This window comes from Paracoccus marcusii, assembly GCF_006151785.1.
In the GTDB taxonomy this organism is placed as follows: domain Bacteria; phylum Pseudomonadota; class Alphaproteobacteria; order Rhodobacterales; family Rhodobacteraceae; genus Paracoccus; species Paracoccus marcusii.
In genome coordinates, this window is record NZ_VDDD01000005.1 from 1 (window position 1) to 55,189 (window position 55,189).

57 protein-coding genes and 2 tRNA genes (1 of these 59 cut by a window edge) are annotated in these 55,189 nt (G+C 66.9%); 34 read left to right on the forward strand and 25 right to left on the reverse strand.

What is annotated here, in order from left to right; translation table 11 throughout:
* A partial coding sequence (locus tag FHD68_RS01650; RefSeq protein WP_242679605.1) for a GTP-binding protein occupies positions 1-133 on the reverse strand: 133 nt, incomplete at its 3' end.
* A 231-nt stretch (positions 134-364) separates the two neighbouring features.
* Between FHD68_RS01650 and FHD68_RS01655 the strand changes: the two genes are divergently transcribed.
* Positions 365-1,183, forward strand: coding sequence for a DUF533 domain-containing protein (locus FHD68_RS01655; RefSeq protein ID WP_127897944.1), 819 nt, complete (start codon positions 365-367; stop codon positions 1,181-1,183).
* Between the two features lie 138 nt (positions 1,184-1,321).
* Complete coding sequence (locus tag FHD68_RS01660; RefSeq protein ID WP_127897943.1) at positions 1,322-2,230, forward strand: SDR family oxidoreductase; 909 nt, start codon at positions 1,322-1,324, stop codon at positions 2,228-2,230.
* A 70-nt stretch (positions 2,231-2,300) separates the two neighbouring features.
* Here the strand turns inward: FHD68_RS01660 and parC are convergent, their stop codons facing one another.
* Positions 2,301-4,544, reverse strand: coding sequence for a DNA topoisomerase IV subunit A (gene parC / locus FHD68_RS01665; protein WP_127899301.1), 2,244 nt, complete (start codon positions 4,542-4,544; stop codon positions 2,301-2,303).
* 125 nt (positions 4,545-4,669) lie between these two features.
* Here parC and FHD68_RS01670 point away from each other — a divergent pair, with 125 nt between their 5' ends.
* From FHD68_RS01670 to betC, 9 genes are all read left to right on the forward strand, one after another.
* A complete protein-coding gene (locus FHD68_RS01670) occupies positions 4,670-5,185 on the forward strand; it encodes an SH3 domain-containing protein (protein ID WP_127897942.1) in 516 nt (171 codons plus the stop codon).
* Positions 5,182-6,000 (forward strand): SDR family NAD(P)-dependent oxidoreductase, encoded by an 819-nt coding sequence (locus FHD68_RS01675; RefSeq protein WP_127897941.1) that lies wholly within the window; start codon positions 5,182-5,184, stop codon positions 5,998-6,000. The genes FHD68_RS01670 and FHD68_RS01675 overlap by 4 nt, the downstream gene beginning before the upstream one ends.
* Positions 6,001-6,027: 27 nt before the next feature.
* The gene (locus tag FHD68_RS01680; protein WP_127897940.1) at positions 6,028-6,228 is read left to right on the forward strand and encodes a twin transmembrane helix small protein; all 201 of its coding nucleotides are present in this window, start codon (positions 6,028-6,030) and stop codon (positions 6,226-6,228) included.
* Positions 6,228-6,800, forward strand: a complete 573-nt coding sequence (locus tag FHD68_RS01685; RefSeq protein ID WP_046000094.1) for a cob(I)yrinic acid a,c-diamide adenosyltransferase — start codon at positions 6,228-6,230, stop codon at positions 6,798-6,800. Before FHD68_RS01680 ends, FHD68_RS01685 begins: the two co-directional genes overlap by 1 nt.
* 111 nt (positions 6,801-6,911) lie before the next feature.
* Complete coding sequence (locus FHD68_RS01690; protein ID WP_046000093.1) at positions 6,912-7,670, forward strand: electron transfer flavoprotein subunit beta/FixA family protein; 759 nt, start codon at positions 6,912-6,914, stop codon at positions 7,668-7,670.
* A complete protein-coding gene (locus tag FHD68_RS01695) occupies positions 7,670-8,596 on the forward strand; it encodes an electron transfer flavoprotein subunit alpha/FixB family protein (RefSeq protein WP_127897939.1) in 927 nt (308 codons plus the stop codon). The genes FHD68_RS01690 and FHD68_RS01695 overlap by 1 nt, the downstream gene beginning before the upstream one ends.
* Positions 8,597-8,706: 110 nt before the next feature.
* Positions 8,707-9,582 (forward strand): 3-hydroxybutyryl-CoA dehydrogenase, encoded by an 876-nt coding sequence (locus FHD68_RS01700; protein ID WP_045982758.1) that lies wholly within the window; start codon positions 8,707-8,709, stop codon positions 9,580-9,582.
* A 76-nt stretch (positions 9,583-9,658) separates the two neighbouring features.
* Positions 9,659-10,588, forward strand: coding sequence for a choline ABC transporter substrate-binding protein (gene choX, locus FHD68_RS01705; RefSeq protein WP_045982757.1), 930 nt, complete (start codon positions 9,659-9,661; stop codon positions 10,586-10,588).
* 6 nt (positions 10,589-10,594) lie between these two features.
* Positions 10,595-12,088: a choline-sulfatase gene (gene betC, locus FHD68_RS01710; protein WP_280115158.1), complete on the forward strand. Its 1,494-nt coding sequence runs from the start codon at positions 10,595-10,597 to the stop codon at positions 12,086-12,088.
* A 33-nt stretch (positions 12,089-12,121) separates the two neighbouring features.
* Here betC and FHD68_RS01715 read toward each other — a convergent pair whose 3' ends face one another.
* The 6 genes from FHD68_RS01715 to FHD68_RS01740 all read right to left on the reverse strand — a co-directional run bounded on the left by FHD68_RS01715 (position 12,122) and on the right by FHD68_RS01740 (position 15,373).
* Positions 12,122-12,523, reverse strand: a complete 402-nt coding sequence (locus tag FHD68_RS01715) for a DUF2852 domain-containing protein (protein ID WP_052714837.1) — start codon at positions 12,521-12,523, stop codon at positions 12,122-12,124.
* 85 nt (positions 12,524-12,608) lie between these two features.
* A complete protein-coding gene (locus tag FHD68_RS01720) occupies positions 12,609-13,238 on the reverse strand; it encodes a TetR/AcrR family transcriptional regulator (protein WP_240542502.1) in 630 nt (209 codons plus the stop codon).
* The gene (locus FHD68_RS01725) at positions 13,238-13,516 is read right to left on the reverse strand and encodes an HPr family phosphocarrier protein (RefSeq protein WP_127897938.1); all 279 of its coding nucleotides are present in this window, start codon (positions 13,514-13,516) and stop codon (positions 13,238-13,240) included. Before FHD68_RS01725 ends, FHD68_RS01720 begins: the two co-directional genes overlap by 1 nt.
* Positions 13,513-13,935 (reverse strand): PTS sugar transporter subunit IIA, encoded by a 423-nt coding sequence (locus FHD68_RS01730; RefSeq protein WP_045982754.1) that lies wholly within the window; start codon positions 13,933-13,935, stop codon positions 13,513-13,515. The genes FHD68_RS01725 and FHD68_RS01730 overlap by 4 nt, the downstream gene beginning before the upstream one ends.
* A 43-nt stretch (positions 13,936-13,978) precedes the next feature.
* The gene (gene rapZ, locus FHD68_RS01735; protein WP_127897937.1) at positions 13,979-14,929 is read right to left on the reverse strand and encodes an RNase adapter RapZ; all 951 of its coding nucleotides are present in this window, start codon (positions 14,927-14,929) and stop codon (positions 13,979-13,981) included.
* Positions 14,930-14,959: 30 nt separating this feature from the next.
* A complete protein-coding gene (locus FHD68_RS01740) occupies positions 14,960-15,373 on the reverse strand; it encodes an HPr kinase/phosphorylase (RefSeq protein WP_240542501.1) in 414 nt (137 codons plus the stop codon).
* A gap of 198 nt (positions 15,374-15,571) precedes the next feature.
* On the opposite strand from FHD68_RS01740, the gene FHD68_RS01745 reads away from it, so the two are divergent.
* Complete coding sequence (locus FHD68_RS01745; RefSeq protein ID WP_127897936.1) at positions 15,572-17,167, forward strand: phosphoenolpyruvate carboxykinase; 1,596 nt, start codon at positions 15,572-15,574, stop codon at positions 17,165-17,167.
* A gap of 716 nt (positions 17,168-17,883) precedes the next feature.
* Here the strand turns inward: FHD68_RS01745 and argF are convergent.
* The 4 genes from argF to FHD68_RS01765 form a co-directional block, all read right to left on the reverse strand.
* Positions 17,884-18,810, reverse strand: a complete 927-nt coding sequence (gene argF / locus FHD68_RS01750; RefSeq protein ID WP_046000086.1) for an ornithine carbamoyltransferase — start codon at positions 18,808-18,810, stop codon at positions 17,884-17,886.
* A 147-nt stretch (positions 18,811-18,957) separates the two neighbouring features.
* Entirely contained in the window at positions 18,958-19,434 is a 477-nt protein-coding gene (locus FHD68_RS01755) for a GNAT family N-acetyltransferase (RefSeq protein ID WP_164871397.1), read from the reverse strand.
* Positions 19,427-20,599, reverse strand: coding sequence for an aspartate aminotransferase family protein (locus tag FHD68_RS01760; protein ID WP_127897934.1), 1,173 nt, complete (start codon positions 20,597-20,599; stop codon positions 19,427-19,429). The genes FHD68_RS01755 and FHD68_RS01760 overlap by 8 nt, the downstream gene beginning before the upstream one ends.
* Before the next feature lie 151 nt (positions 20,600-20,750).
* Positions 20,751-21,587 carry an ABC transporter permease gene (locus FHD68_RS01765; protein ID WP_240542500.1) on the reverse strand — a complete coding sequence of 279 codons (837 nt, stop codon included), beginning with the start codon at positions 21,585-21,587 and terminating at the stop codon, positions 20,751-20,753.
* Positions 21,588-21,704: 117 nt separating this feature from the next.
* Between FHD68_RS01765 and FHD68_RS01770 the strand changes: the two genes are divergently transcribed.
* The 5 genes from FHD68_RS01770 to rocF all read left to right on the forward strand — a co-directional run bounded on the left by FHD68_RS01770 (position 21,705) and on the right by rocF (position 28,185).
* On the forward strand, positions 21,705-22,328 hold the full coding sequence (locus FHD68_RS01770) for a GcrA family cell cycle regulator (protein WP_127897933.1): 624 nt from the start codon (positions 21,705-21,707) through the stop codon (positions 22,326-22,328).
* 165 nt (positions 22,329-22,493) lie between these two features.
* Positions 22,494-23,183: a metal-binding protein ZinT gene (locus FHD68_RS01775; RefSeq protein ID WP_127897932.1), complete on the forward strand. Its 690-nt coding sequence runs from the start codon at positions 22,494-22,496 to the stop codon at positions 23,181-23,183.
* A 94-nt stretch (positions 23,184-23,277) separates the two neighbouring features.
* Positions 23,278-24,996 (forward strand): methionine--tRNA ligase, encoded by a 1,719-nt coding sequence (metG, locus tag FHD68_RS01780; protein WP_127897931.1) that lies wholly within the window; start codon positions 23,278-23,280, stop codon positions 24,994-24,996.
* Between the two features lie 154 nt (positions 24,997-25,150).
* Positions 25,151-27,187, forward strand: a complete 2,037-nt coding sequence (locus FHD68_RS01785; RefSeq protein WP_240542499.1) for a TonB-dependent receptor domain-containing protein — start codon at positions 25,151-25,153, stop codon at positions 27,185-27,187.
* Between the two features lie 74 nt (positions 27,188-27,261).
* Complete coding sequence (gene rocF, locus FHD68_RS01790) at positions 27,262-28,185, forward strand: arginase (protein WP_127897930.1); 924 nt, start codon at positions 27,262-27,264, stop codon at positions 28,183-28,185.
* Between the two features lie 52 nt (positions 28,186-28,237).
* On the opposite strand, the gene FHD68_RS01795 is transcribed toward rocF, so the two are convergent.
* A complete protein-coding gene (locus FHD68_RS01795) occupies positions 28,238-30,262 on the reverse strand; it encodes a catalase (protein WP_127897929.1) in 2,025 nt (674 codons plus the stop codon).
* A 374-nt stretch (positions 30,263-30,636) separates the two neighbouring features.
* On the opposite strand from FHD68_RS01795, the gene FHD68_RS18860 reads away from it, so the two are divergent.
* Positions 30,637-30,708, forward strand: a tRNA-Leu gene (locus tag FHD68_RS18860).
* 49 nt (positions 30,709-30,757) lie between these two features.
* On the opposite strand, the gene FHD68_RS01800 is transcribed toward FHD68_RS18860, so the two are convergent.
* Positions 30,758-31,309, reverse strand: coding sequence for a LabA-like NYN domain-containing protein (locus tag FHD68_RS01800; protein WP_127897928.1), 552 nt, complete (start codon positions 31,307-31,309; stop codon positions 30,758-30,760).
* A 108-nt stretch (positions 31,310-31,417) separates the two neighbouring features.
* Between FHD68_RS01800 and folK the strand changes: the two genes are divergently transcribed.
* The 4 genes from folK to FHD68_RS01820 all read left to right on the forward strand — a co-directional run bounded on the left by folK (position 31,418) and on the right by FHD68_RS01820 (position 35,280).
* On the forward strand, positions 31,418-32,008 hold the full coding sequence (gene folK / locus FHD68_RS01805) for a 2-amino-4-hydroxy-6-hydroxymethyldihydropteridine diphosphokinase (protein ID WP_164871469.1): 591 nt from the start codon (positions 31,418-31,420) through the stop codon (positions 32,006-32,008).
* Positions 32,009-32,078: 70 nt separating this feature from the next.
* On the forward strand, positions 32,079-32,435 hold the full coding sequence (gene rpoZ, locus FHD68_RS01810) for a DNA-directed RNA polymerase subunit omega (protein ID WP_042245492.1): 357 nt from the start codon (positions 32,079-32,081) through the stop codon (positions 32,433-32,435).
* 33 nt (positions 32,436-32,468) lie between these two features.
* Positions 32,469-34,583: a RelA/SpoT family protein gene (locus tag FHD68_RS01815; RefSeq protein ID WP_127897927.1), complete on the forward strand. Its 2,115-nt coding sequence runs from the start codon at positions 32,469-32,471 to the stop codon at positions 34,581-34,583.
* 37 nt (positions 34,584-34,620) lie between these two features.
* Complete coding sequence (locus FHD68_RS01820; RefSeq protein WP_052714835.1) at positions 34,621-35,280, forward strand: DUF2062 domain-containing protein; 660 nt, start codon at positions 34,621-34,623, stop codon at positions 35,278-35,280.
* Here FHD68_RS01820 and FHD68_RS01825 read toward each other — a convergent pair.
* The 7 genes from FHD68_RS01825 to FHD68_RS01855 form a co-directional block, all read right to left on the reverse strand.
* Positions 35,274-36,182 carry a 2-hydroxyacid dehydrogenase gene (locus FHD68_RS01825; protein WP_127897926.1) on the reverse strand — a complete coding sequence of 303 codons (909 nt, stop codon included), beginning with the start codon at positions 36,180-36,182 and terminating at the stop codon, positions 35,274-35,276. The genes FHD68_RS01820 and FHD68_RS01825 overlap by 7 nt on opposite strands.
* Positions 36,179-37,318 carry a rod shape-determining protein RodA gene (gene rodA, locus FHD68_RS01830; RefSeq protein WP_045982737.1) on the reverse strand — a complete coding sequence of 380 codons (1,140 nt, stop codon included), beginning with the start codon at positions 37,316-37,318 and terminating at the stop codon, positions 36,179-36,181. Before rodA ends, FHD68_RS01825 begins: the two co-directional genes overlap by 4 nt.
* A gap of 4 nt (positions 37,319-37,322) precedes the next feature.
* The gene (gene mrdA, locus FHD68_RS01835) at positions 37,323-39,269 is read right to left on the reverse strand and encodes a penicillin-binding protein 2 (protein WP_127897925.1); all 1,947 of its coding nucleotides are present in this window, start codon (positions 39,267-39,269) and stop codon (positions 37,323-37,325) included.
* Positions 39,270-39,279: 10 nt separating this feature from the next.
* The gene (locus tag FHD68_RS01840; RefSeq protein ID WP_127897924.1) at positions 39,280-39,801 is read right to left on the reverse strand and encodes a rod shape-determining protein MreD; all 522 of its coding nucleotides are present in this window, start codon (positions 39,799-39,801) and stop codon (positions 39,280-39,282) included.
* Positions 39,798-40,736: a rod shape-determining protein MreC gene (gene mreC, locus FHD68_RS01845; RefSeq protein WP_045982735.1), complete on the reverse strand. Its 939-nt coding sequence runs from the start codon at positions 40,734-40,736 to the stop codon at positions 39,798-39,800. The genes FHD68_RS01840 and mreC overlap by 4 nt, the downstream gene beginning before the upstream one ends.
* Before the next feature lie 23 nt (positions 40,737-40,759).
* Positions 40,760-41,794 carry a rod shape-determining protein gene (locus FHD68_RS01850; protein ID WP_045982734.1) on the reverse strand — a complete coding sequence of 345 codons (1,035 nt, stop codon included), beginning with the start codon at positions 41,792-41,794 and terminating at the stop codon, positions 40,760-40,762.
* Positions 41,795-41,977: 183 nt separating this feature from the next.
* On the reverse strand, positions 41,978-43,540 hold the full coding sequence (locus FHD68_RS01855; protein WP_127897923.1) for a 2-isopropylmalate synthase: 1,563 nt from the start codon (positions 43,538-43,540) through the stop codon (positions 41,978-41,980).
* 355 nt (positions 43,541-43,895) lie between these two features.
* Between FHD68_RS01855 and FHD68_RS01860 the strand changes: the two genes are divergently transcribed.
* The 4 genes from FHD68_RS01860 to FHD68_RS01875 all read left to right on the forward strand — a co-directional run bounded on the left by FHD68_RS01860 (position 43,896) and on the right by FHD68_RS01875 (position 47,548).
* Positions 43,896-44,330, forward strand: coding sequence for a universal stress protein (locus FHD68_RS01860; RefSeq protein WP_045982732.1), 435 nt, complete (start codon positions 43,896-43,898; stop codon positions 44,328-44,330).
* A 26-nt stretch (positions 44,331-44,356) separates the two neighbouring features.
* Positions 44,357-45,889 carry an alanine/glycine:cation symporter family protein gene (locus FHD68_RS01865; RefSeq protein ID WP_127897922.1) on the forward strand — a complete coding sequence of 511 codons (1,533 nt, stop codon included), beginning with the start codon at positions 44,357-44,359 and terminating at the stop codon, positions 45,887-45,889.
* A 112-nt stretch (positions 45,890-46,001) separates the two neighbouring features.
* Positions 46,002-47,294 (forward strand): L-fucose:H+ symporter permease, encoded by a 1,293-nt coding sequence (gene fucP / locus FHD68_RS01870; protein ID WP_127897921.1) that lies wholly within the window; start codon positions 46,002-46,004, stop codon positions 47,292-47,294.
* A 71-nt stretch (positions 47,295-47,365) separates the two neighbouring features.
* Positions 47,366-47,548: a hypothetical protein gene (locus FHD68_RS01875; protein WP_127897920.1), complete on the forward strand. Its 183-nt coding sequence runs from the start codon at positions 47,366-47,368 to the stop codon at positions 47,546-47,548.
* Here FHD68_RS01875 and FHD68_RS01880 read toward each other — a convergent pair.
* Positions 47,545-48,249 carry a CDP-alcohol phosphatidyltransferase family protein gene (locus tag FHD68_RS01880; protein WP_045982728.1) on the reverse strand — a complete coding sequence of 235 codons (705 nt, stop codon included), beginning with the start codon at positions 48,247-48,249 and terminating at the stop codon, positions 47,545-47,547. The genes FHD68_RS01875 and FHD68_RS01880 overlap by 4 nt on opposite strands.
* A gap of 48 nt (positions 48,250-48,297) precedes the next feature.
* Complete coding sequence (locus FHD68_RS01885) at positions 48,298-49,032, reverse strand: SseB family protein (protein ID WP_046000067.1); 735 nt, start codon at positions 49,030-49,032, stop codon at positions 48,298-48,300.
* Positions 49,033-49,132: 100 nt separating this feature from the next.
* On the opposite strand from FHD68_RS01885, the gene FHD68_RS01890 reads away from it, so the two are divergent.
* Entirely contained in the window at positions 49,133-50,143 is a 1,011-nt protein-coding gene (locus FHD68_RS01890; protein ID WP_127897919.1) for a serine hydrolase domain-containing protein, read from the forward strand.
* A 23-nt stretch (positions 50,144-50,166) separates the two neighbouring features.
* Here the strand turns inward: FHD68_RS01890 and FHD68_RS01895 are convergent, their stop codons facing one another.
* A complete protein-coding gene (locus FHD68_RS01895; RefSeq protein ID WP_045982726.1) occupies positions 50,167-50,616 on the reverse strand; it encodes an outer membrane protein assembly factor BamE in 450 nt (149 codons plus the stop codon).
* Between the two features lie 122 nt (positions 50,617-50,738).
* On the opposite strand from FHD68_RS01895, the gene FHD68_RS01900 reads away from it, so the two are divergent.
* The 4 genes from FHD68_RS01900 to FHD68_RS01915 all read left to right on the forward strand — a co-directional run bounded on the left by FHD68_RS01900 (position 50,739) and on the right by FHD68_RS01915 (position 53,820).
* Positions 50,739-51,275, forward strand: a complete 537-nt coding sequence (locus FHD68_RS01900; protein WP_127897918.1) for a YceD family protein — start codon at positions 50,739-50,741, stop codon at positions 51,273-51,275.
* A 241-nt stretch (positions 51,276-51,516) separates the two neighbouring features.
* Complete coding sequence (gene rpmF / locus FHD68_RS01905) at positions 51,517-51,723, forward strand: 50S ribosomal protein L32 (protein ID WP_042251337.1); 207 nt, start codon at positions 51,517-51,519, stop codon at positions 51,721-51,723.
* A 19-nt stretch (positions 51,724-51,742) separates the two neighbouring features.
* The gene (plsX, locus tag FHD68_RS01910; RefSeq protein ID WP_127897917.1) at positions 51,743-52,849 is read left to right on the forward strand and encodes a phosphate acyltransferase PlsX; all 1,107 of its coding nucleotides are present in this window, start codon (positions 51,743-51,745) and stop codon (positions 52,847-52,849) included.
* Complete coding sequence (locus FHD68_RS01915; RefSeq protein WP_045982723.1) at positions 52,846-53,820, forward strand: beta-ketoacyl-ACP synthase III; 975 nt, start codon at positions 52,846-52,848, stop codon at positions 53,818-53,820. Before plsX ends, FHD68_RS01915 begins: the two co-directional genes overlap by 4 nt.
* Before the next feature lies 1 nt (position 53,821).
* Here the strand turns inward: FHD68_RS01915 and FHD68_RS01920 are convergent, their stop codons facing one another.
* Positions 53,822-54,097, reverse strand: coding sequence for a DksA/TraR family C4-type zinc finger protein (locus tag FHD68_RS01920; protein WP_127897916.1), 276 nt, complete (start codon positions 54,095-54,097; stop codon positions 53,822-53,824).
* A 185-nt stretch (positions 54,098-54,282) separates the two neighbouring features.
* Here FHD68_RS01920 and ihfA point away from each other — a divergent pair, with 185 nt between their 5' ends.
* From ihfA to FHD68_RS01935, 3 genes are all read left to right on the forward strand, one after another.
* Complete coding sequence (gene ihfA, locus FHD68_RS01925) at positions 54,283-54,585, forward strand: integration host factor subunit alpha (RefSeq protein ID WP_042251331.1); 303 nt, start codon at positions 54,283-54,285, stop codon at positions 54,583-54,585.
* A gap of 15 nt (positions 54,586-54,600) precedes the next feature.
* The gene (locus FHD68_RS01930) at positions 54,601-55,092 is read left to right on the forward strand and encodes a MerR family transcriptional regulator (RefSeq protein ID WP_127897915.1); all 492 of its coding nucleotides are present in this window, start codon (positions 54,601-54,603) and stop codon (positions 55,090-55,092) included.
* Between the two features lie 79 nt (positions 55,093-55,171).
* A tRNA-Pro gene (locus FHD68_RS01935) sits at positions 55,172-55,189 on the forward strand (it continues 60 nt past the right edge of the window).

Here is a 55,189-nt window from a genome sequence, read left to right on the forward strand (position 1 = left end):
TCTGGTCATAGGCGCGGAATTCGCCGAAGTACTTCGTGATGGCCGCCGTCAGCGTCGTCTTGCCGTGGTCAACATGGCCGATCGTGCCGATGTTGACGTGCGGTTTGTTCCGTTCAAACTTTGCCTTTGCCATGTGGGCCTCCTGGATCCGCGGGGCATGGCTGAAAGGGCCCCGGATTGACGTGCGCCGCGATGTATAAGGCCCGCGCGGGGAAATCAAGGGCGGGCTTGCGTGCCGTGGCTAATCATGTCGGGGTCGGGGCGCCTGCCCGCCTCTTTGCAGGAACCGCCGGGCGACCCATATCGTTTGGCAGCGCAAGGCGCCGGGCCATCAGGTCCGCGCCCATCCACAAGGGGGATTCGCATGAGCCTGATGAGAAGCCTGACCAAGGTCGCCGCCGGCGTGATGCTGGCCAAGGGGATCGGCACGATGATGAACAACCAGCATGGCGGGCGTCCCGGCCAGCGCAAGGCCAGCGGCGGCCTGCTGGACAACCTGCTGGGCAACAACACCGGCGGTACGTCGGGCGGCAGCCTGAACCAGATGCTGGGCCGCGCCCTTGGCGGCGGCACCGGGACGGGCAGCGGTTCGCTTGGCGGCCTGCTGGACAAGCTGGGCGGCCAGCGCGGCGGCAGCAGCATGGGTGGCGGCAGCCTGGGCGGAATGCTGGGCGGCCTTCTGGGCGGCGCGGCCGCGGGCGGTGCGGCGGGCCACCTGGCCACCAAGGGATCGCAGGAAAAGAACAATGCCACTTTTGGTGCGCTGTTCGACGATGCGCTGGCCCATGACGGCGAGCCGCAGGTCGCGCCCACCCCGGAACAGAATGCCATCGCCGGGCTGATGCTGCGCGCGATGATCCAGGCGGCCAAGTCCGACGGCCATGTCGACGACACCGAACGCCAGCGCCTGCTGGGTCATCTGGGCGATGATCTGGACGATGACGAACGCCAGTTCATCCGCGACCAGATGGCCGCGCCCGTCGATGCAGCGGGCCTTGCCCGCGAGGTCCCCGAGGGCATGGAGCGTCAGGTCTATCTGATGTCACTGCTGGCGATCGACTTCGACAGCGAGGCCGAGGCCCGCTATCTGAATGACCTGGCAACCGCGATGAAGCTGGACCGCGCCACCGTCAACGCCGTCCATGCCGAGGCGGGCGTGATGCCGCTTTACAACGGCGCCTGAGACCGCGCCGACCATCGCCGCCGTCCCATCGGGGCGGCGGCTTTTTCATGGGCGGTTGATCTTTCTTGTCCCGGACGGACCGGAACATTCGCCGTGCTGTGCGGTTGGCCTGCGAACCGCAAACGCATGAGGCCACAGATGTCCGATACCCCCGCCCGTCCCCCGTTCCGCAGTGGCGCCATCGCCGAGCCGCGCCTTCCCGCCCCCGATTTCCCTGCGCAGGAACAGCCCTTTCCCGGCCTTGCCCAGAAGATGGACCCCCTGCCCGACCATGGCGAGACCAGCTATCGCGGCGCAGGCCGCCTATCGGGCAAGCGCGCCCTGATCACCGGCGGCGACAGCGGCATCGGCGCCGCAGCAGCCATCGCCTTTGCCCGCGAAGGCGCGGACGTCGCCATCTGCTATCTGCCCGACGAACAGGCCGATGCCGACGCGGTCGTCTCGCTGATCGAGGCGGAGGGCCGCGTGGCCGTCGCCGTTCCGGGCGACCTGCGCGACGAGGGCTTCTGCAAGGAGATGGTCGAGAGCGCCGTGTCCCAGCTGGGCGGGCTGGACATCCTGGTCAACAATGCCGGTCGCCAGCAGTTCTGCGAAAAGCTGGAGGACCTGACGACCGAGGATTTCGACGCCACGATGAAGACCAACATCTATGCGCCCTTCTGGGTGACGCGGGCCGCGCTGCCCCACATGGATGCGGGCGCATCGATCATCATCACCTCTTCGGTGCAGGCGTTCTCGGGGTCGGCGCATCTGTTCGACTATGCGCAGTCCAAGGCCGCGAACGTGGCATTCGCGCAGTCGCTGGCGAAACAGCTGGCCCCGCGCGGCATCCGCGTGAATGCGGTCTGTCCCGGCCCCTACTGGACCGCGCTGCAGATCAGCGGCGGCCAGCCGACCGACAAGGCAAAGGAACATGGCGCAAGCCAACCCCTGGGTCGCCCCGGGCAGCCGGTCGAGATCGCGCCGATCTATGTGCTGCTGGCCTCGGACGAGGCCAGCTATATCACCGGCGAATATTTCGGGTCCGTCGGCGGCGGCGGGCTCTGAGCGACCCTTCCGGGCAGCTCAACCGCCTTGGACCCTCGCGGCACGTCTCGGCGTCGCGAGGGGTGCCGCTTCAGGCAAAGCGGTTGTCGCGCGGGAAACCGCGCGGCGCCATTCGGCCGGCACTGCCCCGCTTGCCCAGCCATTCGGTCAGGTCCGGTTCGGTCCGGGTCTTGCCGCCGGTCATGGGCCAGGACAGGCCCTGCGCCAGCGTCAGGCAGATCGCATCGACCAGCTCATCCGCCTTGATCAGCCCACCGCCCTTGCCAAAGCGCTGCAGCCGCACGCCCTTGCCGCGTGCCATCTCGGGCAGTTCGGCCAAGGGAAAGACCAGCATCTTTCGGTTTTCGCCAACCACGGCGACGTGGTCGCCCGATACCGGACGACACAGCAGCGCGTCGCCATTCAGGACCTGCTTTCCGGTCTTTGTCTGAGCCAGGATGTCCCCCGCGCCCACGATGAACCCGTCGCCCGCCCGAGATGCCACCAGATACTTCGCCCCCTCGCGCCACGGGAACATGGCGATGACCTGCGCCTCGTTGGGCAGATCGACCATCAGGCGCAAGGGTTCTCCCATCCCGCGCCCGCCGGGCAGCGTGTTGACCGGAAGGGTGTAGAACCGCCCGTTCGACGCGAATATCATCAGCTTGTCGGTCGTCTCGGCATGCAGGGCCTGGCCGGGGCCGTCGCCGTCCTTGAACTTCAGTTCGGCGTCCAGCGGCTGATGGCCCTTCAGGGTGCGGATCCAGCCCATCTTCGACAGGACCACGGTCACCGGCTCACGCTCGATCATGGCCTCCAGGTCGATCACGGGCATCTCGGTGGCCTCGCTGATCGTGGTGCGGCGCTGACCCTCGGGGCGCGACTTGCCGAACAGGTTGCGCACCTCCTTCAGCTGGTCGGCGATGCGCGCCCATTGCGCGGCCTCGCTGTCCAGCATCGCCTGAAGCCCCTCGCGTTCGGTCAACAGGGCGTCGCGTTCGGCGCGCAGCTCGATCTCCTCTAGCTTGCGCAGGGCGCGCAGGCGCATGTTCAGGATCGCCTCGACCTGCACGTCGTTCAGGCCGAACTCGGCCATCATCACGGCCTTGGGCTCGTCCTTGGTCCGAATGATCTCGATCACGCGGTCCAGGTTCAGATAGGCGACCAGATAGCCTTCCAGCACCTCCAGGCGCGACGCGATCTTGTCCAGACGATAGGCCGCGCGGCGCACAAGAACGTCGCGGCGGTGGTCCAGGAACGCGCGCAGGACCTCCTTGAGCGAGCAGACCTTGGGCACGCGGCCGTCGATCAGCACGTTCATGTTCAGGTTGAACCGGATCTCCAGGTCGCTGGCGCGGAACAGCGCGCCCATCAGCTGTTCGGGGTCGACGGTGCGGGCACGCGGTTCGATGACGATGCGCACGTCCTCGGCGGATTCGTCGCGCACATCGGCAAAGATCGGAATCTTGCGCGTCTGGATCAGTTCGGCCAGCCGTTCGATCAGCTTGGATTTCTGCACCTGATAGGGAATCTCGGTGACGACGATCTGCCACAGCCCGCGGCCCAGATCCTCCTGCGTCCAGCGCGCGCGCAGGCGGAACGCGCCGCGCCCGGTGCGATAGGTCTCGGCGATGCTGTCCGCCGATTCGACCAGCACGCCGCCGGTCGGGAAATCGGGCCCTTTGATCAGGGTCGCCAGCGTGTCGTCGCGCGCGTCGGGCGTCTTGATCAGATGCAGGCAGGCGTCCACGACCTCGTGCAGGTTGTGGGGGGGGATGTTGGTTGCCATGCCTACCGCGATCCCCGACGCACCGTTGGCCAGCAGGTTCGGAAAGGCCGAGGGCAGCACGACCGGCTCGCTCAGCGTACCGTCATAGTTGGGGCGGAAATCGACCGAATCCTCGGCCAGGCCATCCATCAGCGCCTCGGACGTCGCGGCCAGGCGGGCCTCGGTGTATCGCGCAGCGGCAGGGTTGTCGCCGTCAATGTTGCCAAAGTTCCCCTGCCCGTCCACCAGCGGATAGCGCATGGCGAAATCCTGGGCCAGGCGGGCCATCGCGTCATAGATCGCGGCGTCGCCATGCGGGTGATAGTTGCCCATCACGTCGCCGGTGATCTTGGCCGACTTTCGGAACGCCCCGTTGGGCGCCAGGCGCAGTTCGCGCATCGCATAGAGGATGCGGCGGTGCACCGGCTTCAGCCCGTCGCGGGCATCGGGCAGCGCGCGGTGCATGATCGTGGACAGCGCATAGGTCAGGTACCGCTCGCCGATCGCGCGGCTGAGGGGTTCGGAAGAGGTGCCCTGTTCGGGCTGGGGGATCAGATCGTCGGCCATGCGCCTTGGATAGGCCCCATGGCCCGCCCGGTCCAGATCGAAAAGCTGGCCGGGAACGCTGCCGTCCGCGTGGCGTTGGACGATCAAATCGGTTAATCCGATGGCCGCAACGGGGGACGGGCGCGATGATCAGGCTGGGACTGCTGATGCTGGTGACGCTGCTGGGCGTGTTCATGACGCTGGACCGGTTCGGCCAAGGCGACCTGCGGACCGAACGCAAGCCGGAACCGGCAACGCGGGCCAGCGCCGCGACCGATGCGGGCGCGCCGTCGCTGACCGCCCCTGCGGCCGGCACCCTGCCCGCGACCCCGCCGGTCGACATCGTCCCCGCCGCCAGCCAGACCCCGGAACGCACGCAGCGCTTTCCCGGTCCGCCGTTGGAACCGTCGCCCGAATATGCGGGGGCGACACCGGAGGCCGCGCAAGCTGTGCCTGCCGACGGGCCGGTGCTGTATGTCACGGCCGACCGGGTGAACATGCGCGCAGGCGCGGGCACCGACAATCCGGTCGTGGCCAGCCTGACCGGCGGATCGGCGGTGCAGGCCTTGGGACCGACGGGCGGCGAATGGGTGCAGGTGCAGACGGCCGAAGGCCAGCAGGGATTCGTCTCGGCCCAGTTCCTGACGTCCGACGCCCCATGAGGCGCGTGCTGATCACCGGCTGTTCGTCGGGCATCGGCCTGGACGCCGCGCGCCACCTGCAGGCGCAGGGCTGGCAGGTCGTGGCCACCTGCCGCACCCCGACGGACATCGCCGCCCGGCAGGCCGAAGGGATGGAGTGCCTGCCCCTGGACCTTGCGTCCGAGGACAGCGTCGCCGCCTGCGCCGAGGCCGCGCTGGCCGGCGGTCCGATCGACGCGCTGGTCAACAACGCGGCGTTCGCCCTGCCCGGCGCGGTCGAGGACATGCCCCGCGGCGCCCTGCGCGCCATCTTCGAGGTCAATTTGCTTGGCACGCATGACCTGACCACCCGGCTGATCCCGCATTTCCGCGACCGCGGTGCGGGGCGGATCGTCACCATCAGTTCGGTCCTGGGGCTGGTCGGCATCCCGTGGCGCGGCCCCTATGTGGCCACGAAATTCGCGCTGGAGGGGCTGACCGACGTGCTGCGCCTCGAGATGCACGGCACCGGCATCCACGTCACCCTGATCGAGCCGGGGCCCATCACCAGCCGCATTCGCGAAAACGCCATCCCGCATTTCGAGCGGTGGGTGAACTGGCAGGCCAGCCCGCGCGCCGACCAGTACCACGCCAGCCTGCTCAAGCGCCTCTATGAGCCCTCGGGCAAGGACCGGTTCGAGCTGCCGCCGCGCGCGGTCAGCGACCGCATCCTGACCGCGCTGACGGCGGCGAATCCCGCCCCGCGCTACTATGTCACGGCGCCGACGCGCATTTCCGGGGTCGCGCGGCGGGTTCTGCCGACCCGCGCTCTGGACTGGTTTGCGCGGCGCAACTAGGTTGGCGGCCGAAAGGCGGTGTCCCCCATGCCCGATCAATCCCTGTTCCTTGTCACGATCCTGTCCGTCGGGGTCGTCATCGCGATCCTGCTGACGGGGATCGGCGGCTTTGCCAAAGGCGGCGATTTCAACCGCAAGCATGGCAACCGCATGATGCGCTGGCGGCTGTATGCCCAGGTCGCCGCGCTGGTCATCCTGATGCTGTTTTTGTGGCTGAGGTCGATTTGATGGTCGTTCTGAACAAGATCTATACCCGCACCGGCGACAAGGGCGACACCGCCCTGTCCGACGGCAGCCGCGTGGCCAAGCACGACCCCCGTGTCGAAGCGTACGGCACCGTCGACGAACTGAACGCGACCCTGGGCCTGTGCCGCCAGCATGCGACGGGCGATCTGGCCGAACGCATCGCCGTGATCCAGAACGACCTGTTCGACCTGGGCGCCGACCTGTCGCGCCCGAACATGGCCGCGGACGATCAGGCGGGCTATCCGGTCCTGCGCATCATCGACGCCCAGATCGACCGCCTCGAGGCCGAGATCGACGCGATGAACGCCAACATCGCGCCGCTGCGCAGCTTCATCCTGCCCGGTGGCAGCGCGCTGGCTGCGCATCTGCACCTGTCGCGGACGGTGGCGCGCCGGGCGGAACGCCGCGCCACCGAACTGCTGGCGGGGGGCGACGTGAACGCCAGTGCGATCCGCTATCTGAACCGGCTGTCGGACTGGTTGTTCGTCGCGGGCCGCGTGGCCAACAACGACGGCGCGGACGATATCCTGTGGGTGCCGGGCGCCAGCCGCTGACGGGGGCGTCGCCGCAAACGCTGCGTCCTGTGACGCTTTTGCCCTGTCCTTGCCGGATTTCCCTGTCTAACAATCCTGCGACAGATGACGCAAACAAAGGGAGAGAGGCCGATGAAAGTCCTCGTGCCAGTCAAGCGCGTGATCGACTATAACGTGAAGGCCCGCGTGAAGGCGGACGGATCGGGTGTCGATCTGGCCAACGTGAAGATGTCGATGAACCCCTTCGACGAGATCGCCGTCGAAGAAGCCATCCGCCTGAAGGAAAAGGGCGCGGCCACCGAGATCGTGGCCGTCAGCATCGGCGTCAAGCAGGCCGCCGAAACCCTGCGCACCGCGCTGGCCATGGGGGCGGACCGCGCCATCCTAGTCGTCGCCGCCGATGACGTGCATCAGGACATCGAACCGCTGGCCGTCGCCAAGATCCTCAAGGCCATCGTCGATGCCGAACAGCCGCAGCTGGTCATCGCCGGCAAGCAGGCGATCGACAACGACATGAACGCGACCGGACAGATGCTGTCGGCCCTGCTGGGCTGGAGCCAGGCGACCTTTGCCAGCAAGCTGGAGATCGCGGGCGACGCGGCCCATGTCACCCGCGAGGTCGACGGCGGCCTGCAGACCATCGAGGTCAAGCTGCCCGCCATCGTGACCGCCGACCTGCGCCTGAACGAACCGCGCTATGCGTCGCTGCCCAACATCATGAAGGCCAAGAAGAAGCCGCTGGAGGAGAAGACCGCCGCCGATTACGGCGTCGACGTCACCCCGCGCCTGACCGTGGTCAAGACCCGCGAACCCGAGGGCCGCAAGGCCGGGATCAAGGTCGGCTCGGTCGACGAACTTGTGTCGAAACTCAAAGAAGCGGGGATCGTGTGATGGCTGTTCTTCTTCTGGCCGAAGTCACCGGCGGCGAACTGAACCGCGATGCGACCGCCAAGGCCGTCCATGCCGTCACCGCCCTGGGCGACGTGACCGTGCTGTGCGCCGGCGCGCAGGCGCGTGCGGCGGCCGATCAGGCCGCGACCATCGCCGGCGTCTCCAAGGTGCTGGTCGCCGAGGATGCGCGTTACGGCCACCGCTTGGCCGAACCGACCGCCGCGCTGATCGTGGCGCTGGCGGGCGACTACAGCCACATCGCGGCCCCCGCCACCACGGATGCCAAGAACGTCATGCCGCGTGTCGCGGCTCTGCTGGACGTGATGGTGATGTCGGACGTCTCCGCCGTGATCGACGCCGACACGTTCGAGCGTCCGGTCTATGCCGGCAACGCCATCCAGACGATCACCTCGGCCGACAGCAAGAAGGTCATGACCATCCGCGTGGCCAGCTTTGACGCGGCCGGCGAAGGTCCCGCGGCGCCGGTGTCCGACGCCACGCTGGCGGACGATCCGGCCCTGTCGAAATGGCTGAACGACGAGGTCGCCCAGAACGACCGCCCCGAACTGACCTCGGCCGGACGTGTCGTGTCGGGCGGGCGCGCCCTGGGCTCCAAGGAGCAGTTCGTGATGATCGAACAGCTGGCCGACAAGCTGGGCGCCGCCGTCGGCGCATCGCGCGCGGCGGTCGATTCGGGCTATGCCCCGAACGACTGGCAGGTGGGCCAGACCGGCAAGGTCGTGGCGCCCGCGCTCTACGTCGCGGTCGGCATTTCCGGTGCGATCCAGCACCTGGCCGGCATGAAGGACAGCAAGGTCATCGTGGCCATCAACAAGGACGAGGAAGCGCCGATCTTCCAGGTCGCCGATTACGGCCTGGTGGGCGATTTGTTCACCATCGTCCCGGAACTGACCGAAAAGCTGTAATCCCGCACAAGGATTGCCACGGACCGCCCCCCGGCGACGGGGGGCGGTTTTGCATTGCAGCATGTCCCGCCCCGCCCTATCGTCCCGGCGTCGGAACAGGGGATGCAGGCATGACGGTTCAATCGGTTGGCGTGATCGGCGCAGGTCAGATGGGCAACGGCATCGCGCATGTCTTTGCGGTGGCGGGCTATGACGTGCTGCTGACCGACATCAGCCAGGATGCGCTGAACAAGGCCATCGCCCTGATCGACCGCAACTTGGAACGTCAGGTCGCCCGCGACAAGATCACCGCCGAGGTCAAGGCGACCGCCATGGGCCATATCCGCACGACGCTGAAGCTGTCGGACCTGGGCCAATGCGACCTGGTGATCGAGGCCGCGACCGAACGCGAGACGGTGAAGCAGGCGATCTTCGAGGACCTGGTCCCGCACCTGAAGCCCGAGACGATCCTGACGTCGAACACATCGTCGATCTCGATCACGCGGCTGGCCTCGCGCACCGACCGGCCCGAAAAATTCATGGGGTTCCACTTCATGAACCCCGTTCCCGTGATGCAGCTGGTCGAGCTGATCCGCGGCATCGCCACGGACGAGGCCACCTATCGCGAACTGCACGCCGTCGTCGAGAAGCTGGGCAAGACATCGGCCACCGCCGAGGATTTTCCCGCCTTCATCGTGAACCGCATCCTGATGCCGATGATCAACGAGGCGGTCTATACGCTTTACGAGGGCGTCGGATCGGTCAGCAGCATCGACAGCGCGATGAAGCTGGGCACCAACCACCCGATGGGCCCGCTGGAGCTGGCCGATTTCATCGGCCTGGACACCTGCCTGGCGATCATGAACGTGCTGCATGACGGCTTGGCCGACACGAAATACCGCCCCTGCCCGCTGTTGACGAAATATGTCGAGGCAGGTTGGCTGGGCCGCAAGACGGGCCGCGGCTTTTATGATTATCGCGGCGATACACCAGTTCCGACGCGCTGACTGTCGCATTCAGGCGGGCGCGCCCTGAGAATCTGCCCAGCATGAGGGCAGATCTTCACACCGACAGGAGAGACCCATGACCAAGCCGATCCTTGCCGCCCTGCTTCTGGGCGTGGCCGCCCTGCCTGCCCATGCCGCCGATCCTGCCGAATGCGGCACCGTACGCCTGTCCGATCCGGGCTGGACGGACATCACCGCGACGAACGGCGTCGCAGCGGTGGTGCTGGAGGCCCTGGGCTATGCCCCGAACATCGCCACCCTGTCCGTTCCCGTCGGCTATGAGGCGCTGAAGGGCGCGCAGACCGACGTGTTCCTGGGCAACTGGATGCCGGCGCAAGCCGCGTTCCGCGAGGATCTGGACGCCGATGGCGGCGTGACCGAGCTGGCGCAGAACCTGGAGGGCGCCAAGTTCACCTTGGCCGTGAACCCCGCCGCCGCGGCCCTCGGCGTCGCGGATTTCGCCGATCTGGACGCCCATCGCGACGCGTTCGAGGGCAAGATCTATGGCATCGAACCCGGCGCCCCCGCGAACCAGAACATCCAGGGCATGATCGATGCCGATCTGTTCGGCCTGGGCGATTGGGAGCTGGTCGAGAGCGGTGAACAGGCGATGCTGGCGCAGGTCACCCGCAATGCCGATACGCCCACCGTCTTCCTGGCCTGGGCGCCCCACCCGATGAACGAGGCGATCGAGATCACCTATCTGTCGGGCGGCGACGAACAGTTCGGCCCCGATTTTGGCGGTGCGACCGTCCACACCCTTGCCCGCAGCGAATGGGCCGAAATGTGCCCCAATGCAGCGCGGCTGTTCAGCCAGCTGGTCTTCGACGTGTCAATGGAGAACCAGCTGATGGGCGCGATCCTGGACGACGGCGCCGATGCGCAGGACGCGGCGCGCGAGTGGTTGGCCGCCAATCCCGATGCGATGGGTCCCTGGCTGGACGGCGTCACCACGCTGGACGGGCAGCCCGGCCTGGATGCCGTGCAGGCCGCCGTCGCCGGATAACAGCCCGTGAAACCCAATATCCTGATCCTCATGGCGGATCAGCTGTCGGGGGTTCTTTTCCCCGACGGCCCCGCCGCTTTCCTGCACAGCCCGAACCTGCGGCGACTGGCCGAACGGTCGACCCGGTTCGCGAACACCTATACCGGCAGCCCGCTTTGCGCGCCGGGGCGGGCCAGCTTCATGTCGGGCCAGTTGCCAAGTCGCACGCGGGTCTATGACAACGCGGCGGAATTCGCGTCCGACATCCCGACCTATGCGCATCACCTGCGCCGGGCGGGGTACCACACCTGCCTGTCGGGCAAGATGCATTTCGTCGGCCCTGACCAGTTGCACGGCTTCGAGGAGCGTCTGACCACCGACATCTATCCCGCCGATTTCGGCTGGACCCCGGATTACCGCAAGCCGGGGGAGCGGATCGACTGGTGGTACCACAATCTTGGATCCGTCACCGGCGCGGGCGTGGCCGAGATCACCAATCAGCTGGAATATGACGACGAGGTCGCCCATCACGCGACGCGCAAGCTGTACGATCTGGCACGCGGGGCCGACGGCCGGCCGTGGTGCCTGACCGTCAGCTTTACCCACCCCCACGATCCGTTCGTGGCGAGGCGCAAGTACTGGGACCTGTACGACGGCATCCCGGAACTGGAGCCGCCGCGGCCGATCCCCTATGACCAGCAGGACCCGCATTCGCAGCGCCTGATGGATGCGTGCGATTGGCGCGGGCTAGAGATCACCGACGATCATATCCGGCGCGCGCGGCAGGGCTATTTTGCCAATATCAGCTATGTCGATGACAAGATCGGCCAGATCCTGGACGTGCTGGAGGCGACACGCCAGCAGGACACGATCATCCTGTTCCTGTCCGACCACGGCGAGATGCTGGGCGAACGCGGGCTGTGGTTCAAGATGAACTTCTTCGAAGGCTCGGCCCGGGTGCCGCTGATGATCGCCGCGCCGGACATGGCGCCAAGACGTGTCGACCAGCCGGTCAGCACCATCGACGTGCTGCCGACGCTGTGCGACCTGGCGGGCCTTCCGATGGACGAGATCGCGCCCTGGACCGATGGCCGGTCGCTGGCGCGAGGCGCGCCGCGTGGTCCGGTGCCGATGGAGTATGCCGCCGAGGGCAGCATCGCACCCATGGTCGCCCTGCGCGACGGGCGCTGGAAATACATCGCCTGCGACGCCGATCCCGAAATACTGTTTGATCTGGACAGCGACCCGGCAGAGTGCGTGAACTTGGCCGGCGATCCGGCCCATGCGGCGGTGCTGTCCGATCTGCGTGCACAGGCGGCGCAGCGGTGGGACCTGTCGGCCTATGACGCGCAGGTGCGTCATTCGCAGGCCCGCCGCTGGATCGTGTACGAGGCGTTACGCAACGGGGCCTATTATCCATGGGACCACCAGCCGCTGCAGCGTGCGTCCGAACGCTACATGCGCAATCACATGGACCTGAACGTGCTGGAGGAAAACCAGCGGTTTCCCCGTGGCGAATAGGAACGGGGGCCGGTCACCCGGCCCCTGATCTGCTTACGCGTCGGTTTTGGCGTCGCGCTTTTCCATGAACTGATCGAATTCCGCCTTGTCCTTAGCCTCGCGCAGCTTGGCCAGGAAGTCGATGAATTCGCGATGCTCGTCCTCCAGCCGCTTCAACGTCTCGGCGCGATAGGCGTCGAAGGCGCTGTTGCCGGTCGACGGCGCGGAATAGCGGGGGGCGGCGGTGCGTTTGCTGCATCCGAACATGCGTTTGCTCCAGATCATGTAGCCCAGAAGGGCCAGGCCCACGGGCCAGACGAAGATGAAACCCAGCACCATGGCGACAAGCCAGGCGGGGCGACCGCGCGCATCCAGCCAGTCGCGACCACGGGCCAGCACATCGGTGATGCGCTGCTGGGTCGTCGCCGGGCGAAGCACGGGGGTTGCGATGGTCATCTGTGGTATCTCCCTATGTTAATGTGAATTACATTTACATAGATGGGTGGCGAGGAGGGTTCCGTCAAGATCGTCGTGCAACTATTCAATCCTGGATCAGTCCAAGCCCGCGCAGATAGATCAGCGCCCCGCTTTCCAGCATTTCGGACGGCTCGACCGGGCTGCGGCAGCCGGGCTTGCCGCGGCCGAACAGCTCGACCACACCGTGGCTCAACGCCCAGATGTGGTTGGCCACCATGCGGGCGGGCGGACGGCGGTCTTCGGGCAGGCGGGCGGCCATCGCCTCGGCCGCGGTTACAAGCACGCCCTGCGCCCGCGCAGATGCGGCCGCCAGATCGACATTGCCCACGACAGAGATGCCGCTTTCGAACATCGCCATGTAATAACCGGGCCGTTCGGCGGCAAAGTCCAGATAGGTCTGGCCCATGCGCAGGAACGCGGTCAGAGGCCGCGGACGGCCACCGTCGAATGCGGCCTCCAGCCGGGCGGCGAATTCGATGAAGCCCTGGCGCGCGACCTCCTCTAGCAGGTCGTCGCGACCCTTGAAGTGGCGATAAGGGGCGGCTGGGGACACGCCGGCGCGGCGCGCGGCCTCGGTCAGGGTGAAGGCCTGCGGGCCCTTCTCCTGGACCAGGTCGGCGGTCGCCTCGACCAGGGCCTGGCGCAGGTTGCCGTGGTGATAGGACTTGCGGTCGGGGGTGATGGGCGCGGCCACTACATGCCTTCGCCGAAATAGTCCCCCACAAGCGCCTCCAGCGCGTCCGCCAGGGCCTGCGCCTCGGGGCCGGAGGTGGTCACGCGGATCTGGCTGCCGCGCGGGGCGGTCAGCATCAGCAGACCCATGATGCTGTCGCCAGAGACGGCCATGCCGTCCTTTTCGACCCTTGCCTGCGCGTCATGCCGTTCGACCACGTCAACGAACTTGGCGCTGGCCCGGGCGTGCAGGCCCTTGACGTTGATGATCGACAGGTCGCGGGTGATCGCATCGGTCATCGCGGATACCGCCCGCTGTCCAGCGCGGCCTCGGGCGGGACGTTGTAGGAATTGATGTACTTGCGCCCCGCGTCCTTGGCAAAGCCCACCGCGACCGGCACGCTGAGATGCCGCGACTTGGCCAGCTTGACCAGCATCGGCAGGTTGGCACCGTAGAGGATGGTGCGGTCCTGCACCGCGCAGGCCGGCAGGGACAGGTTCGAGGGAGACCCGCCGAACAGATCGGTCACCAGGACGACGCCGTCGCCCAGATCGACCGCATCCGCGGCCGCCTTGATCTCGGCGGTCTTGGCTGCGCGATCATGATCATCCTCGATCGCGACGGCGGCGATGCCGACCTGCGGACCCACGACATGTTCGACGGCCGAGAGATACTCTCGGGCCAATCCCCCATGCGCCACTATGACAATACCGATCAACGCGCCTCACCAAGCCCAGAAGACTTCCAAAACACCCCAAACCTCATGACGCCTGCCTTTGCGACGCGCGAGCCTCGCCCGCAGGCGATGCGTCCGCACCAGACTGCAGCGTCATGCCCCGACGCTCCAGTTCCCTGTGCCTTATTGACACCGGCCAGCCCGCATCTGCAAGCGCCAGGGCCATCTTTTCCACCAAAGTGACGGAACGATGCTGTCCCCCGGTACAGCCGAAACCGACCGCCAGGTGCGATTTGCCCTCGTCCATATGGGCTGGCAGAAGAAATTCGACCAGATCCCGGGTCCGCTGAAAGAATTCGGCGAATCGCGGATCGGCGGCGACATGCGCCTGCACGCGGTCGTCACGACCGTCCAGCGGCCGCAGGTCCGGGTTCCAGTGCGGATTGGCCAGAAAGCGACAGTCGAACATCAGGTCCAGGCCCCGCGGCACGCCACGTTTGTAGCTGAAGGAGTGCAGCGACACGCTGAGCCGCCGGTCGGGGCGCACGTCGAACCACCGCGTCAGCTCGGCCTTGAGGTCATGGGGCGACAGTTCGGTCGTATCGACCAGCACATCGGCCCGCACGCGGATCGGTGCAAGCAGGTCGATCTCGGCCAAGACCCCGGCCATCGGCGCCTCATCGGGGGCCAAGGGATGGCGGCGGCGCGTCTCGCTGTAGCGGCGGACCAGGGTATCGGCGTCGCAGTCCAGATACAGCACCTCGGGCGCATAGCCGGGAAGGCGCGTCAGTCGGTCAATCAGCTCGATCACGTTGAAGGCGGAAAAGTCGCGATTGCGCACGTCCAGCCCCAAGGCCAGCGGCGTCGGACGCGCGGGTCCGTCCAGCAGGCGCGGGATCAGCGACAAGGGCAGGTTGTCGATCGCCTCGAAGCCCAGATCCTCCAGCACGTTGATGGCGGTCGATCGCCCTGCCCCGGACGGCCCGGTGACCAGCACCAGCCGTTGGGCCTCGGGTTCGATGGCGTCGTGGTCCATGCGTCCTTCCCTATGGCGCTGCGCGCGCGGTCATGCCAGCCGTCGGCCCAGCATCAGCTGCCGCAATGCAGCGTAAAGATGGGGGCGATAGGGGCCCAGCACAAGCGAAACCCGGACCCCCAGCCAATGTTGATGGCGCACCTGTGGCAACCGGTCCTCTTCGTCGCGTCCAAGGTCGCAGGCCAAGGCCACCGGGACCGGCGCCGACGGCTCTGCCTGAAGGATGCCCACGCCCCGCGCCTCGATGCGTCCCAGCAGCGGCAATGGCGCCTGCGCCATCAGTCGGCCCGCGGACAGGCGCAGGTCGGTGCGGTCATCGGCGACCAGCGTCGCGCCCACTGCCATCAGCTGCAGCGCCAAGGTGGACTTGCCGGATCCGGACGGTCCCAGAATGACAAGTCCACCCCCGTCAAGCGCGACCGTGGTCGCGTGAACCTGCATCATGCGAATCACCTCCTGATCCGATCCTGCCCGAAAACAGGTTAATTTTCCGCCTGTGGCACGGCGTCGCGCCGGCTAAACGGTCCTGATGGCGATAACATTTGATGTTTCCGCTAACTGTTTGCGCTGACTTGTTTCGGGCCGAATCCGCCGTGCTATAGGCCGATGAAACGCCGCACCCCAAGCCACGGAGCCCCCGACATGACCACGCGCGTAAACCCGACCTGCCGACTGGAAGACCAAGGCATTACGGGGCTGGGCCAGGTGCACTACAACCTGCTGGAACCCGCCCTGATGACACAGGCCGTCGCCCGCGGAGAGGGCAAGCTGGGCCTGGGCGGGGCGTTCCTGGTCTCGACCGGCGCGCATACCGGCCGCTCGCCCAAGGACAAGTTCGTCGTCCGCACCTCGTCGGTCGAGAACAGCATCTGGTGGGACAACAACAAGCCGATGGACCCGGCGGCGTTCGATCTGCTGCATGCCGACATGCTTCAGCACATGAAGGGTCGCGACTATTTCGTGCAGGACCTGTTCGGTGGTGCGGATGCCGATAACCGCCTGGACGTGCGCGTGGTGACCGAGCTTGCCTGGCACGGGCTGTTCATCCGCCACCTTCTGCGCCGGCCCCAGGCCGACGAGCTGGCGACCTTCACGCCCGAATTCACCATCATCAACTGCCCCGGCTTCAAGGCCGATCCCGCGCGTCACGGTTGCCGGTCCGAGACGGTGATCGCGATGAACTTCGACAAGAAGCTGATCCTGATCGCCAACACCGCCTATGCCGGCGAGAACAAGAAATCGGTCTTCACGCTGCTGAATTACCTGCTGCCGGAAAAGGGCATCATGCCGATGCACTGCAGCGCCAACCACGCACCGGGAAATCCCGGTGACAGCGCGATCTTCTTCGGCCTGTCGGGAACGGGCAAGACCACCCTGTCGGCCGATCCGTCGCGCGTCCTGATCGGCGACGACGAACATGGCTGGTCCGACACCGGCATCTTCAACTTCGAGGGTGGCTGCTACGCCAAGACGATCAACCTTTCGGCCCAGGCCGAACCCGAGATCCACGCGACCACCAGCCGCTTCGCGACCGTGATCGAGAACATGGTCTTCGACCCCGAGACGCTGGAGTTGGACTTCGAGGACAACTCGATCACCGACAACATGCGCTGCGCCTATCCGCTGGAGGCGATCAGCAACGCGTCCCAGACCAGCCTTGGCGGGCATCCCAAGAACGTCATCATGCTGACCTGCGACGCCTATGGCGTCCTGCCCCCGATCGCGCGGCTGACGCCTGCACAGGCGATGTATCACTTCCTGTCAGGCTTCACCTCCAAGACGCCGGGCACCGAGGTCGGCGTGACCGAGCCGATCCCGACCTTCTCGACCTGCTTCGGTGCGCCGTTCATGCCCCGCCGCCCCGAGGTCTATGGCAAGCTGCTGCAGGAAAAGATCGCTCAGCACGGGGCATCCTGCTGGCTGGTGAACACCGGCTGGACCGGGGGTGCCTTCGGCACGGGCAAGCGCATGCCCATCGCCGCCACCCGCGCCCTGCTGGCCGCCGCCCTGGACGGCAGCCTGAACACGGTGCAGTTCCGCCGCGATCCGAACTTTGGCTTCGACGTGCCGGTCAGCGTCCCCGGCGTCAGCCCTGTCCTTCTGGACCCGCGCCAGACCTGGGCCGACCCGGCCGCCTATGACGCCCAGGCCAAGAAGCTGGTGCAGATGTTCTGCGACAACTTCGCCCAGTATCTCGACGCGATCGACGACGAGATCCGCGCCGCAGCGATCGGCTGAACGAACTGACGGCCCCTTCGCGGGGCCGTTACTCTATTCGGTCGCAGCGATCGACAGGCCTCGGCTTCGGTATTCATATCCGGCAGAGCTTGTCCTTAACCTTATTAAGACGACCGCTAGCCCAGAGACACCTCGGCCCTTGCAATCGTGCTGTTACCTTTGGTCTTAACCAAACTGGGTCCAACCCGACCCGATCGATTGACGCGGTGATTGTAACGGTAAGACAGCATGAGCTACGTCCGGTCCCAGCCATGTGACACGGCATCGATTTCGGCAAGCGCGCCTCCCACCTGCGTAGCAGCAGCGACATCTTTGACGTAGCAAGCGCGCGGCCAGACTGGTCGCAACCCCTACATCCTGGTGATGGAACACGGTCCCTCGGAAAGCGAAATAGTGAATAGGCTTGCCGTACTCACTTTTGACAAATGGAATAGCCCGTACGCGGCATGCTTCGCTGATCGTCATTACAGCGATTGAGGCACTGCCGACTGATCCTCATAGTTGAGAGCGAATTAGGGCGCCCTTCGCAATGAATAGCGCTGTTTTCAAGATCGTCCCACTTAGCCCAAGTAAAGAGCTAGGTCTAAGGCGCAAAAGTTAGCATCCGCCTTCCTTTGCATTCGGATGCCGATGCAGAGCACCGGACCGAACCTGCCCCGCCCTCGCGGGGCCGGTTCAAGTGTCGTCGGGCGGCCCTTGGCCGCCCGTCAATCAGGTCACAGTCCCAGGCAGTGGCGCATGATCGCCTTCTGGGCGTGCAGCCGGTTTTCGGCCTCGTCCCAGATGACGGATGCGGGGCCGTCCATGACGGCACTGGTCACCTCGTCCTCGCGGTGCGCGGGCAGGCAATGCATGAACAGCGCATCCGGCCGCGCCTGCGCCATCAGGGCCTCGTTGATCTGATAGCCGCGCAGCTGATTGTGGCGCCGCTCCTTGGCCGATTGCGGGTCGTGCATGCTGACCCAGGTGTCCGTCACGACCAGATCGGCACCGATGACGGCCCGCGCCGGATCGCGCTCGATGGTGACGGGACGCCCTTGGGATGCCGCATAGTCGAGGCAGGCCGCTTCGGGATCCAGCGGCGGCGGGCCGGTGAAGGTCAGATCGAAGCCGAACTGCCCCGCCGCGTGGGCAAAGCTTGCGAACACGTTGTTGCCGTCGCCCGACCAGACGACCTTCTTGTCAGCGATGGGGCCGCGATGTTCCTCGAAGGTCATCACGTCGGCCATGATCTGGCATGGATGCGTGCGGTTCGTCAGTCCGTTGATCACCGGAACGGTCGCATGCTCGGCCATCTCCAGCAGCGTCGCCTCCTCGAAGGTCCGGATCATGATCAGGTCGACATAGCGGGACAGCACGCGCGCGGTGTCAGCGATGGTTTCGCCATGACCCAGCTGCATCTCCGAACCCGACAGGATCATCGTCTGCCCGCCCAGCTGGCGCACGCCGACATCGAAGCTGACCCGCGTGCGGGTCGAAGGCTTTTCGAAGATCAGCGCGACCATGCGGCCGGCCAGCGGCTGTTCGTCATCAGGACTGCCCTTGGGGCGGCCGTTGCGAGCGGCCTTCATCGCGTGGGCGCTGTCGATGATGCTGCGCAGGGCAGTGCGGTCGGTGGTGTGAATATCCAGGAAATGGGTCATCGTCTTGGTCTTTCGGCTTTTCTCCAGCAAGCCCCGCCGGACGGGCCGGGTCAAGGGCGGATCGGGGTTTCCGCGCCCCCGCAGGGGTCGCGCCCGACCGGGCCGGAGAAGATGGGTATTTGGGCAAAGAAAAAGGGCGCATGCGCCTCATCGGAGGCGGGTCATCACGCGGACAGGCCGGCCTTGCGCGTCCAGGCGGTGATCGTTGCCCGCAAAGCCCGCCTTGCGGTAGGCGGCAATGGCGCGCTGATTTCCGGGGGCGGGATCGATCGCCAGGGTCGAACAGTCCAGCAGCAGCAGATCGCCCAAGGTGCGCAGCCATGCGCCGCCCTGCCCCACCCCGTCAGGCCCGGAAAACACGTCCAGCGCCACGGCATCCGCCGGCAGCCCCGCAAAATGCGGCGCGGGCCAGTGATGGGCCGGATAGGATTGCGCATAGGCCAGGGCAGTGCCGTCCCGCACCACGATCATCTGCCGCATCACCCGGTGCCCCAGATCGTCGCGGATCAGGGCGATCTGGCGATCGGGGCCGGGCCACCAGGCCGCGACCTCCGGCTGAGCCAGCCATCGGGCCAGCACGGGCAGGTCGTCCCTGGTGACCGGCCTGAAGGCGTAGTCAGCCATCCAGGCTGGCGGCTGCCCTGTCCAGGCGCGCCACGGCCTCGGCGATCTCATCTTCGGTGATGTTCAGCGGCGGCAGCAGGCGCAGCGTGTCATCTGCGGCGGGCACGGTCAGCAGATGCTGATCATAGGCCGCACGCACCAGATCGGTCGGCGCCATGCGGCATTTCAGGCCCAGCATCAGCCCCTGCCCTCGCACGCCTTCGAAGATCTGCGGATGGGCGGCGACCAGCCCCTCCAGCTTCTGGCGGAACAGGGCAGCCTTGCGGTTGACCTCGGCCAGGAAGGCCGGATCGGCCACGATCTGCATCACGCGCGCGCCGACCGCGCAGGCCAGCGGGTTGCCGCCATAGGTGGAGCCGTGCGTCCCTGCGACCATGCCCGCAGCCGCGCCCTCCGTCGCCAGCACCGCGCCCAGGGGAAAGCCCCCGCCGATGCCCTTGGCGACCATCATGATGTCGGGGGTGATCCCGGCATATTCATGCGCGAACAGACGCCCTGTCCGGCCCATGCCGCATTGAACCTCGTCCAGGATCAGCAGCGCGCCGGTCCGGTCGCACAGTTCGCGCAGCCCCTGAAGGCAGGCGTCGGGCAGCGGACGGATGCCGCCTTCGCCCTGTACGGGCTCGACCATGATCGCGGCGGTACGGTCGGTGACTGCGGCCTTGAGCGCCTCGTGATCGCCGAAGGGCAGCGTGCGGAACCCCGGCATCAGCGGGCCGAAGCCCTTGACCATCTTCTCTGACCCTGCCGCCGCGATGGCCCCGGTCGAGCGCCCGTGGAACGCGCCCGAGAACGTCAAGATCTCGATCCGATCCGGATCGCCTGCGTGGTCCCAGTGCTTGCGCACCATCTTGATGGCCAGTTCGGCCGCCTCGGTGCCGGAATTGGTGAAGAACACCGTGTCCGCGAAGGTGTGTTCGACCAGCAGGTCGGCCAGACGCTCCTGCTCGGGGATCTGGTACAGGTTCGACACGTGCCAGATCCGGCCGGCCTGTTCGGTCAGCGCGGCGACCAGATCGGGATTGGCATGGCCCAGCACGTTCACCGCGATGCCCGCGCCCAGGTCCAGGTATCGCGTCCCGTCGGCGGTGACGGCCCAGGCGCCTTCGCCGCGTTCGAACGCCAGGGGGGCGCGATTATAGGTCGGCAGGACGTGCGGGATCATGGCAAGGCTCCGGCGATGGAAGGGGAATGGCGGAAACGGCAACAGGGACGCGGGCCCGCGAAGGGGCCGGCGTCAGCGTCGCGAACGGGTGGTGCGTCGTTTCGTCATGGCGCGAAGGATGCGCAGCTTTGCCTGTCAAGGCAAGCGCTAATCAGGCCTTCATGCGATAGCCCGACCGCAGCCACCGCCACGCCAGATACAGCACGCCCGCGACGACGCCCGCGCAGATCAGCGCGCCGCGCCAGACGGGCGCATCGCTGACTCCGGTCACGCCATAGCGCGCGCCGTCGATCAGGTAGAAGATCGGGTTCCAGTGCGACAGCGTGCTGAACGGCTGCGGCAGCGCCTGCACCGAATAGAAGGTGCCCGACAGGAACGACAGCGGCGTGATGATGAAATTGGTGATCGCCGCCATCTGGTCGAACTTCTGCGCCATGATCCCCGCCAGGATGCCCAGGCCGCCCAGCATCAGCGCGGCCAGCAGCACGAACATCGCCGCCCAGCCCGGATGCGCGATGCCGCGCCCGGTGACCAGCACCATGCCGGTCCCGATGACCGTGGCCACCAGCCCGGCGCGCACCACCGACCCGGCCAGATAGCCGGCCAGCAGCTCTCCGGCGGACAGGGGCGGCATCAGCGTGTCGACGATGTTGCCCTGCACCTTGGCCGCGGTGATCGAGCTGGAAGTGTTCGCGAAGGCGTTCTGGATGACCGTCATCATCAGGATGCCCGGCCCGAGGAAGACCAGGTAGGGCAGGCCCATGATCTGCCCCCGCCCCTGGCCCAGGGCCATCGCGAACACGACAACGAAAAGGCCCGCCGTCATCAGCGGCGCGAATATCGTCTGCTGCCAGACGGCCATGAAGCGCATGACCTCGCGCCGCGCCAGCGTACGCAGGCCCAGCCAGTTGACGCGGCCAAATCGGCGCACGCCCATGGCGGGGCTGTCGGAAAGCAGGGGCAGGCCGGGCATTGTGGGCGGGGTCATCTGGCGGTCCTTGAATTTCTGCGCTTCGGCGGCTAAATCTCGGCATCCCGTATGTGACGGGACCAATCGCAGGTTACAAGATGGGGCGGCAGGTCAGACCCGCCCGGAAAGGCTGCCATGTCCTGGACGGATGATCGCGTCGAGACACTGAAACGCATGTGGTCCGAGGGCCAGTCGGCCAGCGCCATCGCCAAGGAACTGGGCGGCGTGACCCGCAACGCGGTGATCGGCAAGGTCCATCGCCTGGGGCTGTCGAACCGCACCGAGGAGCCGGAAGCCGCAGCCCCGGCTCCCGCCCCCGCGCCGGAACCGGTCGCGCGCGAAAAGCCTGCGGCTCCCCGTGCGGTCCCGCAGCCAGCGACGGCCCCTCTGCGCCCCGAACCCGCGCCCGAGCCCGTGGCGGTCCAGCCCGAACCGGAACCCGAACCCAGCACGCAGCCGGCCTTCGTGCCGGTTCCCCGCCGCCCGATCGTGCCGGCGGGACAGCCTTTGCCGCCCCAGCCTTCGGCCAACGAGATCTCTCCCGAAGCCTTGGCCTCGGTCCGCGAGGTCGAGAAGCGCGCCAAGAAACTGACCCTGATGGAACTGACCGAGCGGACCTGCAAATGGCCCATCGGCGATCCGGCAACCGACAAGTTCTGGTTCTGCGGCCTGCCGTCGGTCGCGGGAAAACCCTATTGCGAGGCGCATGTCGGCGTCGCGTTCCAGCCGATGTCCTCGCGCCGCGACCGTCGCCGCTGATCGCTTTCGGGCGGGCCGCAAAGGTCCGCCCGGTCCCGACCCGCCCTTGCCATCCCCGTACGCGCGCCTTACTGCGGTCCTGTTATGTGATGACATATCATTCCATGATTCGTCAGATCTACAGAAGGACCGCCCCATCCCCTCCGCTCGCCCCTCCCCGCCAGTCTGCTGATCGCCGCGACGCTTGCCCTGACCGGGCCTGCGCGGGCCCAGGACAGTGCCGCCCCAGCCGCACATGACCACTCCCACGACCACGACCACGATCACGATCATGACCATGATCACGCGCACGATCACGCCCATGCCCGCAGCCCCGAGGCGCAGGCCATCTATGACGGCTATTTCGACGACGATCAGGTCAAGGACCGCCCCCTGTCCGACTATGCGGGCGACTGGCAGTCGGTCTATCCCCTGCTGCAGGACGGCACCCTGGCGCCGGTCATGGACCGCAAGGCCCAGAAGGGCGACCAGACCGCCGAGGAATACACCGCCTATTACCGGACCGGCTATGCCACCGATACGGACCGCATCACCATCGAGGGTGACATGGTGACGTTCTACAGCGACGGCACGCAGGTGTCGGGCACCTATGCCAATGACGGGCACGAGATCCTGACCTATGCCCGCGGCAACCGCGGCGTCCGTTTCATCTTTGCCAAGACTGCCGGCGACGCGGGCGCACCCGCCTTCATCCAGTTCAGCGACCATGGGATCGCCCCGGCCCGCGCCGACCACTTCCACCTGTATTGGGGCGACGACCGCGCCGCCCTGCTGGAGGAGGTGACGAACTGGCCTACCTACTATCCCGCCGACATGCCCCCCGCCCAGATCGTGGACGAGATGCTGGCCCATTGACGACCTGCGCACGCCCGGTGCGCCGGGCGTGCGCACCGCTTTTCATCACGGCGCAACAGGGCTAGAGATGCGCGACCCCGAAAGGACGCATGCCATGGCCCGCCACCTGATCACCTCTGCCCTGCCCTACATCAACGGCATCAAGCATCTGGGGAACCTCGTCGGTTCACAGCTGCCCGCCGACCTCTATGCCCGCTATCTGCGGGCGCGGGGCCACGAGGTCATGTTCATCTGCGCCACGGACGAACACGGCACCCCCGCCGAACTGGCCGCCGCCAAGACCGGAGAGGACGTGGCCGACTATTGCGCCCGGATGCATGGCGTCCAGACCGCGCTGGCCGACGGGTTCGGGCTGTCCTTCGATCATTACGGCCGCTCCTCCAGCGACCGCAACCGCGCCCTGACCCAGCATTTCGCGGGCCGCCTGGCCGACCAGGGCTATATCCGCGAGGTCGTCGAGAAGCAGGTCTTCTCCCATGCCGACAACCGCTTCCTGCCGGACCGCTACATCGAGGGCACCTGCCCCAACTGCGGCTATGACAAGGCGCGCGGCGATCAGTGCGAAAACTGCACCAAGCAGCTGGACCCGACTGACCTGATCAACCCGCGCAGCGCGATCTCGGGCAGCACCGACCTGGAGGTGCGCGAGACCAAGCACCTGTACCTGCGCCAGTCCGCGCTGAAGGGCGACATCGCCGCCTGGATCGACGCCAAGACGGACTGGCCGATCCTGACGACCTCGATCGCGCGCAAATGGCTGAACGACGGCGACGGGCTGCAGGACCGCGGCATCACTCGCGACCTTGATTGGGGCGTGCCGGTGAAGCGGGGCGACCAGGACTGGCCGGGGATGGAGGGCAAGGTCTTCTATGTCTGGTTCGACGCGCCCATCGAATATATCGGCGCGACCGCCGAATGGGCCGATGCGGCGGGCGCCGACGATGCCGCATGGCGCCGCTGGTGGCGCCTGGACCAGGGCGCCGAGGACGTGACCTATACCCAGTTCATGGGCAAGGACAACGTGCCCTTCCATACCCTGTCCTTCCCCGCGACCCTGATCGGTTCGGGCGAGCCGTGGAAGATGGTCGACTATATCAAGTCCTTCAATTACCTGACCTATCAGGGCGGACAGTTCAGCACCTCGCAGGGGCGCGGCGTATTCATGGACCACGCGCTGGAGATCCTGCCGGCGGACTACTGGCGCTGGTGGCTGTTGTCGCACGCCCCCGAATCCGGCGACAGCGAGTTCACCTGGGAGAATTTCCAGCAATCCGTGAACAAGGACCTGGCCGACGTGCTGGGCAACTTCGTCAGCCGCATCACCAAGTTCTGCCGCGCCAAGTTCGGCGAGGCCGTTCCCGAAGGCCCGGCCTGGGGCCCTGCCGAACTGGCGCTGATCGACACGCTGACCGCCCGCGTCCGTGCCTATGAGGCGAATATGGAGGCGATGGAGGTCCGCAAGGCCGCCGCCGAGCTGCGCGCCATCTGGGTGTCGGGCAATGAATACCTGCAGTCGGCCGCGCCCTGGACGGTGTTCAAGACCGAGCCCGACCAGGCGGCGATGCAGGTGCGCATGGGCCTGAACCTGATCCGCCTTTACGCGGTCCTGTCGCAGCCCTTCATCCCCTTTGCATCGGCCGCGATGCTGCAGGCGATGGACGCGCAGGATGCGGGCTGGCCCGACGACGTGGCGCAGGCCTTGCAGGCGCTGGCCCCCGGCCATGCCTTCACCGTCCCCGAGGTGATGTTCGCCAAGATCAGCGACGAGGACCGAGAGGCCTGGGCCGCCCGCTTCCAAGGCGTCCGCGCCTGACTGTCGCATTCGTGCCACAGGGGCGCAGGGGGCGGGCGCAGGCCTTGTTCCCCGCGCCCAGCCGCCGTAAAGGCGACTGAATTACCCAGGTAATCGGCTTTTCCCTCTGGCCACGACCCCAGGCAGCATGTCCCCTCCGACCCCGAGGCCCATGATGCCCAAGACCCCCTCCCTTCGCGTGACATTCCTGTCGCTGACCGCCCTGACCGCGCCGGCATTGGCCCAGGACACGGCCCCCATCCTGCTGGACGAGATCGTGATCACCGCGTCCGGGTTCGAACAGAACATCGCCGACGCCCCTGCCAGCATCTCGGTCATTTCCGGAGAGGAGCTGGCGCGGCGCAGCATCACCAGCCTGTCGGACGCGCTGCGCGGGGTGCAGGGCGTGGCCACAACGGGCGTCGCCAACGAACAGGACATCACCATCCGCGGCCTGTCCGGCCAGTACACGCTGATCCTGGTCGACGGCAAACGTCAGGGCACGCGCGAATCGCGCACCAACGGCAGCGCGGGGATCGAGCAGAACTGGATTCCCCCCGTCGCCGCCATCGACCGGATCGAGATCGTTCGCGGGCCGATGTCGTCGCTGTACGGATCGGACGCGATGGGCGGCGTGGTCAACGTCATCACTAAGCCGGTCGCCGACCGCTGGACTGGGTCGGTCACGGCCGAGGCCACCCTGCCCCAGGACGGCGACGACGCGTCCTCGCGCCAGCTGTCCTTCTATGGCAGCGGGCCGGTCGTTGCGGACCGGCTGGGCCTGCAGGTCTGGGGACGCCGCCTCGACCGGTCCGAATCGCGGGTCGTCGACGGGCTGCGCGACCGCGAACTGACGGACCTGTCGGCGCGGCTCAGCTGGACGCCCGACCCCGATCACACCGTCCACCTGGAGGGCGGGCGCACCACAATCGAGGATCTGGGACGCGTCGGCCGCACCATCGCGCCCGTCGATTTCCGCGGCACGCCACAGAACGACAGCCTTCAGGACAACACCCGCGACCGCGCCGCCCTGTCCTATGCCGGGCAGTGGGGCAATGTCGCGGCCGACCTGTCGGTCCTGCGCGAGGTGGGCCAGCGCAAGACGGCATCGGGCAATGGCGCGCTTGTCGCAGGCGACCGCGCGCCAGAGGTCACGAACACCGTCTATGACGCGAAATTCACCGCGCCGCTGGAATGGCAGGGCAGCCATACGCTGGTCTTTGGCGGGCAGGTGAACCGCACGGGGCTGCGCGACCAGAACCCCGGCCTGGGCGACGGGCGGACCTATTCCTTTGCGACCTCGCAGCACGCGGTGTTCCTGGAGGACGAATGGCGCCTGCGCGACGATCTTGCCCTGACCCTTGGGGCGCGGCTGAACGATCATGCCGAATACGGCAGCAACCTGACCCCGCGCGCCTATGCGGTGTGGAACGCGACGCAGGGCCTGACCATCAAGGGGGGCGTGTCGACGGGGTTCCGCGCGCCGGATCTGCGCTCCGTCGTGCCGGGCTATTTCTACACCACCGAACAAGGCGCAGGCGCGATCGTCTCGAACCCTGCCCTGCAGCCAGAGGAAAGCACCAGCTATGAGTTGGCGGCGCTTTACGATGCGCCGACGTGGCAGGTGGGTGCGACGCTGTTCCGCACCGATTTCGACGACAAGATCGAAAGCGCCCGCACCGACGACCAGGTCGTGATCGGCGGCACCAGCTTCAACCGATGGGAATGGTACAATGTCGGCCGCGCCCGCCTGCAGGGGGTAGAGTTGACCGCGGACTGGGACGCTACCCCCGACCTGACGCTGCGCGCAAGCTACAGCTTCACCGACAGCGAACAGCGGACCGGCGATTTCGCGGGCCTGCCGCTGGACCGTACGCCGCGCCATCAGGCCAGCGTGACCGCCGATTGGGTCACCCCCGTCGCGGGGTTGGGGGCCTGGGGGTCGGTGATCTATCATGGCCGGGAAACAGCCGCCGGAGCCCGCATCGGCACCAACGGCCGACCGGTGGCCTTCGACGCGGACGGGACAGCCATCGCCTATGAATACGGATCCTACCTGACGGTGGATCTGGGGGCGGATTACCAACTGACCGACCGGGTCAGCATGAACGGCGCGATCTACAACCTTCTTGACCGCGACATCACCATGGCCGCCAACAACACCGAGGGCGAGGGCCGCCGCCTGTGGCTGGGCGTGACCTCGAACTTCTAGGGGGATGCGCCCGGCCGGTGGACTTTCCCCGGCCGGGCGTGTTCAAACGGGGCACCATCCAGCCGGAGAGCCCCATGACCCATTGCATCCTGATCGGAGCCCCCGTGGACGAGGGCCAGCGCCGCCCCGGCTGCCTGATGGGCCCCGCCGCCTATCGCACCGCGGGCCTGGCCGCCACTCTGTCGACCTTAGGCCACACGGTCGAGGATCGCGGCGATGTCACGCCGGATCCGTTGGGCGACCATCGCTGCGCCAACCCCGCCGTCCATCACCTGCCTGAAACGATCGCCTGGACTGGTGCCCTGCGCCAGGCCACCCAGGACGCCCTGCCGCATGGCATGCCGATCATCATGGGGGGCGATCATTCGCTGGCCCTGGGCACCGTCGCGGGGGTCGCTGCGCATGCCGCCGCGCAGGGCCGCGCGCAGTTCGTGATCTGGCTGGACGCGCACAGCGACTTTCACACTGTCGCCACCACTACATCGGGAAACCTGCACGGCACGCCGATGGCCTATGCCAACGGGTTGGACGGTTTCGACCCCTTCCCGCCCTTCCCCGCCCCCATCCCGGGCGAAAACATCTGCATGTTCGGCATCCGCAGCGTGGACCCCGCCGAACTGGCCCTGATGCAGCCCACGGACATCACCGTGAACGACATGCGGGTGCTGGACGAACAGGGCATCGTGGCCCCGCTGCGGGCCTTTCTGGACCGCGTGCGCGCGGCCGACGGCCTGTTGCATGTCAGCCTGGACGTGGATTTCCTAGACCCCTCGATCGCGCCCGCGGTCGGGACCACGGTGCCCGGCGGCGCGACCTTCCGCGAGGCGCATCTGGTGATGGAGCTGCTGCACGAATCGGGGCTGGTCACATCGCTGGACCTGGTCGAGTTGAACCCGTTCCTGGACGAACGCGGCCGGACCGCAAAGCTGATGGTCGATCTGGTCGGCAGCCTGATGGGCCGCAAGGTCTTTGACCGCCCGACCCGCAGCTATGGATAAGGGGCGGACCACCGGCCCGCCCCCTTTCATTCCGATCCGGAACGGCTGAGGCCTACCAGACCTTGGCTTCGCGGTCATAGAACCGCTGCGCCGCCGCCTCGACGAACGCCGCCGGGTCCAGCTTGGTCACGCCCTTGTCGGGCTGCACCCCGGCCGCCGCCAGCAGCTTGGCGCTGGCATCGTCGGCGCCGATCGCCTTCAGATGCGCAAAGGCATCCGACACGAAGTCGACCGCGGGCTTGAACTTGGCCAGCTTGGCCGCGTCATCGGCGCCGATGACCAGCGCCACCGCATCGAACAGGACCGAAGGCGATCCCGCCAACTGCGCCTCGGCCTTGCCACGCTCCTTGGCGATCAGCATGACGGTGCCGCCCTGGGCCTCGACCGCGCCGCGCAGCGCATCGACCTTGGCTTGATCCCCGCCGTCGCCGATCAGGATGCCGACCTTGCGACCCTTCAGGCTGTGCTTGGCCTGCTTCATGATCGACAGCGCATCCGAAGGCGCCATGTCGATCGGCTCGCGCATGGGGGTCGCGGCGTCGGGCAGGTCCTCGGCCAGACCTTCGGCCACGGTTTCGGCTAGATCCTCGTCGATGACCCGCAAATGACCCAGAACGCGCTGGATCACGTGGCCAAGGCCGACCTTCGACAGTTCAAACGTGATCGCATCGGCGATGTGGGTCTGCTCGACCTCGGTCTGGCTGCGATAGAACAGCCGCGCCTGGCTGTAATGGTCGCCGAACAGGTCCGCCCGCACGCGCAGCTTCTCGTCCGGCTGGTTGCCCAGGTCGGTCATGTCCTTATAGGTCGCGAAGCCCTGGTCGGTGGCACGGGGTCCCGGCTCCTCTCCGGCCTGATCCAGGCTGTTCGGCTCGTAATTGGCGCGGCCTTTGGGCACTGCCATCTGCATCATGCCGTCGCGCTGAAAGTTGTGCATCGGGCATTTCGGCGCATTGACCGGGATCTGGTGGAAGTTCGTGGTGCCAAGCCGCGACTTCTGGGTGTCCATATAGCTGAACAGCCGTCCCTGCAGCAGCGGGTCGTCGGAAAAGTCGATGCCGGGCACGACGTTCGTCGGCAGGAAGGCCACCTGCTCGGTCTCGGCAAAGAAGTTGTCGGGGTTCCGGTCCAGCACCATGCGGCCCACGATGCGGACGGGAATATCCTCCTCGGGGATCAGCTTGGTCGCGTCCAGGACGTCATAGGGCTGCTTGGCGGCCCATTCGGCGTCAAAGGTCTGGATGCCCAGTTCCCATTCCGGGAAGTCGCCCGAATCGATGGCCTCCCACAGGTCCTGGCGGTGATAGTCCTGGTTCGCGCCGGCGGTCTTGACGGCCTCGTTCCAGACCTGGCTCTGCAGGCCCAGCTTGGGCTTCCAGTGGAACTTGACGAAGGTCGACTTGCCCTGGGCGTTGACCAGACGGAACGTGTGGACGCCGAACCCCTCGATCATGCGCAGGCTGCGCGGGATGGCACGATCGGACATCGCCCACATGATCATGTGCATGGATTCCGGCATCAGCGATACGAAATCCCAGAAGGTGTCGTGGGCGCTGGCGGCCTGCGGATAGCCCTTGTCTGCCTCCATCTTGACCGAATGGACCAAGTCGGGAAACTTGATGGCGTCCTGGATGAAGAACACCGGAATGTTGTTGCCGACCAAGTCCCAGTTGCCTTCTTGGGTGTAGAACTTGACAGCAAAGCCCCGCACGTCGCGCGGCGTGTCGACGCTGCCTGCGCCGCCGGCCACGGTCGAGAAACGCACAAAGACTGGCGTCTTGCCCGGATTGGCCAGAACGCCCGCGCGGGTCAGTTCCGGGATCGGGTCGGTGCATTCGAAATAGCCGTGTGCACCCGAACCGCGGGCGTGGACGATCCGCTCCGGAATGCGTTCATGGTCGAAATGAAAGATCTTTTCGCGAAGGACGAAATCCTCCAGCAGGGTGGGACCGCGGGCCCCGGCCTTCAGGCTGTTCTGGTTGTCGGAAATCGGGACCCCGTGATTGGTGGTCAGGGCCTCGCCGCCGGTCTGGTGGGTCTCTCCACCGTTGCCGCGTGTCTCGCTGATGCTGGACATGACGTCCTCCTGTGCTGGCGCGTTGCCTGTCCAACCAAGGCCGATGAAAACGGTTCCTGATTCGGGGGGCTATGTTTTGTTCACCCGCTTGCCCTGCGCCGCGCAGCCTGCGATACGCAGGAGTGATGATGATGCGGACGTGGCGAAATCGGTAGACGCAGCAGACTTTGACAATTGGAGTGCCCGGTCGGGAAACCGCCGGTGCAGAACCGCTCAAATTCGGGGAAAGCTGTGGGGCCCCGGCCCCGTGCCAATCCCGAGCCAAGCCCCGGACACGGGGAAGGTGTAGAGACTAGACGGGCGGCGCCTAACGTCCTTGCGGACCATGGCGAAGGGATAGTCCAGACCACGAACGGGGCATCGCACCCCCGGCGGCGAAAGTCGAAGTGGTACGAAAATCTGTTTTCCGAACGGAAGTGCGGGTTCAAGTCCCGCCGTCCGCACCATCATCGCGTCATGCGGCACCGGCGCTGTCAGGCCCCGGTGCACGCGGGATTAAGTCTCGACTTGAGCCGGGTCGCGCGGCGGGCGGCCAATGATGTCGCGCAGCGCGTCCAGTTCGATGAAGTTGTCGGCCTGGCGGCGCAGGTCGTCGGCGATCATCGGTGGCTGGCTGCGGATCGTGGACACGACCGACACCCGGACCCCCTGACGCTGAAGCGATTCGACCAGCGGCCGGAAATCGCCGTCGCCAGAGAACAGGACCGCGTGATCCATCCGCGGGGCAAGTTCCATCGCATCGACGGTCAGCTCGATGTCCATGTTGCCCTTGACCTTGCGGCGGCCCTGGGCGTCGGTGTATTCGCGCGCCGGCTTAGTCACGACGCAGAAACCGTTGTAATGCAGCCAGTCCACCAGCGGACGGATGGGGGAATATTCCTCGCCCTCGATCAGGGCGGTGTAGTAATAGGCACGCATCAGCTTACCGCGGCGATCGAATTCCTGGCGCAGCAGCTTATAGTCGATATCAAAGCCCAATGCCTTCGCGGCAGCATAAAGATTGGCCCCGTCTATGAAGATTGCCAATCGGTCGTCTTTGTAAAACATGGATGTTGCCTTTGATGAACCCGGTCCTTCACGGCACAAGCGCGGGCCAGGGTGAGGGACCTGAAATGCGCGGGCCCATGCCATGGACCTGTAAGGAAAGAGGAAAGCGTGGTTAACCTATCTTTTGGTATCGTTGCTTTTGGGGCCAACCTTCCCCTGTCGGATCAGGACCCCGTAACGACCCTGTGCACGACGATGGGCATTCTGCACAGCGCCCCGGGCATTTCAATCACCGCGATCAGCCGCATCTGGCGGACTCCCGCCATGCCTGCGGGATCGGGGCCCGAGTTTGCCAATGCGGTGGCGCTGATTGCCACGTCGCTGGATGCACCGCACGTCCTGGAAACGCTGCACCGGATCGAGGCTGACCACGGGCGCAACCGCAGCATGGGCCGTTGGTCGGCGCGCGTGCTGGACCTGGACCTGATCGCTTTGGATGACCGGATCGAACCTGATTCGAACCATCTGCGGACCTGGATGAACCTGCCCCCCGACCGCCAGGCGGTGCAGACGCCCGACCGGCTGATCCTGCCCCACCCGCGGATGCAGGACCGCGCTTTCGTTCTTGCCCCCCTGGCGGAGATCGCGCCGGACTGGCGTCACCCCCTGACCGGGCTCAGCGTCGCGGCGATGCTGAAAGCGCTTGGACCCGGCGCATTGGACGGAATGACGCCGGCCGAATTCCCAGGTTTTCCTTGACAATCGGCACCAAGCCGACCATCAGTCCGGTTCGCCCCGAATGTCCGATTCGCAACTGCACAGGTGATCCATGGCCCGCGTAACGGTCGAAGACTGCGTCGACAAGGTTCCCAACCGCTTTGATCTGGTGATGCTCGCCTCGCATCGCGCCCGAGAGATCGCGGCTGGCAGCGCCCCCACCGTCGATCGCGACAACGACAAGAACCCGGTGGTCGCCCTGCGCGAAATCGCCGAAGAGACCCAGCCCGTCGACGATCTGCGCGAGCGGATGATCGAATCGACCCAGACCCAGATCGAGGTTGACGAGCCCGAGGAGGACGCCATGGCCCTGCTGCTGGGCGCCGAGGTCGATCGCCCCAAGCCGTCCGACGAGGAATCCGAGGAACGGATGCTGCGCATGATGCTGGAAGCCAACCAGCGCGCCTGACACGGTCACACTGCAGAGGTCTTCGACACCATTATGATCGACGTCGAAGACCTGCTGGCCCTTGTCCGCAACTACAACCCGCGCAGCAACTGCACCCTGATCCGCGATGCCTATGAATACGGCATGCGCATGCACGAGGGCCAGTTCCGCCATTCCGGCGAGTCCTACTTTACCCATCCCATCGCCGTCGCCGCCATCCTGACCGAGATGCGGCTGGACGACGCGACCATCGTGACCGCGCTGCTGCACGACACGATCGAGGACACGCGATCGACCAAGGACGAAGTCGTCGGCATGTTCGGCGCCGAGATCGCCGAACTGGTCGACGGGGTCACCAAGCTGACCAATCTGGAACTGTCCAGCACCCAGTCCAAGCAGGCCGAGAACTTTCGCAAGCTGTTCATGGCCATGTCGCGCGACATGCGAGTCATCCTTGTCAAGCTGGCCGACCGGCTACACAACATGCGTACCATCCGGTCCATGCGCCCCGACAAGCAGGTCAAAAAGGCGCGCGAGACGATGGACATCTATGCCCCCCTGGCGGGCCGGATGGGCATGCAGTGGATGCGCGAGGAGCTGGAGGACCTGGCCTTCAAGGTCATCAACCCCGAGGCGCGCAGTTCAATCATCCGCCGTTTTGTCAGCCTGCAGCGCGACAGCGGCGACATCATCGGCCAGATCACAGCTGACATCCGCACCGAGATGGAGAAGGAGGGCATCGAGGCCGACGTGTTCGGCCGCGCCAAGAAGCCCTTCAGCGTCTGGCGCAAGATGCAGGAAAAGCAGCTGGCTTTTTCGCGGCTGTCCGACATCTACGGCTTTCGGATCATCACGCGGACGGAGATGGATTGCTATCGCGCGCTTGGCGTGATCCACCATCGCTGGCGCGCGGTTCCGGGGCGGTTTAAGGATTACATCAGCCAGCCGAAATCAAACGGATACCGCTCGATCCACACCACGGTCTCCGGTCGCGACGGCAAGCGGGTCGAGGTGCAGATCCGCACCCGCCAGATGCACGAGGTCGCCGAGGCCGGCGTCGCGGCGCATTGGGCCTATCGCGACGGCGTGCGCACCCGGAACCCCTTTGCGGTCGATCCGGCCGAATGGATTGCCCAGCTGACCGACCGGTTCGACACCGAGGACCACAACGAGTTCCTGGAACACGTCAAGATGGAGATGTACCAGGACCAGGTGTTCTGCTTCACCCCCAAGGGCGACGTGATGCAGCTGCCGCGGGGCGCGACGCCGATCGACTTCGCCTATGCGATCCACACCCGGTTGGGCAATTCCTGCGTCGGCGCCAAGATCGACGGCATCCGCGTGCCCCTGTGGACGCGGCTGAAGAACGGGCAGTCGGTCGACATCATCTCTGCCTCGGGGCAGCGCCCGCAGGCGACCTGGCTGGACATCGTGGTCACGGGCCGCGCCAAGGCCGCGATCCGGCGCAGCTTGCGCGAGGAGGACCGCGACCGCTTCATGCGCCTGGGGCGCGAACTGGTGCGCGTCAGCTTCGAGCATGTGGGCCGCAAGGTCACCGACAAGGCGCTGCGGACGGCGGCCAAGCAGATGGGCCTGCCCTCGGCCGAGGATCTGCTGGCCCGCATCGGCAGCGCCGAGAATTCCGCCAAGGAGGTCCTTGGCGTCCTCTATCCGGAGCTGGCCGACCACCAGGACGAGATCGACGGCAAGCGCCCCTTCGCGGGGCTGGAGGCCGACGCGAACTTCAAGCGCGCGCCCTGCTGCGCCCCCCTGCCCGGCGAGCGGATCGTGGGCATCACCTATCGCGGCGCCGGCGTGGTCATCCACGCCATCGACTGTCCTGTGCTGGCCGAGTTCGAGGATAGCCCCGACCGGTGGGTCGACCTGCAATGGCGCGAGGGGCGCCACCCCGCCGCCTATTCGACCGTGCTCAATTTGACGATCCGCCACGACGCAGGCGTGCTGGGACGCATCTGCACCTTGATCGGGGCGCAGGGGGCGAATATCTCGAACCTGGAGTTCATCGCCCGCAAGCCCGACTTCTACCGCATCGAGGTCGAGGTCGAACTGCGCGACCATGAACATCTGCACAACCTGCTGACTGCCCTCGAGGCGGAAAGTGATGTCGCGCAGGTCTCGCGCGTGCGGGACCCGGCGCTGAAACCCTGAGGCAGGCGCCCCCTGCCCGTCACGGATCGGGTTCGCCTTGTTCAAACGCCGCAAACCGCGCAGCTACGGCCAACTGGCCAGCCAGATGATCTATCCGCCGGGCGGCTGGCGGCGGGCCAGCGCCTACGTGGCCCACAGGCTGCGCCGCCTGCCCGACCAGCCGCATCGCATCGCGCGCGGGGTCGCGGCGGGGATCATGGTGAATTTCACGCCGCTGTTCGGGTTCCACTTCCTGTCGGCGGCGGCGGTGGCCTGGATCATCCGCGGCAACGTGCTGGCCGCGCTGTTGGCGACCTTCGTGGGCAATCCGGTGACCCTGCCCTTCATCGCGCTGATGTCGGTCAAGCTGGGCCGCGAGATCCTGGGCCAGGAGGGCGAGCTGACGCCCCAGTTCATCTTCCACGAATTCTCGAAGGCCACCGGAGAGCTGTGGCACAACCTCAGCGCCCTGTTCGGCCCGTCCGAGATGCACTGGTACAACCTCAGCGACTTTCTGGCGCAGGTATTCTGGCCCTACATGGTTGGCGGCGTCATCCTGGGGTCCGTCGCGGGGGTCATCACGCATTACCTGACCGTGCCGATCTTCATCGCCTATCAGCGCCGCCGCGAGAAGAAGATGGCAGAGCGCATCGCCCGCGCCTCGGCCCGCGCGGCACAGCTGAAGGCGGATCGGGCCAAGGGCGGTCCGGGTCAGTAACCGCGGTCGCGGTCCACTAGATGCAGCAGCGGCCGTCCCGCCATCGCGCGACGCAGGTTCTGGGCGACGACGGGGGCGGCGGTCGCAGGGCGGGTCTCGGCGGCGATATGGGGCGTGACGGTGACCGCGGGATGGGCCCAGAACGGGTGATCCTGGGGCAGCGGTTCGGTGCGGAACACGTCCAGCACCGCGTGCCCCGGCCGCCCCCGGTCCAGCCCCCGCAACAGCGCCTCGTCATCGATCAGCGTGCCACGTCCCGGATTGATCAGCCAGGCGCCGTCAAGCAGGCGCGACAGGCGGTCCGCATCCAGCAGCCCGCGGGTGGCGGGCGTGTCGGGCAGCAGGCAGACCAGAATCTGCGCGCGGGCCAGGGCCTGGTCCAGCTGCGCGATGGGCAGCACCGAAACCCCCGGCACCGCCCGCCCCGAGGCGCTGACCCCGGTGACCGGAAAGCCCAGGGCGGTCAGCATGGCGGCGGCGGCCTGTCCCAGTTCGCCCATGCCCAGGACGGTCACCGGGCGTTCGGCGGCCAGCGGCGGGATCTGCCCGTTGCGCCAGATGCCGTCCTGGGCATAGCGGTCCATGCCCAGATGGGCACGCATGGCCCATCCTGCGCAATATTCGGCCATCCCCTGGCGCAATCCAGGATCGACCATCCGCGCCAAGGGCTGGGTCAGCGTGGCGTTGCCCACGATGCGTTCGACCCCGGCCCACAGGCTCTGCACCAGCCGGACATTGGCGTAGGGCGCGAAATCGGTGATGTCGCCGCCCGGGGCGTAGATGATCGCATCGAACGTGGCCGGATCGCCGTCGCGGTCCAGATGCATCTCGGGGCAGGCCGCGCGCAGGGCCGGGGCCCAATCGGACCACGCATCGTCGCGGGCAGAGAACCGGACCCTCATCGGGGCCTGTGGACATGGGCGGATTGCACCAGACCAAATCCCAGCATCAGGATCATCAGCGACGTCCCCCCATAGCTGACCAGCGGCAGCGGCGACCCCTTGGCGGGCAGCAGGCCCATCACCGTCGCCATGTTGATCGAGAAGTACAGAAAGAAGGTCGCGCTGATGCCGATGGTGATCAGGCTGGCAAAGCGGTCGCGGTTGCTGAGTGCGGAATACAGGCAGAAGCCCAGGATCAGCATGTACAGCACCAGCAGCGACGACGCGCCGATGAAGCCGAACTCTTCGGACAGGACGGTGAAGATGAAGTCGGTGTGCTTTTCGGGCAGGAAGTTCAGCCGCGACTGCGTGCCCTGCATGAAGCCGCGCCCCGACAACCCGCCCGAACCAAGCGCGATCTGGCTCTGGATGATGTTGTAGCCGGCCCCCAACGGGTCGGAGGTCGGGTCCAGAAAGGTGTCGATCCGGCGGAACTGATAGTCGCGCAGCAGCTGCCAGTCCGTTCCGCGGCTGCGCATGACGGCCACGACCAGGCCCACCGCGGCGCCGATCACCGCCCCGAAATACCACAGTGACACACCCGCCGCGAACATCACGATCCCGCCCCCCGCGATCAGCATGATCGACGTGCCAAGATCCGGCTGCATCAGGACCAGCGCGGTCGGCGCCAGGATCAGCACCACCGGCACGATCACCCACAAGGGACGCGACACGCGGTTCAGCGGCAGCCAGTCGTAATAGGCCGCCAGCAGCAGGACCAGCGCGATCTTCATCAGTTCGGACGGCTGGATTCGGATCGGGCCGATGTCGATCCATCGCTGTGCGCCCATGCCGATGACCCCGAACAGGTCGACCGCGACCAGCATCAGGAAGCACATCACATAGGCGGCGACAGAGATGCCGCGCCAGAACCACATCGGCACGAAGGCCAGCCCCAGCATGATCACCATGCCCACGGCAAAGCGGATCATCTGCGGTTCCGCCCAGGTGTCCATGCGGCCGCCCGCGACCGAATACAGCATCAGGAACCCGATGCAGCACACGGCGGTGATCAGCAGGACCAGCGGCCAGTTGATGTAGAGGACCTTGCGGAACCCCGTCGGAACCTGCGCCACCTGATAGTCGAGATAGGACATCGCCTTACGCCCTGCTGCGGCCGGGGCGCGGGGCCTCGGGCTGGTAAAGGTGCATGGCGTTGTGACGCTCCTCCAGCGCGGCGCGCTGATCCGAGGGCACGGCGTCCACGGGCGGCAGCCCGCCGTTCAGCGCGAACAGCAGGATGTCGCGCGCGATGGGCGCGGCCACGGCCGATCCGCCGCCGCCATGTTCGACCACCACCGAGATCGCGTATTTCGGCGCATCATAGGGGGCATAGGCCACGAACAGCGCATGGTCGCGCCGCGCCCAGGGCAGCTGCTCGTTCGAGATGACGCCGCGCGCGCGTTCGGCGGCGGTGATGTTGCGGACCTGGCTGGTGCCGGTCTTGCCGGCCATGCGCCATTCCTCGCGCGTGATGCGGGCGCCGCGGGCGGTGCCGCGGGCGCTGTTCATCACCGCGTCCATGCCAAGCCGCGCGACGCGCAGCGATTCCGGGCTGATGTCCAGCGGCGGGTATTCGGGCGGCGCCTGCCGCACGCCGTCGACGGACCGGATCAGCTGGGGCCGAACCTCGCGGCCCGACGCGATGCGGGCGGTCATCACCGCCAGCTGCAGCGGCGACGCCAGCACGAAGCCCTGCCCGATCGAGGCGTTCAGGCTGTCGCCGATCTGCCAGGCCTGGCCGTGGCGGGCCATCTTCCATTCGCGGTCGGGGGCGATCCCTTCGGCCACCGCCGACATGGGCAGGTCGTGGCGCTGGCCCAAGCCAAGCTTGCGCGCCATGATCGCGATCCGGTCGATGCCCACCCGCTGCGCCAGTTCGTAGTAGTAGACGTCGCAGCTTTCCTCGAGGCTCTTGATCGCATCGACGGTGCCATGCCCGCCGCGCCGCCAGCAGTGGAACCGCCGGCCGCCCAGTTCGGTGTAGCCCGGACAATAGAACCGGGTGCCCGCATCGATCACCCCGGCCTCCAGCCCGGCCATCAGGGTGACCATCTTGAAGGTCGATCCGGGCGGATAGACGCCCTGCACCGTCTTGTCGGCCAGGGGGCGGTGGTCGTGATCCATCAGCGCGCGGTATTCGGGGCTGCTGATGCCGCGCACGAACTTGTTGGGATCGAAGCTGGGCGACGAACAGATCGTCAGCAGCTCTCCGGTCTGGCAGTCGGTGATGACGGCGGCGGCGCTTTCGGTGCCCATCCGCTGCGCGGCATAGTTCTGCAAGGCGGCATCCAGCGTCAGCTGCAGCGTGGCCCCCTGTTCGCCCTGCTGGCGCGACAGCTGGCGCATCTCGCGGCCTTGGGCGTTGACCTCGACGCGGCGGGCGCCCGCCTTGCCACGCAGGATCTCCTCCATGCGGCCCTCGACGCCGATCTTGCCCAGCTGAAAGTCCGGCAGCAGCAGGACCGGGTCAGGGTCCTCGATCCGCGACAGGTCGTAATCGCTGACGGGGCCGACATAGCCCATGACATGCGCGAAATCGCCCGCCCGCGGATAGGCGCGCGACAGCGCCGATTCGGGCGTGACGCCGGGCAGCGACGGGGCGTTGACCGCGATGGCGCTGAACTGCTCCCAGGTCAGGCGGTCGGCCAGCACGATGGGGGTGATGGCACTGCGGCGGGAAAACTCCTCCATCAGCTCGGCCATGCGGGCGTCGGTCATTGGCACCAGCCGCGACAGGCGGCGCAGCACGGCCTGGACGTCGCCGCCCGCCTCCTCGCGCGTCAGGGTGACGCGATAGTTCTGTTCGTTCCCCGCGATGATGATCCCGTTGCGGTCCAGGATCAGCCCGCGCGACGGCGGCAGCAGCCGGATTTTGATCGAGTTGCCGTCCGCCAGCGTGCGGTATTCCTCGGCATGGTCCAGCTGCATCGACCGCATCTTCAGCGCCAGCGTGGTGACGGTGGCCACCTGGATGCCGGCCAGCATCAGCCCGCGCCGGGTGATCTGGCGGGAGCTGTCCAGGATCTCGCGTTGGGACTTCTTCATGCCCTTGTCCTCATGTCGGATCGCCGCGGCCAAGGCGGCGCAGCCCGATCAGCCAGCGTGCCCCGAAGACGACCAGCGGATAGGCCGCCACCGTCGCCAGAAACTGCAGGATCACCTGCCCCAGGGCCGGCACCTGCAGCACGAACACGACCTGCACCAGGCGATAGCCCAGCATCATCAGCCCGATCAGCACGCCCACGCGGAACCATTCAACCATGAATGGCTGATCGCGCCAACGGGGCTCTCGCAGACGTGCGGCCTCGGATCCCAGCAGCACGATGGCGGTCCACAGGCCCAGGGGGCGCATCAGCAGCACGTCCTCGACCAGGATGGCCAGCACGATGACCGGCGCGGCCAGCTGGTCGGGGCGGCGCAGCACCCAGGCCAGAATAAGCGCCAGCGCCAGGTCGGGGCCGGGCCAGCCCATGATGCCCGCCGACAGGGGCAGCAGCCGCACGAACAGCAGCGCCCAGACCGAGGCCAGAAACACCAGCGTTCCCAGGGCGAAGCTGCGGCTGGGCAGCTGGATCATGGCGTGGAACCCGGGTCCAGCGGATCGCTGGCCGCCGCCGCGTCGACCGGAGAGGCCGGCAGCTGCGGCCCGATCAACCCGCTGTCCTGGCCCAAGATGATGGCGGCGCTGTCGACCACCGCCTCGGCCGGATGCGATCGCAGGACGCGCAGGAACTCCAGGCGTTCGTAATCGGCCGCCATGCGCAGGCGCAGCCGCCCGTCGCTGCCCTGCGCGACCTGGCCCACCAGCACCCCGGCGGGAAAGACGCCCCCGTCGCCCGAGGTCACGACCCGGTCGCCGGGACGGACGTTATCGGCCTGCTCGACGAATTCCAGCAGCGGCAGCGGCGTGTTGTCGCCCGTCAACAGCGCCCGTTCGCCGGTCGGCTGGACCGTCACCGGCAACCGCGACGACGGGTCCGTCAACAGCACGACGCGGCTGGTCCGGTTCCCAACGCCGGAAATGCGCCCGACCAGCCCCAGCCCGTCCATGGTGGCCCAGCCCTCGATGATCCCGTCCTGAGCGCCGACGTTCAGCAGCACCGACTGGCGGAAAGCCGAACCGCTGTCGACCATCACCACGCCCGTGACGCTGGTCAGGGCCGGATCGATGCGGACGTTGTTCTGCGCCATCAGCTTGGAGTTCTCCTGCTCCAGCTGGACGGCGGCCTCGCGCCAGGCGGACATGCGCTGCAATTCGCGGCGCAATTCCTGGTTCTGCTCATAGATGCGCGCATAGCTTTGAAAGCCCGCGACCATCTGGGTAACCTTGGTCACCGGGGCCACGGCCCATTCGAACCGCGGCACGATGCGGTCGATCATCGCCGTGCGCATCATCTCGGCCCGCGGGCTGTCGATGCGCCAGAACAGGAACACCGCCAGCAGCGCAAGCGCCAGCACCGCGATCAGGACGCGGCGCACGGGTGTGGCGAAATCGGTGCTCTTCTGCGCCATTCAGGCGCTCCCTGCCTGCGCGATCAGCTGTCGTAGTCGATGACGTGACGCAGCTGCTTTTCGAACTCCAGCGCCTTGCCGGTGCCCAGGGCCACGCAGCTCATCGGCTGGTCGGCCAGGCTGATCGACAGGCCGGTCTGCTCGCGCAGCGCCAGGTCCAGCTCACCCAGCATGGCGCCGCCGCCGGTCAGCATCACGCCGCGATCGACGATGTCGGCGGCCAGATCCGGGGGCGTCGCCTCCAGCGCGACCATCACGGCCTCGCAGATGGCCTGGACGGGCTCGGACAGCGCCTCGGCGACCATGGCCTGGCTGATCTCGATCTCCTTGGGGATGCCGTTCAGCAGGTCGCGGCCGCGCACCATCAGGGTCGCGCCGCGCCCGTCATCGGGCATGCGGGCGGTGCCGATGCTGGTCTTGATGCGTTCGGCGGTCGATTCCCCGATTAGCATGTTCTGGTTGCGGCGCAGATAGTTGATGATCGCCTCGTCCATGCGGTCGCCGCCGATGCGCACCGAGCGCGCATAGACCACGTCGCCCAGGGACAGGACCGCGACCTCGGTCGTGCCGCCGCCGATGTCCACGACCATGCTGCCGGTGGGTTCGGTGATGGGCATGCCCGCGCCGATGGCCGCCGCGATCGGTTCGGCGATCAGGCCCGCCTTGCGCGCGCCCGCGGACAGGACCGACTGGCGGATGGCGCGTTTCTCGACCGGGGTCGCGCCGTGCGGGACGCAGACGATGATCTTGGGTTTGGAGAAGGTCGTGCGCTTGAACACCTTCTTGATGAAATGCTTGATCATCTGCTCGGCGCTGTCGAAATCAGCGATGACGCCCTCGCGCATCGGGCGGATGGCCTCGATACTTCCCGGCGTGCGGCCCAGCATCAGCTTGGCGTCCTCTCCGACCGCCAGGACGACGCGCTTGCCGTCCTTGACGTGATAGGCCACGACCGAGGGCTCGTTCAGGATGATGCCCTTGCCCTTGACATAGATCAGCGTGTTCGCCGTCCCCAGGTCGATTGCGATGTCGGTCGAAAACAAACCGCCGAATGCCATGCCCGTATCCTTTTCCCGCCGGTTGGCCCGGCCTGCCCTGTTTTGATGGTGCGTGATCGCCCTGACGGACGTGGCCCCGTATAGAGCCGCGCGCCGCACCGGAAAAGCCCCGATGCGCGCATTGGGCCGACAGCGGCATTTCTCGCGGGGGTGGTGCCGGGGGGACACGATGCCCCCCGCGCCTCAGTGCGAATACATGCTGATCTGCTTGGCGTCAGTGTCGCGACCGGTCATCGCGCGGCGCAGAATCAGCCGGTTCAGCGCCCCCACATAGGCCTTGACCGAGGCCAGGATCGTGTCCGTATCGGCGGCCTGGCCGGTGACGATGCGGCCCTCCTCCTCCATGCGGACGCTGACGGTGGCCTGCGCATCGGTGCCCTCGGTCACGGCATGGACCTGGTACAGCTGCAGCCGCGCGTCGTGCGGAAAGATTTCCCGCACCGCATTGAAGCATGCATCGACCGGACCGTCGCCGGTCGTCTCGGCCCTCTTCTCGACCCCGTCCACGATCATGGTCAGGGCTGCGGACTGGCCGTCGCTGCCGCAGACGACGCGCAGGTGCTTGACCTGCAGGTGATCCTCGGCCGTGTTGGCGGCGGCGTCCAGGACAAGGGCCACGATGTCGTCGTCATAGACCTCCTTCTTGCGGTCGGCCAAGGCCTTGAACCGCACGAAAATGTCCTTCAGCTGGTTGTCCCCGACCTCGTATCCCAGATCGGCCAGCTTGGCGCGCAGCGCGGCGCGGCCCGAATGCTTGCCCATGGCGATGTTGTTCTCGGTCAGGCCGATATCGGCAGGGCGCATGATCTCGAAGGTCTCGACGTTCTTCAGCACGCCGTCCTGATGGATGCCGGATTCGTGCAGGAAGGCGTTCTTGCCGACGATGGCCTTGTTGAACTGCACCGGAAAGCCCGACACGGCCGCCACGCGACGCGAGATGCCCATGATCTTGGTCGTGTCGATGCCCGTGCGGAACGGCATGATGTCGTTGCGGACCCGCATCGCCATCACCACCTCCTCCAGCGCGGTGTTGCCGGCGCGTTCGCCAAGACCGTTGATCGTGCATTCGATCTGGCGGGCACCGGCCTCGACCGCGGCCAGGGCGTTGGCGGTCGCCATGCCCAGGTCGTTGTGGCAATGCGTGGCAAAGATGATCTGGTCCGCGCCGGGCACGCGCTCCAGCAGCATTGCGATCAGGGCGGCGCTTTCGCGCGGCGCGGTATAGCCCACCGTGTCGGGGATGTTGATCGTGGTGGCGCCGGCCTTGATGGCGATTTCCACCACCCGGCACAGATAATCATGCTCGGTCCGGGTGGCGTCCATGGGCGACCATTGCACGTTGTCGCACAGGTTGCGCGCATGGGTCACCGTCTGGTGGATGCGGTCTGCCATCTGGTCCATGTCCAGGTTCGGGATCGCCCGGTGCAGCGGCGAGGTGCCGATGAAGGTGTGGATGCGCGGCTGCCGGGCATGCTTCACGGCCTCCCAGCAGCGGTCGATATCGGGCAGCTGGGCGCGGGCCAGACCGCAGATCACGCTGTTTTTCGACTGTTTCGCGATCTCGGACACGGCGGCAAAGTCGCCTTCCGAGGCGATGGGAAATCCGGCCTCGATCACGTCCACGCCCATCTCGTCCAGCATGGCGGCGATTTCCATCTTTTCGGCATGGGACATGGTGGCGCCGGGCGACTGTTCGCCGTCGCGCAGCGTGGTGTCAAAGATCACGACGCGGTTCTGTTCGGTCATTGGCTTGGTCCTTCTTACGTGGTCCTGTGGGGTTTCCCGGGCGCTGACCTGTCTGAGCGGCGGCCCGGAAGACCCGCTCAGCGCAGCGTAAGAAGCAGCAGACCGCGAAGCTGCACGGCCAGACGCGCGCCGTGGGGCGCGGTGCGGGCGGTGGCGATGTGGCGCATCCGGGTCATGGCCGCGAATATGCCCCCCCGCGCGCATCTTGAAAACCCCTGATCGACACCGCCCGTCCGCAAGGCAGTTCCGACCTTTGCCATTGTAGCGACACATTTATGTCTGGCCCCGCCCGGCAAGCCTGCCTATCCTTTGATCACGACAACGAAAAACGACAACCAACAGATGAGGGCAACGAATGTCACGCAAGATCGTCGTCGGTTTCGACGGCAGCGATGCCTCGATCCGCGCCTTGGACTTTGCCATCTCGCGCGCGCAGGCGCAGGGCGACCACATCCTGATCGCGCATGTTCTGGAATGGTCGCCCTACAGCTTCCTGACGCCAAGCGAGGTCGAGGAACGACACCGCCGCCGCAAGGAGGAGCTGCAGCGCGCCGAAGCCGCCATCCTGACCCCCATGGTCAAGCGGGTCGAGGACGCGGGCATCCCCTGCGCGACCACGCTGCGATACGGCCACATCGCCGAAACGCTGTGCCGCATCGCCAAGGATGAGGGCGCGGCGATGATCTTCATAGGCCGGATGGGCGATTCGGGCTTTGCCTCGCGCATCTTCGGATCGGTCGCGGCGACGCTGGCGCAGGTCGCGCCGGTGCCCGTGGTCATCGTGCCGTGACCGGCCAACCAACAGGGACAAGAGCAATGAGAACACGCATGACAGCCGCGGCCCTCGCGGCACTGGCCGCAGGCCCCGCCGCGGCCCAGGGCATCGACGAGACCGTGAACCAGGTCTTTGCCAATTCCACGGGCTGGTTCGTCAGCCTGATCTTTTCCAACTTTCCCGGCACCAGCTTTCCCTGGATCGTCGCCTGGCTGGTGATCGCGGCCACGACCTTCACCATCTATTTCGGCGTGATCCAGCTGCGCGCCTTCGGCCATGCCATAGCCCTGGTCCGGGGCGACTATTCGGATCCGAACGACGCCGGAGAGGTCAGCCACTTCCAGGCGCTGACCACCGCCCTGTCGGGCACCGTGGGCCTGGGCAACATCGCGGGCGTCGCGGTGGCCGTCAGCATCGGCGGGCCGGGCGCCACGTTCTGGATGATCCTGGCGGGTCTTCTGGGCATGGCGGCCAAGTTCACCGAATGCACGCTTGGCGTCAAATACCGCAATGAATATGCGGACGGGACCGTGTCGGGCGGCCCGATGTACTACATGGTCAAGGGATTCGCCGAACGCGGCCTGCCGGGCGGGCGCATCCTGGCCGTGCTGTTCGCGATCTTCTGCATCCTGGGCAGCTTTGGCGGCGGGAACATGTTCCAGGCCAACCAGGCCCATGCTCAGCTGATCAACGTGGTGGGCGACTATCCCGGCTGGATCACCGGCGTGGTGATGGCGATCATCGTGTTCCTGGTCATCGTCGGCGGCCTGAAATCCATCGCCAGCGTGACCGAGAAGATCGTGCCCTTCATGGCCGCGCTCTACGTCGGGACGGCGCTGATCATCATCGTCATGAACTATGACATGATCGGCCAGGCGTTCTATCAGATCTTCGCGGGCGCCTTCACCAATGACGGCGTCGTGGGCGGGGCCATCGGGGCCCTGATCCAAGGCTTCCGCCGGGCCGCCTTCTCGAACGAGGCCGGCATCGGTTCCGCCGCGATCGCCCACAGCGCCGTGCGTACCAAGGAGCCGGTGACCGAGGGCTTCGTGTCGCTGCTGGAGCCGTTCATCGACACCGTCGTCATCTGCACCATGACCGCGCTGGTGATCATCATCACCGGGCAGCTGATCGCCGACCCCACGACCGGCATGTTCGTCCTGAACGAGGCGGGCGACCAGATCCGCACCGTGACCGGCAACACGGGCGTTGCCCTGACGTCGGATGCCTTCAGCAGCGCGTTCGGCTGGTTCCGCTATGTGCTGGTGCTGGCGGTGGTGCTGTTCGCCTTCTCGACCATGATCTCGTGGAGCTATTACGGGCTGAAGGCCTGGACCTTCCTCTTCGGGGAGGGCCAGACCAAGGAGCTGATCTTCAAGATCATCTTCTGCCTGTTCGTGGTCATCGGCGCCTCGGCCAGCCTGGGCCCGGTCATCGACTTCTCGGACGCGATGATCTTTGCGATGGCGATCCCCAACATCATCGCGCTGTACCTGCTGATGCCCGTCGTCAAGGCCGAGATGAACCGCTATCTGGGCCGCCTGAAATCCGGCGACATCCGCAAGTACGAATAACGCCCGCGACAGCGACGCGACCAGGGGGCGGGGAACCGCCCCCCTTTTCATTCGCGGTGGTCCGCGCGGACGATCTGTGCCAAACGGCGCCGGTCCGCGCAGGAGAACCCCGATGCCAAAGCCCCCCTTCGTCCATCCCGGAATGCGGTTGCCCTTCGCGCTGCTGGTGACCTGCTTCGCGGCCTGGGGGATCGCGGCGAACATGACCGACCCGCTGGTCCAGGTCTTCTCGCGCATCTTCTCGATGTCGACGCTGCAGGCGTCCTTCGTCCAGTTCGCCTATTACGGGGCCTATTTCCTGCTGGCCCTGCCCGCGGCCTTCATCAACCGGCGCTTCTCCTACAAGACCGGCATCCTGACGGGCCTGGGCTGCGCGGTGGCGGGCGCCTTCCTGTTCTATCCGGCGGCGCAGGCCATGACCTTCGGGTACTTCCTGGCCGCGCTGTTCCTGCTTGCGGGGGGGCTGTCGATCCTAGAGACCTCGGCCAACCCCTTCGTCATCGCGATGGGCCCCGAGGGCAATGCCACGCGCCGCCTGAACCTGGCCCAGGCCTTCAATCCGGTCGGCACGAACATCGGCGTGTTCCTGGCCGCGACGCTGATCCTGCCGCGTCTGAACCCGGCAACCGACGCCGAACGCGCCGCCATGCCCGCCGCGACGCTGGAGCAGATCCAGCGCGCCGAACTGTCCGCGGTCATGACGCCCTATGTCGGGCTGGCCTTCGTGCTGCTGGTCATCTGGATCGCCATCGCCTTCCTGCGCATCCCGACCGACCGCGAATCCATCGCCCCCGACGCCGCCCGCGTTCAGTTCGCACCGACGCTGCGGCGGCTGCTGTCGAACCGGCATTACGTGTTCGGGGTGGTGGCCCAGTTCTTCAACGTGGCTGCCCAGACCTGCGTCTGGACCTTCACCATCCAGTACGTGATCTCCGCCATCGGCGGGACCGAGGCGCAGGCCGGATGGTACCTGCAGGCCAGCCTGATCGTGTTCCTGATCGCCCGTTTCGTGATGGTCGGCGTGATGGGCGTGATCCGCCCCGCGGCGCTGCTGACGGTGATGGCCGTGGCGGGGACGGGCCTGTGCCTGTTCGCGGCCACCGGGCCGGGGCTGGCGGGTGTCTGGGCGGTGGTCGCCGTATCGGCTTGCCTGTCGCTGATGTTTCCCACCATCTACGGCATCGCCCTGCACGGCCTGGGCGACGACACCAAGTTCGGCGCGGCGGGCCTGGTCATGGCGATCCTGGGCGGTGCGACCGTGCCGCTGATCCATGGCGCGGTCATGGATTCCCACGGCGCGGCGCTGTCCTATGTGGTGCCGGGACTGTGCTTCCTGGTCGTCGCGGCCTTCGGGCTGTTCGACCTGCGCTCGACCCGCCATGCGGATGCTGCAACGCAGCATTGACCAGGCAGGCGGTTGCCTGCCGGGCTGATAGCGCCAACATAGGGGTCAGGATCTGCGAAAGGACCACCCCCATGCTTGCCTATTACGGACTGTATCTTGACGACGCCGGCCGGGCGATAGCGGGCCGTGCGCCGCGGCCCACCGCGGGGCTGTTCCTGCTGCCCCATCAGATCGGCGCATTGAACGCCACGCGCCACGGCGGAACCCTGCGTGCGCTGCTGCGGCGGCTGACCGGACGGCTGCGCGCGGCCTAAGGGCGGCGGCGGCGACGTACCGGGATCATCTGCTGCGCGCCACCGGCCACCAGCAGCCATGCCGAGGTCAGGACAAGACCCCAGTTCGCCCAGCTTTCCGGGTGGAAGTCGACCACCGCGGCCCAGCCCGCGAACAGCACCCAAGCCAGCGCCACCGGCAACGAGATCGCCTGCCAGCGCTTGGTCCGGACGGGGTGAATGAACTTGATGTTGGTGAACATCGCGGCGCTCAACGCCGTGACGATCAGCAGGATGATGGTCCAGTGCGGCTTGACCGCGAACAGGACCAGGATGACCATGTTCCAGCAGCCGGGAAAGCCCGCGAAGGAATTGTCCCGCGTCTTCATCCGCGTGTCCGCGAAATAGACGACGCTGGTGAACACGATCACGATGATCGCGAACCAGCCCGTCCAGCCCGACAGCAGCCCCGACTGGAACAGCGCAAAGGCCGGGATGAACACGTAGGTCAGATAGTCGATGATCAGGTCCATCAGCACGCCGTCATAGGCGGGCCAGTTCTTCTTGACGTCGTAACGTCGCGCCAGCGGGCCGTCGATGCCGTCGACGACGAAGGCCACCACCAGCCACAGGAACATCAGCGCCCAGTCCGCCTGCACGGCGGCCAGCATGGCCAGCATGGCCAGAACGGCTCCGGTGGCGGTCAAAAGATGGACGGAAAGGGCTTTGTGACGCATCTGCATGCGGTTTAATCGCAGGTTGAACCCCCCAACGCAACCGCACTTGCCCGGTCAGCGCAGGATCGGGGGGCCTTTCGGGCGCGGTGCGGGTTCCTCGGGCGCGGGGGGCGTCAGGTCGAACAGCAGCGCACCGGCCGGGGGCGGCGCGTCCGAAAAGCTGATGTCGACGCCGCCGGGCTGGGCGGGAAGGAACGCCAGCGCCTCGGCCAGGGCCTTGGCGATGGCCGGCTGGCGGTCGACGGGCGCGCCGGTGATGACCAAGAGATGCCCGGCACCGTCCCCCGACGCGCCGACCAGCGCCGCGCCTGCGACCAGTCCGCGCAGGTCGGCCAGCCGTTCGGCCAGCGGATCGGCCAAGGCCTGCGCCACCTGCGGGTCGGGCGCGGTCAGGCGCAGCCGGGCCTGGCCCTCCTGAGGGGCGGCATCCAGCGCACCGGTCAGCCAATCCAGCATGCCGCTGTCCAGCAGCATCTCGGACGGGTGGCCGGGATTGACCAGCAACCCCGCTCCGTCCGCATTCAGCAGTCCCGCCAGCACCCGCCCCGGCAGCGCCGCGTAAGCCACGGGATGGCCGAAGAAATCCGCCAGCCGATCCTCGGCGTCGCAGGCCAGAGCGACACGCGCCCCGTCCAGATCGAAGATCTGCAATTCGACCTGGTCATGGACAGGCTCGCGCAGCAGGGCCACGGTCAGCTCGGTATCCGCCAGCCGCGACAGCATCCGCGCCCGCTGCGGCGCATCCGCGTCGTGGAACGGGACGGGGGCAAGATCATCCAGCGCGCTCATGGTCGGGCCTTTCCGAATTGGCTGGCCAAGCGGTAAAGCCCGCGCCGTGCCCACGCAAGCGTGATTGCCCATGCCCGGCCCCCCGCCCCATATTGTGCGCATGAAAAGACGCGCCCTGATCCTGACCGCCGCCGCCCTGCCCCTGCTGGCAGCCCCCCGCATCGCCCGCGCCAGCCTGGCCCCCCTGCTGTCGCAGGCCGGATCGATGCCGCCCCTGCGCGCCATCGCCCTGTGGCAGGACGACGGCGCACAGGGGGTGGAACTGGCGGCCCAGGGCTATCACGGCTTCACGCCGGACAGCCCGACGAACATCAAGTCGGCGTCGAAATCGGTGGTATCGGCGCTGGCGGGCATCGCCATCGGCCGCGGCCTGCTGGAGAGCGCGGATCAGCCCATCGCGCCGCTGCTGCGCAGCGACCTGCCCGCATCGGCCGACCCGCGGCTGGCGCGCGTCACCCTGGGCAACCTGCTGTCGATGCAGGCCGGGCTGGAACGCCAGTCGGGACAGAATTACGGCCGATGGGTCAGCAGCCCGAACTGGGTGCGCAGCGCGCTGGCCGCGCCCTTCGTCCAGGATCCCGGCACGCGGATGCAGTATTCGACCGCATCCACGCATCTGGTCGCGGCGATCCTGACCCGCGTCACCGGCCGCCCGCTGCTGGACGTCGCAAGCGACTGGCTGTCGCCCATTCCCGGATTTCGCATCACCGGATGGGACCGCGATCCGCAGGGCATCTATCTGGGCGGCAACCAGATGGCGATGAGCACCCGGTCGCTGCTGGCCTTCGGTGCGACATACGCGCGGGGCGGGCGGGCGGGCGGGCGACAGGTCGTCCCCGCGGCCTGGATCGACGAAAGCTGGCGGCGCCGCACCTCCAGCATCTTCAGCGGCCAGGGATACGGCTATGGCTGGTTCCTGGGGCGGATGGCCGGGCGGGACGTGCGCTATGGCTGGGGCTATGGCGGGCAGATGGTCTATGTGTTCCCCGCGACGCGGCGCCAGCCGGCGCTGTCCATCGCGATGACGTCGGACCCGGACCTGCCGTCGGGGCGCACCGGGCACCGCGATGACCTGCACCGCTTGGCGGAACAGCTGGCCGGCGCGGTCTAGGCGACCGCGCGCGGCCTGCGCCGTCAGTCGACGAAATCGCCGGCCTGGAAGTTGCCCAGGTTGCCCAGAAGCTGTCCGATGAACGAGATGTCGGTCACGCTGCCGTCGGTCACGCGGCGCGACAGGCTGACCACGCGGCCGCGTTCCAGGCCAAAGGTCTCGACATTGCTGACCACGCCGGTGGGCGCGAACGAGATGGCGACGACCTTGCGGTCGATCTCGCGCGGGGCGGCTGGGCCGAGGCGGCGCCAGCGCGATCCGACATAGTACCAGCCGGACCCCGTCAGCAGGCCCTGGGCCGACGGGCGACCGATCAGACCGGGCAGTTCCTCCATCGTGGTCTGCCCCGGCACGACCTGCGCCAGTTCCAGATCGGGGGGGACGTATCCGTGGTTCCGTTCGATGGGTGCACAGGCGGCAAGCCCGAGGACAGCCAGAAACGCCAGTGTCATCAGGCTTCTGATGGCGGACATGGGCGGGTTCCCTCCTTGGGGCGGTTGACGCGGCCCGCCCTGCCTAGCAAACTCGGCCACCCTGCTCAAGAATATCAATCCTCGGGGTCACGCGCCCCGCGCCGCATCCACAAAGGCCCGACATGATCACCCCCGAATCGCATCCGCAGCGGCTGCGCGTCGCGCATCTGAACCCGAACACGCCGACGACCTTTCACCTGCGCCCCGACGAAGGCGTGCGTGAGGCCCTGGCGGCCGAGCTGGGGCTGGACGCGCTGACGCGCCTGGACTTTCGCGGCACGCTGCGCGCGCATGGCACCGACAGCTGGCTGCTGACGGCCACGCTGGCCGCGCGGGTGACGCAACCCTGCGTCATCACGCTGAAGCCCGTGCGCACCGACATCTCGGAACCGGTCCGCATCCAGTTCTCTCCGCATGTGGCCGCCCCCGAGGGCGACGAGATCGAGATGCCGGACGAGACGCTGGAACCCCTTGGCAACTTCATCGACCTGACCGCGATCATGGTCGAGGCCCTGTCGCTGGCCCTGCCCGCCTATCCGCGGGCCGAGGGGGCAAGCCTGCCGCAGGCCGCGGCAGCCGACGACGATGCCGCCGGCGACACACGGCGACCCTTTGCCGGGTTGGACAAGCTGCTGGGCGGCAAGGACGGCGAATCCTGACCCAGGCTGCGTGGCCATCGGGCCACAGGCGGGCGCGAAATGCGCCCAAACCCGCCGCCGGGGGGCGCAATCGCGGCCCGTTCGCGGCAAAGGGGGGCCATGTGCGGTGCGTTTGCGGCCGTCCCCTGGCCTTCGGGGCTTGCGGGCGCGGTCGTCATGGCGTATCTGCGCGGTTCATTTACGAATTCAAATCTGGTGTGATCGCGTTCTGGCGCCGCACCCTGACAACCGAGGTGGTGACATGGCTGTCCCTCAGAATCGCGTAACCCGGTCCAAGCGCAACATGCGCCGTGCGCATGATGCGCTGGTCGCGGGCAACCCGAACGAATGCTCCAACTGCGGCGAGCTGAAGCGCCCGCATCACGTCTGCCCGTCCTGCGGCCACTACGCCGACCGCGAAGTGATCGCGAAGGCGAACGAGATCGACCTGGACGACGACGCGGCCTGATTCCGGCGCGCCCGTCCTGATGTCCGTCCCCTCCGCGAGCACGCCGACACCGCGCGTCCCCGAATCCGGGGGCAGCGTGGTGATATCGGTTGACGCCATGGGTGGCGACCGCGGCCCCGCCGTCGTCGTCGCAGGCATGGCCGAAAGCGCCGAGAAGAACCCCGAGATCCGCTTCATCGTCCATGGCGACGAGGCAGAGCTTGCGGGCCTGATCGCGCGCCGCAAGGTGCTGGCGGGTCGCTGTGACATCCGCCATGCCGCGGGCGTGGTGACGATGCATGACAAGCCCAGCCAGGTCCTGCGCAAGAGCGAGGGCACGTCGATGTGGTCCACGCTGGAATCGGTCAAGGCCGGAGAGGCGCAGGTCGCCGTGTCCTGTGGGAATACCGGCGCGCTGATGGCGCTGTCGATGCTGCGCCTGCGCAAGCTGCCGGGCGTGAACCGGCCGGCCATCGCCTGCCTGTGGCCGTCGCGCAACCCCCAAGGGTTCAACATCATGCTGGACGTGGGCGCGGACATCCGCGCCGATGCGCATGACCTGCTGCAATATGCCCTGATGGGGGCATCCTATGCGCGCAACGGCCTGGGCCTGCCCATGCCGCGCGTCGGCCTGCTGAACGTGGGCACCGAGGAACACAAGGGCCGCGCCGAACTGAAGCAGGCCCACGAGATGATCGAGCAGGCCGCCGCCGGCAGCTATACCTATGTCGGCTTCGTCGAGGGTGGCGATCTGCCGTCCGACCGCGTGGATGTGATCGTCACCGACGGATTCACCGGCAATGTCGCCTTGAAGACCGGGGAAGGCACCGCCAAGCTGGTCGGCGACTTCCTCAAGGACGCCTTCTCGAATTCGATCATGTCAAAATTTGCGGCCGTCCTGGCCATGAGCTCGCTCAAGCGCCTGCAGAAGCGGATCGACCCGCGCCGCGTGAACGGCGGCATCTTCCTGGGCCTGAACGGCACGGTCGTGAAATCGCACGGCTCCGCCGATGCGACCGGCGTGTCCGCGGCCATCAAGCTGGCCTTCACCCTGGCCAAGTCGGGCTTCCAGGACCGCCTGGCCGCCCGTGTGGCCCAAGGTGCCGCGGCATCCGCCAGCGCCACCGATACAGGAGCATCGTCGTGACGCGTCGTTCGGTCATCTGCGGCACCGGGCATTACCTGCCTGAACGCATCGTCGAGAATAGCTGGTTCGAGGACAAGCTGGACACCACCGACGAATGGATCCGCTCTCGCACCGGGATCGAGCGTCGCCACTTCGCGGCCGAGGGCCAGACCACCAGCGACCTGGCCATCCGCGCCGCCAAGGCCGCGCTGGACCGCGCAGGCATGACTGCAGACGACATCGACGGTGTCGTGCTGGCGACCTCGACCCCCGACTTCACGTTTCCGGCCGTCGCGACCATGGTCCAGGCCGGTCTGGGGATGAAGCGCGGCTTTGCCTATGACGTGCAGGCCGTCTGCGCGGGCTTCGTCTTTGCGCTGGCCAATGCGGACGCGATGATTCGCGCGGGCCAGGCTGACCGCATCCTGGTGATCGGGGCCGAGACCTTCTCGCGGATCATGGACTGGACCGACCGCGGCACCTGCGTGCTGTTCGGCGACGGCGCCGGCGCGGTCGTCCTGCAGGCTGAGGACGGTGCGGGCACCAGCGATGACCGGGGCATCCTGGCCAGCGACCTGAACAGCGACGGCACCTATCGCGAGCTTCTGTATGTCGATGGCGGCGTGTCCTCCACCGGAACGGCAGGCCAACTGCGGATGCAGGGCAACCTGGTCTTCCGCCACGCGGTCGAAAAGCTGGCCAAGACGGCGCATACCGCGCTGGACCGTGCCGGGCTGACGCCTGCCGACGTGGACTGGCTGGTCCCGCATCAGGCGAACATGCGCATCATCACCGCCACCGCGCAGAAGATGCAGTTGCCACTGGACAAGGTCGTGCTGACCGTGGCCGATCACGGCAACACCTCGGCCGCGTCGATCCCGCTGGCCCTGTCCGTCGCCGATGGCCAGGGTCGGTTCGCGCCGGGCCAGGTTCTGGTGACCGAGGCGATCGGCGGCGGTCTCAGCTGGGGCGCCGTCGTCCTGCGCTGGTAGGCTATTTCAGCAACGAATCCTTGCTGGCGCGGCGGTTCATCCCGCCCGCGGGCCGTTTTGCGCGATCATGGCCCGACTGACAGGCCACGCACAGTTGCACCCCGGGCTGCGCGGCGCGGCGCGCCTCGGGGATCGGTTCATCGCATTCCGCGCAGACCCGTGCGCTGTCGCCCACCTGACGGCGCGACGCGGCCAGCCGGGCGCGGGCGATCGCCTCGGCCGTGCTGACATCGATCTGGTCGTTCACCGCGTCGTCGCGGGCCCATCCACCTGCCATCCTGTCCTCCATCGCTATCCTGCGTCCTCAACAGATGGGAAGCATCGCGCCGGAATCAATCGCCCTACCCTGTCCAAGGGCGTGCCAGCGCATGACAAGTATCGGGCGGGGAACGATTTCCCCGCGGGCCTCGTTGACAGCCATGGGAATTCGAACCATCCTTCCCGCATTCAAGAGGATCAATCATGGGCGACAAGACCTTGACCCGGATGGACTTGGCCGAAGCGGTATTCCGTGACGTCGGCCTGTCCCGTCACGAATCGGCACAGCTGGTCGAAAGCGTGCTGGACCACATCTCGGACGCGCTGGTGCAGGGAGAGCAGGTCAAGATCTCGTCCTTCGGCACCTTTTCGGTGCGCGACAAGAACGAGCGGATCGGCCGCAATCCCAAGACCGGCGAGGAGGTGCCCATCACGCCCCGCCGCGTGCTGTCCTTCCGGCCCTCGCACCTGATGAAGGATCGCGTGGCAGCCGGAAACAAGCGATAGCCCCGGCCCGACCCCATGGCGAAAGGCGCAGAGGCATTCCGGTCGATCGGAGAGGTGGCGACCCTGATCGGCGTCGCGCCGCATGTCCTGCGCTATTGGGAAACCCAGTTCTCGGCGCTGAAGCCGATGAAGCGCCCCGACGGCAGACGCTACTATCGCCCCGCCGATGTCGAGATGGCAGCGGGCATCTGTGCCCTGCTGCGCGACGACGGGCTGACGATTCGCGGAGCGATTCGCCAGATCGCGACCGACCGCGGACAATCCGTCCGCAGGCGGGGCGCACAGCAGCTCTCTCCGCCGCGGGACACAGCACCCCCTGCCCCCGCACCCGCACCCGCACCCGCGCGCATCGCCCCTGTCAGCCCTCCGTCGCAACCGCCCGTCTGGCTGGCACGCCTCAGCGATATGGCGCGTCATCTGCAGCAGATTTCACCCGCCGATCGACGCTGGCCGCGGGCCAAGCCTGTTGTCATCCGGCTGGCGCAGGCCATGTTGAGCCTGTCCTGATCCCCGCATGCGATTTGTCAAAGTTTTCCGCGCCCAGGCCCTTGTGCTGGCCTGCCGGATCGCTTTATAGCATGCGCGTCGGGCCGTGGCGCAGCCT

What these genes read in the sequence shown, in the direction of transcription:
- FHD68_RS01655 (WP_127897944.1), top strand. Translation starts at nt 365, where the DNA reads ATGAGCCTGATGAGAAGCCTGACCAAGGTCGCCGCCGGCGTGATGCTG.
- FHD68_RS01660 (WP_127897943.1), top strand. Translation starts at nt 1,322, where the DNA reads ATGTCCGATACCCCCGCCCGTCCCCCGTTCCGCAGTGGCGCCATCGCC.
- parC (WP_127899301.1), bottom strand. Translation starts at nt 4,544, where the DNA reads ATGGCCGACGATCTGATCCCCCAGCCCGAACAGGGCACCTCTTCCGAA.
- FHD68_RS01670 (WP_127897942.1), top strand. Translation starts at nt 4,670, where the DNA reads ATGATCAGGCTGGGACTGCTGATGCTGGTGACGCTGCTGGGCGTGTTC.
- FHD68_RS01675 (WP_127897941.1), top strand. Translation starts at nt 5,182, where the DNA reads ATGAGGCGCGTGCTGATCACCGGCTGTTCGTCGGGCATCGGCCTGGAC.
- FHD68_RS01680 (WP_127897940.1), top strand. Translation starts at nt 6,028, where the DNA reads ATGCCCGATCAATCCCTGTTCCTTGTCACGATCCTGTCCGTCGGGGTC.
- FHD68_RS01685 (WP_046000094.1), top strand. Translation starts at nt 6,228, where the DNA reads ATGGTCGTTCTGAACAAGATCTATACCCGCACCGGCGACAAGGGCGAC.
- FHD68_RS01690 (WP_046000093.1), top strand. Translation starts at nt 6,912, where the DNA reads ATGAAAGTCCTCGTGCCAGTCAAGCGCGTGATCGACTATAACGTGAAG.
- FHD68_RS01695 (WP_127897939.1), top strand. Translation starts at nt 7,670, where the DNA reads ATGGCTGTTCTTCTTCTGGCCGAAGTCACCGGCGGCGAACTGAACCGC.
- FHD68_RS01700 (WP_045982758.1), top strand. Translation starts at nt 8,707, where the DNA reads ATGACGGTTCAATCGGTTGGCGTGATCGGCGCAGGTCAGATGGGCAAC.
- choX (WP_045982757.1), top strand. Translation starts at nt 9,659, where the DNA reads ATGACCAAGCCGATCCTTGCCGCCCTGCTTCTGGGCGTGGCCGCCCTG.
- FHD68_RS01715 (WP_052714837.1), bottom strand. Translation starts at nt 12,523, where the DNA reads ATGACCATCGCAACCCCCGTGCTTCGCCCGGCGACGACCCAGCAGCGC.
- FHD68_RS01725 (WP_127897938.1), bottom strand. Translation starts at nt 13,516, where the DNA reads ATGACCGATGCGATCACCCGCGACCTGTCGATCATCAACGTCAAGGGC.
- rapZ (WP_127897937.1), bottom strand. Translation starts at nt 14,929, where the DNA reads ATGGACCACGACGCCATCGAACCCGAGGCCCAACGGCTGGTGCTGGTC.
- FHD68_RS01740 (WP_240542501.1), bottom strand. Translation starts at nt 15,373, where the DNA reads ATGATGCAGGTTCACGCGACCACGGTCGCGCTTGACGGGGGTGGACTT.
- FHD68_RS01745 (WP_127897936.1), top strand. Translation starts at nt 15,572, where the DNA reads ATGACCACGCGCGTAAACCCGACCTGCCGACTGGAAGACCAAGGCATT.
- argF (WP_046000086.1), bottom strand. Translation starts at nt 18,810, where the DNA reads ATGACCCATTTCCTGGATATTCACACCACCGACCGCACTGCCCTGCGC.
- FHD68_RS01755 (WP_164871397.1), bottom strand. Translation starts at nt 19,434, where the DNA reads ATGGCTGACTACGCCTTCAGGCCGGTCACCAGGGACGACCTGCCCGTG.
- FHD68_RS01760 (WP_127897934.1), bottom strand. Translation starts at nt 20,599, where the DNA reads ATGATCCCGCACGTCCTGCCGACCTATAATCGCGCCCCCCTGGCGTTC.
- FHD68_RS01765 (WP_240542500.1), bottom strand. Translation starts at nt 21,587, where the DNA reads ATGACCCCGCCCACAATGCCCGGCCTGCCCCTGCTTTCCGACAGCCCC.
- FHD68_RS01770 (WP_127897933.1), top strand. Translation starts at nt 21,705, where the DNA reads ATGTCCTGGACGGATGATCGCGTCGAGACACTGAAACGCATGTGGTCC.
- metG (WP_127897931.1), top strand. Translation starts at nt 23,278, where the DNA reads ATGGCCCGCCACCTGATCACCTCTGCCCTGCCCTACATCAACGGCATC.
- FHD68_RS01785 (WP_240542499.1), top strand. Translation starts at nt 25,151, where the DNA reads ATGCCCAAGACCCCCTCCCTTCGCGTGACATTCCTGTCGCTGACCGCC.
- rocF (WP_127897930.1), top strand. Translation starts at nt 27,262, where the DNA reads ATGACCCATTGCATCCTGATCGGAGCCCCCGTGGACGAGGGCCAGCGC.
- FHD68_RS01795 (WP_127897929.1), bottom strand. Translation starts at nt 30,262, where the DNA reads ATGTCCAGCATCAGCGAGACACGCGGCAACGGTGGAGAGACCCACCAG.
- FHD68_RS01800 (WP_127897928.1), bottom strand. Translation starts at nt 31,309, where the DNA reads ATGTTTTACAAAGACGACCGATTGGCAATCTTCATAGACGGGGCCAAT.
- rpoZ (WP_042245492.1), top strand. Translation starts at nt 32,079, where the DNA reads ATGGCCCGCGTAACGGTCGAAGACTGCGTCGACAAGGTTCCCAACCGC.
- FHD68_RS01815 (WP_127897927.1), top strand. Translation starts at nt 32,469, where the DNA reads ATGATCGACGTCGAAGACCTGCTGGCCCTTGTCCGCAACTACAACCCG.
- FHD68_RS01825 (WP_127897926.1), bottom strand. Translation starts at nt 36,182, where the DNA reads ATGAGGGTCCGGTTCTCTGCCCGCGACGATGCGTGGTCCGATTGGGCC.
- rodA (WP_045982737.1), bottom strand. Translation starts at nt 37,318, where the DNA reads ATGTCCTATCTCGACTATCAGGTGGCGCAGGTTCCGACGGGGTTCCGC.
- mrdA (WP_127897925.1), bottom strand. Translation starts at nt 39,269, where the DNA reads ATGAAGAAGTCCCAACGCGAGATCCTGGACAGCTCCCGCCAGATCACC.
- FHD68_RS01840 (WP_127897924.1), bottom strand. Translation starts at nt 39,801, where the DNA reads ATGATCCAGCTGCCCAGCCGCAGCTTCGCCCTGGGAACGCTGGTGTTT.
- mreC (WP_045982735.1), bottom strand. Translation starts at nt 40,736, where the DNA reads ATGGCGCAGAAGAGCACCGATTTCGCCACACCCGTGCGCCGCGTCCTG.
- FHD68_RS01850 (WP_045982734.1), bottom strand. Translation starts at nt 41,794, where the DNA reads ATGGCATTCGGCGGTTTGTTTTCGACCGACATCGCAATCGACCTGGGG.
- FHD68_RS01855 (WP_127897923.1), bottom strand. Translation starts at nt 43,540, where the DNA reads ATGACCGAACAGAACCGCGTCGTGATCTTTGACACCACGCTGCGCGAC.
- FHD68_RS01860 (WP_045982732.1), top strand. Translation starts at nt 43,896, where the DNA reads ATGTCACGCAAGATCGTCGTCGGTTTCGACGGCAGCGATGCCTCGATC.
- FHD68_RS01865 (WP_127897922.1), top strand. Translation starts at nt 44,357, where the DNA reads ATGAGAACACGCATGACAGCCGCGGCCCTCGCGGCACTGGCCGCAGGC.
- fucP (WP_127897921.1), top strand. Translation starts at nt 46,002, where the DNA reads ATGCCAAAGCCCCCCTTCGTCCATCCCGGAATGCGGTTGCCCTTCGCG.
- FHD68_RS01875 (WP_127897920.1), top strand. Translation starts at nt 47,366, where the DNA reads ATGCTTGCCTATTACGGACTGTATCTTGACGACGCCGGCCGGGCGATA.
- FHD68_RS01880 (WP_045982728.1), bottom strand. Translation starts at nt 48,249, where the DNA reads ATGCAGATGCGTCACAAAGCCCTTTCCGTCCATCTTTTGACCGCCACC.
- FHD68_RS01885 (WP_046000067.1), bottom strand. Translation starts at nt 49,032, where the DNA reads ATGAGCGCGCTGGATGATCTTGCCCCCGTCCCGTTCCACGACGCGGAT.
- FHD68_RS01890 (WP_127897919.1), top strand. Translation starts at nt 49,133, where the DNA reads ATGAAAAGACGCGCCCTGATCCTGACCGCCGCCGCCCTGCCCCTGCTG.
- FHD68_RS01895 (WP_045982726.1), bottom strand. Translation starts at nt 50,616, where the DNA reads ATGTCCGCCATCAGAAGCCTGATGACACTGGCGTTTCTGGCTGTCCTC.
- FHD68_RS01900 (WP_127897918.1), top strand. Translation starts at nt 50,739, where the DNA reads ATGATCACCCCCGAATCGCATCCGCAGCGGCTGCGCGTCGCGCATCTG.
- rpmF (WP_042251337.1), top strand. Translation starts at nt 51,517, where the DNA reads ATGGCTGTCCCTCAGAATCGCGTAACCCGGTCCAAGCGCAACATGCGC.
- plsX (WP_127897917.1), top strand. Translation starts at nt 51,743, where the DNA reads ATGTCCGTCCCCTCCGCGAGCACGCCGACACCGCGCGTCCCCGAATCC.
- FHD68_RS01920 (WP_127897916.1), bottom strand. Translation starts at nt 54,097, where the DNA reads ATGGCAGGTGGATGGGCCCGCGACGACGCGGTGAACGACCAGATCGAT.
- ihfA (WP_042251331.1), top strand. Translation starts at nt 54,283, where the DNA reads ATGGGCGACAAGACCTTGACCCGGATGGACTTGGCCGAAGCGGTATTC.
- FHD68_RS01930 (WP_127897915.1), top strand. Translation starts at nt 54,601, where the DNA reads ATGGCGAAAGGCGCAGAGGCATTCCGGTCGATCGGAGAGGTGGCGACC.